Origin of the sequence: Natrialba swarupiae (assembly GCF_008245225.1) — an archaeon.
Taxonomy (GTDB): Archaea; Halobacteriota; Halobacteria; order Halobacteriales; family Natrialbaceae; genus Natrarchaeobius; species Natrarchaeobius swarupiae.
In genome coordinates this window covers 57,672-115,342 of sequence record NZ_VTAW01000007.1, presented here as the reverse complement: position 1 = coordinate 115,342, position 57,671 = coordinate 57,672, and the positions used below count along the sequence as shown (strand labels likewise).

The window sequence follows — 57,671 nt, the reverse complement described above, 5'->3', positions numbered from 1 at the left end:
TATAAAGTTTCCTCACGTAGAACGACTGTCGGTCCGTTCTTCCTCCAGGGTGTGTTATCGGTTGCCACCACGTGTTGTCGCGATTATACCCAGTATTGGACGTAATACTGTAAGTAGCGGTCTACTATCGTCATACTCGTGAGAACGCTCGGCTGCCCACTCGACTGAGTGTAGAGAACACCCACTAGCTGGTAGTGCTCGGGACGCCACTGGCTATCTCGAGGAACCGTCCGACGTTCCCTGGCTCGTCGATCGCCCCGGCAACATCGTAGAGGTCATCGACTAATGGCTCTGGGACTGATGGAGAGGCGCACTCGTAGAATTTCGTCCGAAGACGTTCTTCACTCAGTGGGTTACTGGGACTTCCTGGTGCGTGACTCCGTTCGATCTGATACTCCTCGCCCGAAATCGTTTGGACACGTAGCTGTGCACCGTAATTCGCGAATCCGTCACCGAACAGGTTTGGTTCGAAATCACGCTCGATACGGTCGAATAGCTCCTGTGTTTCCGATTCCTGTAAAAAGTCATATGAAAACTGCTCTGGCCGTACGTCGCCATCGCGAAGCGTTGCCACGAGTCCCATCTCGATCGACGCTCTCCCTTCCTCCGGTGTCGATGGACGATCGTAGGTCATGAGATCTTCCGCTGCTTTCTCGAGTGTAACGTGAATACACTCGATATCCTCCGGTGTCAGCGACTCAGTTTCGACGAGTTCACGCATGGCTTCGATCGCAGTATGGGTGATCCGGCCACACGGATACGGTTTGATTCCAAGGTCCATGATTGCCCACGTCTCTCCGAGGTCGTCGGTAATCGAAGACGAGTCGTAGCTGTTTCCTGGTGTCATTACTTCACCGTATCCACGTTCCCCGGACAGAATCGATTCGTTCGACGTAATCCCGTTCCGTGCGAGCAACGCTGCGTCCAGTCCAGTTCGGGCGGCGTGTCCGGCATGTAATGCCTTCGTCATCGTTCCAGCGTTTGCCAGGAGTGACGAGGAACACGATGCAACGATTCCAAACGCCCTTCGTATCTCCACGTCGGACAACCCGAGAACCGACGCTACACCAGCAGTCGCACCGAACGAGCCAACGGTCCCGGTGCTGTGAAATCCGTGCGTGTAGTGGGACGGATAGACTGCGTGTCCGATTCGGAACGTCGTTTCAACGCCGACAGCGTACCCCGTCAGTACCTCTTCTCCCGTTGCATTTACCTTCTCAGCTGCCGCCAGTGTCGCCGGCAACGTCGAAGCACTGGGATGGATAATCACGGACTCGAACGTATCGTCGTAATCCTGTGCGTGGGCAAACGCCCCATTTGCGAAGGCAGCGCCGGAGGCACTCGCCGTTTCACCCCCGAGGATGGTCGCTTCCTCACCCGGTGCCGTATCGGATATGTACTCGGTGATTTGATCTCCAAACGGTTCCGTCGAAGCATACAGCGCGACCCCAAGCGTGTCCCTGATCGTCGTTCTGGCGCGTTCGCGGACCTCTTCCGGGAGATCGTCGATTGCGCAGTCACTAATAAAAGTGGCTAACGCTTCAGTCTCGTCCATACCACACAGAGTTGCGGCCACTAAAAATACTCTCTGGTTTCGGTGACGACTACCCCTTTCGCGCTACCAGAACCGAGGGCTTTTCTTCGGACCGATATCCGTGGGTTATCCCTGGAGGGTCACTGTTACGACGCCGACGACGACGATCGTCGCTGCGGCAACGATCTTCCACGTGACGTTCTCTAACCGTTTTGGCAGGAACGCAGCCGAGAGGAACACGGTGAACAACGTATTCGTTATTAACACTGGAACGACGACGTTCACTGGTGCAATCTCGAGTGCCACATAGTAGCCGACGAGAAAGAGGGTGTTCGAGATTCCCGCGAGAACGAACCAACGGCTGTTTTTCGTGTAGAGTCCCGACATCGCCGGCAATGTTCCCTTCCATCGAAGGTAGAGCGTGAACCCGAGCGTGGCTGAGGCGGTTTTGATCGCGAGGCCAACCGGTGCTGGTGTTCCCTCGTTGAAACCCGTTGAAGCGAAGATCGGTTCCGCTCCGTAGGCAATTGCGGCTCCGAATGGAATTACCAGCCCTATCAACAGTTCCCGTCGGGGGATGTTGTTCAGGCTGTTGTGGCTGGTCTCCCACGTGATGAGACTTACCCCACTGACGATTAGAACGATCCCGAGCCCGTGAATCGGTGTCAGTGACTCACCGAGGACGAGTATGCCGAAAACGGTGGCAAACAGTGCTTGTGATGCGACGATTGGTGCGGTTCGACTCGCCCCAATTGTATCGATACTCGTGTACGTGAGCATCCGCCCGAGCAGTGTCCCGAAAAGTCCCGCGCCGATAAACGATATCCACGAAAACCGAGTGAGGTGATACTCCGGATAGTACAACAGTACCACCCCGGGGATGAGAACGGCGGAGTTGATGAGCATCACGATCATCACCGCATCGAAGGCTTTCCCTTCGTCGGTCCCCTTTCTAACGAAGACGTTCTGTGACGCATTAGCGACTGCTGCCCCAAGCGTTAGCGTAATCGCGAATAGATGGCTTAGATCAACCATGATGACTTTTCTGTATACTCTCAGTAGACACACCCCCGTCATATATCTGTGTACAGTCGAGATCCATCGTTCTGTGTCCGAGCGAGACCGCGTTACCGCTCTATGTGGTCGCTCTCTGGACCCACGCTGGTCGTTCGAAGGGGTAACCGCTGTTGGATTTCTCGAGGGTTATCTGAACGCTGGGAGTACCTCGTCGGCGGTCAACTCCATCATCGACTCGAGTTCGTCGAACGAGTTTCGCATATCCAAAACGATGTGATCGAAGCCACGATCGACCAGGGCCTGGATCTGTTCGATACACGTCTCCGGATCACCCGCGATATAGCTCCCTTCGATATCGTCGAGTGAGCTGTGGTCCGTTCGCAAAATCGTGTTCACATCGTGGACGAGTTCCTCAGTATTCAGATGTGAGATGGCTTCGTCGGTCTCCGGTGCAACGCTGTATATCGACAGATAGCCGAGATCCAGCGAGCGATCGTGTTCGGCTTCGAGTGAGTGAAGCTGTTCGAGGCGTTGATCTAACTTCTCGAGGGTCATTCGACCGGGATACCAGCCGTCAGCGTACTCCACAGCACGTCGAACCGCGAACGGTGAGAGACCTCCGTACCAGAGTGGTACTGAATCGCCGGGCCGAGGATCGATCGTTACGTTTTCGAACGCGAAGTGATCGCCCTCGTAATCGACGTTCTCTTCGCGGAACGTTCGTCGCAGGATTTCGAGATTCTCCTCGACGAGGCGGCCCCGTTCGTCGAACGGCAGATCGACGGCATCGAACTCCCCTTTGAACGTCCCGGCACCGATTGCACAGAGGACGTCGCCTGTCGAGAGATACTCGAGGGAACCAATGCACTGACTAAGCTTCAGCGGGTGTCGGTGGGGATTCAGACTCCCTGTGGCCAGGGTTAGATCGTCCGTCACCGCAGCGAGATGTGACAGCACCTGCATCGCCTCGGCGAAACGTTGTTCGACGATGCCGCCGTGTTCTTTGTTCTCCGGTGGAACGTACAGGTGGTCTCGTGCCCACACTGAATCGAACCCAAGAGTTTCCGCCTGCTTTGCCGTGTCGACGATAAAATCACGGTTACAGTGTGGGCCGAAGTGAGGGAGCACTATCCCAAAGGATGGTTGGTTTGCCATTGCTATGGGTCTTAGACTCCACCAAGATATAGATTGTGACGCTGTGGTTCCCCAGTGTACGATTACTCTGTGCCGAGGGGAGAATCACGATCGGCGTCAGTTTCCTCGTCGAGTGTCTCGATCGCGTCGAGGATCTTCTCGTATCCGGTACACCGACAGACGTTGCCCTTGATCGCCTTCTTTGCGTCTTCGCGATCGAACTCGTCGGTGTTCTCGAGGAAATCTACCGTCGCTAGTACGAACCCGGGGGTACAGTACCCACACTGTGCGGCGAAGTTGTCGACGAACTTCGTCTGGACCGGGTGCAGGTCCTCGTCCGTGCCGATATCTGCGATCGTCCGGACACGGCGGCCATCGACTTTGGGTGCCGGTGTGAGACACGACTTGACAACGGTATCGTCGAGTAAGACCGTACAAACCCCACACCGTCCGCTCTCACAGCCGGATTTGACCTGCTTGGCGTCGAGTGACTCGCGGAGCAACTCGCGAAGCGGTTGATCGGGTCTCGTCTCGACGGTCACGCTCTCTCCGTCGAGTTCGAACGTAACTGTGACCGTCATTCGAGTTCACCTCCCGCTCGAGTTACTGCTTCGGCAATGCTGCGAGATGCGAGCGTCTTTGCAACCTGTAACCGGTACTGGCTCGTGACGAGCGTCGTCGTCGGCTCGATGTCCGCTCCAAGCTGTTCGACAGATTTGGTAATTTCTTGCATGGTTGTCGGTGTTCCTTCGAGTGCTGTCTCTACCGTTGGGGCAGACGCGCCAGTCTGACCGACCGCAGCAAGGCCGACCCGTGCTGAGTCGATCCGGTCGCGAGTTGCGGAGAGTGAAACTGACGTTCCCACGCCACTGATCGTCCATCCGCCCGCAACGTTCGTCTGTTTTCGGTAGTCTTCTCCGTGATGGCCGTCGTCGTCGATCGCTGGAATTTCGATCGCTTCGATGATCTCGCTGGCGTCGATCTCGACCGGTGCCAAGCCAATATAGTCTTCCCGTGGGCCGCGTAATTCGGTTTCTTTCGTCGCATTTCGGTACAGAGCGTCGACGTCTACTCGTCGTGTCCCGTCGCTGGACCCGATCACGACCGTGGCGTCGAGACAGTAGAGCACCGGGATAATATCGAGTGCAGGCTCACCTGATGCGAGTGCGCCACCGATAGTTCCCAGCGAGCGAACCTGACGATCACCGATCCCGTCGATGGCCTCGAGGAGCATCGGGTGGCGATCACTCTTCTCACTCGCGAGAATATCACGGTACGTGACAGCACTCCCGATCACCGTTTTCTCCGCCGTCCGTTCGATGCGCGTCAACGCCGGAATCCGCGAAATATCGACAGCGTGATCGAGTTCGACGGTGCCGTCTCTCACCAGGGGGAGAAGCGTTTGGCCACCGCTGACGATCGTCACTTCATCGTTGTGACGATCGAGTATTCGCTTTACCTCTTCGATGCTGTCTGGAAACCTGTAGGACTGATCACTCATCGACTGGCACCTCCTCGTCGAAATCTCGCCCTGCCATCGCGAAAAACACGCGTTCTGCGGTCGCTGGCGGATTCGTGATTCTGTTTCCGATTGCATCACGAATCGCGTTTCCGATTGCGGGTGCAACCGGTGGTAGCGACGGTGTCCCGAGCCCTTTTGCCCCGTACGGACCGCTGCGTTCCGCCGATTCGATAATCTCACACTCGAGTTGGTTCGGCATCTCGACTGGAGATGCGACGGAGTAGTCGGCCAACGACGAATTCTCCGGGATGCCGTTATCGGCACGAAGTTCGGAACATATCGCAAACTCGACGCCGTGGAGAACGGCACCTTCGAGTTGTCCCTCTACCATTTTGGGGTTGATCGCAAACCCAACGTCCTGTGCGGCGACGAACGTGCGTACGTCGACGTGACCCGTCCCGGGGTCGACCACCACCTCGGCGAAGTGTGCACCGTAGGAGGCCGGTGCGTCGTCGGCCGTGGCTCGGCCCACGACTGTAATCTCCTCTTCTAAGAGATCACTGATCGAAACTGTCGATCGATCGGTGTGTACGGTTCCATCGTCGATTCGGACATCAGCCGGTGAACAGTCGAGCGCCGTCGAGATCCGGTCGACCAGTGTCGAACTGAGCTGGGTACCGGCATCTCTGACTGCCCCACCGATGAGGTACGTCGAACGGGATGCAACTGCACCCAGCGAATCATCGAGCGCTGCCGACGCAGGGAATCGTTCGACTCGTACGGCTTCGGGCGGAACACCGACTTCGTGTGCGACGATTTGAGACATGACGGTATCCGACCCCTGGCCGAGTTCGACTCCCGCCGTCTTCGCGGTGACCGTCCCATCGGTCCGCATCGTCAGTTCCGCCTCCGAAACGTCTCTCCCGTCGCCAGCGCCGGATCCGGTCGTGTGAGTCCCGAGCGCGACGCCTCGGCCAACGAGTTCGTTGCTGGACGATGATCGATCGTCGGTTATCCGTTCGAACGTCCGTTGCCCTCGCTCGAGACACTCCGTCACACCACTGGTATCGATCGGCCCACGACCGTTCGAGCGGTCTTCACCTTCTTCCAATAGGTTGCGGGATCGGAACGTGAGTGGATCCATTCCGACGGTTCGTGCTACCTCGTCGATGTGGGACTCGAGTGCGAACGTCCCCTGTGTCACACCGATTCCGCGATATTCTCCCGCTGGCACGTTGTTCGTGAAGACTGAGACCCCTTCGTACTCGTAGTTGGGGATTCGATACATATCGAGCGGTCTATCACGACCGTTCGAAAGAACGATGTGGCCGACCCCGTTCGGATACCCTCCGGTGTCCGCGATAACACTCGTTTGGAGCGCCGTGATCTCACCGTCGTCAGTAACGCCCATGGTTAGCTCCCACTCCGTTTTGTGACGTGTTTCGCCGGCCAAAAACTCCACATCACGTGGGAACTCGAGACGGACGGGCCGACCAGTACGTTCGGAAAGCGACGCTGCAACCGGTTCGAAGGTGAACTTTGGAAGCGATCTGCCGCCGAAGCTAGAAGACGGTGTCGGCGGAACGGTGATCTCGACGCTATCGTGGTCGATCTCGAGGAAGTCTCCGAGTTCTTCCTGGGCTTGCGTGATATTTCCCAGAGTCGTTTCGACGTGGAGTTGGTCGTCGGTCCACGATGCGATACAGCAGTGGGTATCTAAGTTACAGTGACTGACACGCGGAGTCGTGTAGCTCCGTTCGATCACGTGGTCAGCGGTATTGAGAGCCTCGTCGACGTCTCCGTGTTGGTACGCATGGTAATCGTCGATGTTGTTGACGTACTCCTCGTTGGTGACCTCGATCGGATGTTGACGGTGTTGCTTGAGGTCTGGCTGGTTTTCGTGTACGATCGGTGCACCGGCCTGCACGGCGGTCGCCGCGTCGAAAACTGGCTCGTGCTCGATCACGTCGTACTCGATCTCCTCGAGAGCACGGTATGCCGTCTCTCGATCAGTCGCAGCGACCGCAGCGATGACGTCGCCGACGTGGCGAATCCTGTCGTCGAAAAATCCGCGAAGCTCCGATCGGGAACACGCCGCAACGACGCCGTCACAGTCTGTCGCCGCGGTCGTGTCGACGGTTCTGAGCGTTCCATGCGGCGTTTCTGCGCGCAAGACGGCCGCATGGAGCGTCGATGGCCGAGAGACGTCTGATCCGTAGATTGCCGTTCCCCGGACTTTCGATGCGATATCGGTTCGCTTCGTTGCTGTCCCGACACCTCGTTTCGACGGAGGCTGCTCCGCTGTCTCCCTGCTGGCCTGGATCGATCTAGACGAATCAGTACCAGGTGCTTCGCGAGTCATACGAGTACCTCTGACTCGACCGTATTAAACGTTGGTTCAGTTGGAACGTGAGTGTTCGACAATCCCAACACCCAGTACCAGTCACAAAAGTTCGACAATCCCAACAACCAATACCGGTCACGGAAAACCTTCAGGGAACGATGGAGCCACAACAGCAGATCGACGACTGGATCGAAGACCACCGCGAGGACCTCGCTACGTTTCTTCTCGAGTTCGCTACCGTCTCCAGCCCCAGAGGATACGAACGAGAAGCGGCCGAATACCTCTCCTCGTGGCTACAGTCCAACGGAATCGAGACGCGTTTGCAACCTGTCGTCGGTGACAGAGTAAACGTCGTCGGGAAACTCCCGGGATCTCAGAACGAATCGGCCTCTCGAGTGGTTTTCAACGGTCACCTCGATACTGCATACGGAAACGCCGAGGAAGACGACCGGGTCCTTCCCGACCGTCTCCGAAGCCATACGTCTGCCTGGCGGGACGAGGACGATCTGTTCGGAGTCGGCGTCATCAACGACAAGGGACCGATGACAGCGTTTCTGTGGGCTGCACTGGCAGTCGAGGCGTCGAACGTGAGCCCTGCTGGAGACATCTATCTTACTGCAAGTGCCGGTGAGATCGGAGGAACGACGACCGACGAGTCCTGGGATCCCCGTACGGTTGGAAGCGGAATTGGGACGCGTCGGTTGGTCGACGGCGGTATCACCGGTGATTACGCGATCGTTGCAGAGACGACGGATTATGCGATCGCACGGATGGAGTGTGGTGTCGTCTGGTTCGAGATCACGATAACCGGATCGCCGACCTATCAGCCTCGCCTGGCTGCCTACGAGCCAGACACTGTCATGGACGAACACCCCGGGGCCTTACCGGCGGCGTCCAAGGCTGTGCGCGTCCTCGAGCAGTGGGGGAGTGAGTATTCGAACTCGGAGACAAAAGAGTACGATCACGGAACGATGCGCCCCTCAGCAGGTGTCGGCGCGATCGAGTCCGGGAACCCGAACGCGCCGATTGTCGCACCAGGGACGGCAACTCTGTATCTCGATGTCCGGCTCCCTCCCGAAGCCGGTCCGGAACTCGTCAGAGATGAAATCGATCGTGTCCTGATGAGCGAAGGAATCGACGCAACGGTCGAGCCGTATCTCTTCCGCCGTGGATATATCGCCGACGACGAGGCGGTTTCACCACTCACTACGACCCTCTCGGACGCTCACTACGATCTGTTCGACGAAACTCCACCCGACCCACAACCAATGATAACGAGTATGTGGCGTGACATCAACGTCTTCAACGAAGTGGGCGTGCCTGCGGTCACGTGTGGGCCACCGCGTACCACGCGTGAATTCGAGGGGACGACGCACCCGTGTATGCATCTCGACGATCTCGTAGCGGGGGCGAAGTTGTACGCGCGGGCCATGGTCGACCTCTGTTGTGAGACGTGAGGGTCCGTCGGGAGTTCACAGCAGTTGTAGTAGCCAGAGAAGACCCATCCCGGCTACTACCGTCAGTATGAGGCTCTCGGTCTTTCGAGCGATTCCGAACGCCACGAGTCCAGCGACGAGGTATTCGTTGTGGAGACTGATCGAGAGCGAACCGTCGGCGAATGCGAGATCCGGTGCAGCGAGTGCCGCAAGCACCGCTAATGGAACGAAGGGGAGGACGCTTCTGACGGAAGGCGGTAACTCACCTATCAGTTCGATTCCCAGAACGAACGATGCTCTCAGAAGGTAGGTGGCGATGCTCAACAGTGCGATCACTGTCCACATCATCGGTGAAGAGAGGTTTTCCATCAGGGACTCACCCGGGTTCGGATTCGATCGTAATTATCGACAGAAACGCCGGCGAGAACGCCACAGATGATGGCTACGAGCAGACCGGTGTTGAAGGGCAGTCCCACTGTTGTGACGGAAACGACTGTCGCGGCGATCACCGTCATCAACGTCCCAAAATTTTCGATAGAGGGTGCCAGCAACGCGATAAAGATCAGCGGTATCGCGAACTCTAAATTCAATCCATCGCCGATGGCGCCGCCGGCGAGTGCCCCGATATACGTGGCGATAACGAACGAACCGACCGCTGGTACCGTAAGCCCCAGGTAGTACCATCCCCGGTGTATATTCGACACCCTGGATGACGACTCCTTTGTTTCCCCGTCGATCTGAAATTTGCTCGTGAGTATTGCGAAGTTTATATCGAAGAGGGCATATCCCATGACTGCTCGCCATCGCCTGGATAAGTCCCGTACGAGCGGGGCTATTGATGCGCTGTAGATCATGTATCGAACGTTTATCACCATTACCGTTATCAGCACGATTGGGAGGGCAGTATCCGTTCTGAGAAGGTCGACTGCGGCAAGCTGGCCAGCACCAGCAAACATGAACAACGACATCCCAACCGCCTCGAGTGGTGCGATGCCAACCTCGACTGCCGTCGCGCCGAAGAGCATACCGAAGGGAATGTTCGGCGGAATAGCGGGTGTAATGTCACGAACGCCAGTAACGAAGTCCTCGTATTCCATACCACTACCGTACGTGCGAACTGCAATGATTGTTGTGTCTTTTCATTGGTTACCGGCTGACCGTGTCTTCAGACATCGTTTCGGCGTGGATACGATTGCGCTCTTTCGGTCTTCGTCAGCTTCACTTGGCGCATACGATCTGCCACGACTGATACGGATTGCTGGTCGATCGCCCGCTGCTCTATGGTCGGCCCGTACCGACTCATGACAGCCCGTATCTGTGACGAGAGGTGCGTCCCTCGGTTACCTGGCCCTGGGACCGATGACAGCAGTGTAACTCGCTGCCGACAGAACCCTCATAACTGTTCGAGGACGTCGTCGAGTGGCCGAACGTCACCGTATTTCATGTCGATATCGAATAGCGTCGTTTCGTGTGAAATCTGTGAGCGGTCGGCAACGCACTCTTCCGGTACGATGATCCGGTAGTTGTACGAGAACGCATCGACGACTGTTGCGCGGACACATCCCGATGTCGTCATTCCTGTCACGATCAGTGTGTCCACACCGTCGTAACTCAGCATACTCTCGAGTTGCGTTCCGAAGAACATGCTCGGTTTGTATTTCTCGTCGATAACGACGTCCTGTGGGCCTGGCTCGATACCGTCGGCCAACTCGTCAGGATTGCCATCGGTCGGTTCGTGGCCCTGGTCGTCTTCGCCCAGGCCCGTCGACTCCGTCCATCTACCGAGTTCGACTGGGCTTCCTTCCGTCTTTGCTTTCGCATAGTATCCTCTGATTCCGTGCTTTCGTGCGTCGTCCATCAATCGTGAAATGGCTTCCACTGCAGGTTTGCCGGTCTCGGCGTATCCGTTTGGATAGTCGTCTTCGACAAACGCGTTAGTCATGTCAACGATGAGGACTGCTGGTGTCTCACCGAAACCGACTGATCCGGCATACCCAGCCTTCTCGAGCAGAACTTCCTTGTCGTCCTCTGGAACGAGTTCTGGAATGTACATCCAGTGTACGATACCAGGTGGTTCGCATATAACTTTTCCCACCACTACTCTCTCTGACCTGGCTGCTGAAATTTTCCGGATGGGTTGGATTTAATACGGTGGAGTTGCGTTGTAGATGTACACATATAGTGTGTTGAAAACTCACATGGTTAAACACAGTTCCAACAGACGCTCGTTCATGAAAGCATCAGGTACCGCAGGAGTGGCATTATCGATCGGTGTCACAGGCTGTCTGGGTGAGGAAGATACGCCGACTCCGGATTCGGACGACGACGACGGTAATGGTACGTCGGCGAACGGAAATGGGGGTAACGGAGGGACCGACAGTCTCTCTGTGGGGTTCTCTCATTATCCTGTTATTCCGCACGGTCTCCCACTCACCGTTGGTATGGAGGAGGGGTTTTTCGAGGACAACGGGGTTAGCGTAGACGATATCGTCTCAACTGATGGGGGTGGTGGTGGAGTTCGGACGATCACGACGGGGGACATCGAGGTCGGTATGTCACCTCCGAACGCAACGGCGCAAGCGTTCAACCAGGGAGCACCGCTTCACATTGTCGGTATGGCAACAGCCGTTCCGGACATCGATTACCAGACACGCGTCGACTCGGACATCGAAGAGATCCAGGACGTGGAAACGATTGCTGTAACTGACCCTGCGTCGTCCGGTGAAGCCAATGCAGTGTTATCGATAGAAGCAGCGGATGGTATCTCGCTGGATGATATCGAGTTCCTGTATACCGGTGGGCTGGGCGAAGTGATGTCCGCGGTGAGAGAAGGGATCGCCGACGTGGGTCTCAACACGAACCCGACGTCAACGGAGATGCTCAGGAATGAAGAAACACGTCGTGTATGGCACACCAGAGACTACGTCGAGGAGTACACCGAGGACATCCTTTCGATGGGTAACATCATCCTCGACCAGGAGCCAGAACTGGCTCGAGGGTTCCTCCAGGGCTGGATCGACTCGTCCGAATGGATTCACGACAACGTCGATGAAGCAGGGCGTTTGTGGGCTGCTGAAGCCGACTTCGACGAAGAACTCGCCATCGCTGGTTTAGAGGACACGCAACCGGAGGCGTTCTTCCAAATTGGGATGTCCGAAGAGTTCGCGGATAATTTAGAGCGTGTCCTTCAGTTCGACGGAACCTTAGAGGAAGACGAGGAATTAGAGCGTGAGGAACTCTTCCGGGACGAGTACTTGCCCGAAGAGTATCAGAGTGACTGGCTCTAACGAGTTCTGCTGTACACAACAGAACTTGAACACCTATCCGACCACATACATATGAGTTTAACAGGACTTTCATCGTTACCCTATAGTAAACAGATACGGCTCGGTAGAGCAACGTTGTTGGTTGCGATATTGGCGACGCTCGAACTAGTTGGTCGTGCTGAATGGTTCGACCAACTAACGTACGTTCCACTCTCCACAATGGTGGAAACAGCGTACGGTCTTCTCGTATCGGGAGAACTCACGGACGATATCATTACGACGATCGGTCTCGTGTTCGTCTCGTTTGTGTCGGCGACACTGGTCGCGTTGGTCATAGGCTGGTTCCTGTGGCGACACGACAAGGTCAAGCAGGTGTTGGACCCGTACTTGATTGTACTGTACGCCATGCCAATATTCGTCTTTTACCCGATGTTCATCATCGTTTTCGGGCTGAACGTGTTCCCTATCGTTCTCATCGCCTTCGCGATGAGCGTCACGATCATCATTATTAGCACTGCGAACGGCTTGGCAAAGGTTCCGGACGTCCTCATCGACGTCGGACGCTCGATGGGTCTTTCGCGTCGAGAACAGTTTCGTCACGTGATTTTCCCCGCAGCGGTCCCCTATATCTTCACTGGCTTAAAGCTTGGATTCGTGTACGCATTTATCGGCGTTATCGCAAGCGAGTTCATTCTCTCGAATTCGGGACTCGGATACCAGATCTCTTGGTACTATCAGCAGTTTCAGACTGCAGATATGTACGCCGTATTACTGATAGTGATAACGCTAGCAGTCGTTGTGAATCTCGGACTGATCCGAATCGAAGACAGACTTCACCGGAGGACGTGAAATGAGTACCAAAACAACACGCACTCAAGACATATTGGATCGGACACCGTCATCGATCGCGCTCTACCGGCTGCTCGTTCCCTTCGTTATCGTCGGTCTCTGGGAGCTGTTGAGTCGGTGGATTGGGCCACGTGTTCTTCCAGGGCCAGTCCACACCTTCTCAGCCCTCTATGAGGGAATCCAATCAGGATGGGTTATCCCGAACACGAACGTGACGATGCAGGCTGTCGTTATTTCATTTCTCATCGCGACCGTCATTGGCGGTGTCACTGGGTTGATCCTCGGGTTTAACAAACCCGCCTACGACATCGTTGAACCGTTTTTCCTCTCGTTTTACTCCGTCCCAAAGATTACGATGTACCCGATATTCCTCTTTATTTTCGGTGTCGGGTTGAATACGAAAGTTGGGTTTGCAACGTTTTCGTCGTTTTTCCCGATGCTGATCATTACAATGGGGGCGGTACGCTCGATCGACGACGTCTACATCAACGTTGGAAAGTCGCTTCAGGTCTCGCGGTATCAGATGTTCCGCCACATCGTGCTCCCGTACATTCTCGTCCAGTTAGTCGTCGCTCTTCGACTTACGTTCAATAGTGCTTTCCTGGCGGTTATTCTCGTCGAACTATTCGCTGCCAGATCCGGCCTTGGCCTGGTCTTACAGCATGCTATGGGAACGTTTAACAGCGAAGAGATTCTAATCGTCGTTACCGTGTTAGCCGTGATCGCCTTTGTAATCAACATTATCTTCTACGGCGCTCAACAACTGCTTGAGGAACGCTGGAATATGACCTCCGACGAACAGATGGGGATCTAACAATGGCAAAATTAGAAATAAACAACGTTTCCAAGACGTACAACGCGAACAAACCGAACAGTGTCGAAGCCGTTCGTGACGTCAGCTGTGAACTCGATGAAGGGGAGTTCTTCTCCGTCATCGGTCCGACAGGGTGCGGTAAAAGCACGCTGATGAAAATGGTGGCTGGGCTGATCGAACCGACCGAAGGTGAAATCACGTTAGACGGTGAGTCAATTACAGGACCGCGAGAAGACATCGGGGTCGTTTTTCAGGAGGATTCGACGTTCCCGTGGCGTTCTACGCTCGAGAACGTCGAATTCGGTCTGGAAATGAGGGGTGTGGGCAAACAGGAGCGACGTGACCGTGCACACGATATTCTCGAGTTAGTTGGTCTCTCGGGGTTCGAAGACAATTATCCATCGGAACTTTCCGGCGGAATGAGACAGCGCGTTGCAATTGCTCGAACGCTGGCGCTCAATCCGGATCTGATGTTGATGGACGAACCCTTCGGTGCGCTGGACGAGCAAACCCGACTCATTCTCGGTGGCGAACTACTCCGAATATGTCAGGAAACCAATCAAACGACGATGTTCATTACACACTCGATTACTGAGGCTGCATTTCTCTCCGACAGAGTGTTCGTGATGAGCGCACGCCCTGGCGAGATCAAAGAACTAGTCGAAGTCGACATCGAACGACCACGAGACGAGTCGATCATGACGTCGGATAGATTCAACGAAATCACCGACGATCTGTGGGAAGCCCTGAAATCCGAGGCTCAGATTGGATTCGAGCAGTCGATGACAGTCGACTAATACGGATTTCTGTCCCACTGTCCCGACACAACTGCCCCAGGGTTCGCGGGTGCACCGGAACTGACCGACAGGAACCCGTATAAGTCAAATCACGGTGTGCCGGTCCGATATTTCTGTAGCCGTTCGTAATTCGTCGTTGGCCACGGATACCCACCCCGGGTGAGTAGCGGTGACAAGCGTCTCGTGTGACGCTGTCTGTGATCGTGTGTCTCTTCGATCAATCGGCTACAGTCGCCACTGCACGTCTTCTACGCCTGCTCGGCGGACGGATCGGCGATCAGTGTCCCGTTTGCAGTTGTGACTCTAAGCGATGGCGAGTAGCCGAGGCAATCGCCGAGTTACTGGACGTCGTTTCCGCCCGTGTGGGCGACTCCGCCTCACTGATTTCGGCGCGCTCACCCCAAAATCGATGGAGTCGGCGGCAAGATCGGGTCACACGATCGGCTCGAGCGCCCAGCGACGCTCAACCGGCAACACCTCACAGACGGAGAGACGGATCTGACGTCTCCCGGATCAACTGCGGAAACTGTTCCCGACGAGTACAATCAGCCCAGATATTTCCGGACGTCGCGAAACCGGTCGACAGTCTCGCCCGCGTCGTCGACTGGGCTGATGACGACTTCGTCTACCCCGAGCGATTCGTACTGCTCGAGTCGGTCAGCGACAGTTGCTGGATCGCCGGACAGAATCCGACCGGCTGGATCGTCCCAGCCGCGGTAGCCGTTCTGGATGAGCGACTCGACGTCGGCCGCCGCCGCGGTGGCATCGTCGCGGATCAGGGCATCGCGACGAAGCACGACGTCGCCCCCGCCGGCGTCGTTGAACCACTCGAGCTTTCGCTCGAGGTCGTCGTCGGTTTCTTGGACGGAGACGACCCAGGCATCGCCGCGCCGTCCGGCACGTCTGACCGCCGGTTTTGCGATTCCGCCGATACAGACCCGGAGATCCGGCCGTGGGTTGATGAGTACGCCGTCGAGGCTGACGTGCTCTCCGTCAAAAAAGACGGGCTCGTCGTCAGCTGTCAGCGATTCGATGACGGAGAGATGTTCATCGAACAGTTCGGCACGGTTCTCGAACGACACGTCGAACGCATCGAAGGCCGGTTCGTGCCCCCCAACTGCACACCACAGGTCGAGCTGGTCGACGAAGCAATCGAGCGTACCGAGTCGTTCGGCGAGATACACCGGGTCGTATAGTGGAAGGAGACACATGACCGCGACGTGGTCGAACGTCGCGGATAGCCGGGATGCGGTCGGAAGATGTTGGAAGAAGTGGCGGTCGTCACTGATGTGGTGATCGGGACACTCCACGTAATCGAAATCACTATCGTATGCGGCCTGTGCACCTGAGACGACGTCATCGCCTGCACTGGCCGAGTCACTGTCGAGCGACTGGAAGGCGTCGATTGCGTACCCTATTTTCATGATTCAGAATGGTCTACGAGAATATTAAGGTTTGTGTCGCAATGGATACCCACCAACGATCTCTCTTCGGTTACAGCAGGCCTATGCAATCGATCGACAGCACTCATACGGTCTGCGATGACTGATTGTCGCTCGAGTTCGTGAGATAGCGTCCGAATCTCATGCTGGCTTTCTCACTACTGACGTGGGACACTGAATGCTTGGTTTCGGAGAGGTCCTACGCTTGTCGGACGTACGACTTACCGCGGCGGGTCCTCGAACTGGATCTCCAGTGATTTCGGCTCGGATTCGTTCATGATTGTCGTATCGTTTGGACACGAGGAAATCCCGACGATCAGATCGATCTGGGGTTCGAGTTCGATGTAATCTCCCCGGCCAAACTCCGGAGGTAGGTACTGGATTTGATCGTCCTCGACGGTAACGTGCATTCCGATGTTGAACACTTCCGGTACCTTCTCTAGCGAAAGACCACGCTCGTTGAGGGCCGTAAGCAGGTTGTCCGCGCAGTTCTCGTGAGATGGTTCGTCGTCACGTATCTCGTATAAGTACGAACAGCACATCCCCCCGGCCCACGGGAAATGGTGACCGATCGTATCTTCAGTCACACGTACCATTGGCTCCGTGTCCGGTGGGCGAGAATACAGCGTCTCGAGGCTGTGGATATCGCCTGTCCCCTCGAGCTGGTTGAACAGCACGGATAGGTCCGAGCTATAAGTGACGGAGTGGTTGTCGGCACCAACGAAGGCTGCGTCACAAACCTGTGCGCCCTCGTGTGCTACGATCCGAAACCGCTGATGTGCGGCCACCTGATACGCTCGAGCAGTCGACGCCGGAACTACTTCCGAGTGCGAGTGTGTGAACCCCATCTTACCGTATCGTATCGGTGTTCCTGTTATATAATCACTCCCACTCTGATACCGTTTCCTGTCAGATACTTTTTATACGTCCGCGAATCAAGTGGCGGTTGCGCTGGTCCACTGGGACAGTAAACCGTATGAGTGGCTGTTCTGCGTTTCGCCACCTTGCTGTATCCTATCGTCCCAACTGGTACGATCAGCAATGAGTTAGCGATGACCGTCGCTAACCGGATGTTTCGTGGTCTCCGACTCGCTCACGTCGCTCGGTCCCGTGTACGGACTCACCCTGCGTCGACTAACCCATATCTGGTTGCCGGTCGGTCGCTCTCCATCGTGTGATTGGTCGGTATAGACCCATCGTCGTCCGCATCAGTGGCTACTATAGTAGAGTAGCACCCGTATAGCTTCACCACCGAGTATATGCCTGTAACATCAATTCCACGAGCGGATACTCTCCGCACGGGTCCCGATACCCGTTACCCGTCGAACCCTCCCGTTTTCCGGCCCCGAGTGGGTGTCAAATCTGGGCGGCTTTGGCCCTGATCTGTTCTCCGTCGGAATGTGTTACGGAATACTGTGCGGTGTGTCACCATGGATTATCAAACCGCTAGCTTTTATTTCTTATCAAGAAGATATGGAATAATTGACTAAGGGTATTATAGATACTGTCGGTAACTGGGGAGTGGTTTGAATTACGTAAAACGATTCACCTGTTCCTATTGATTGTCTGTCCACATAGCTAATCAACAATCCTTGCAGGACACGTCGAATTACTTGTGGATTCGTACTACGACCGGATGCCCTCCCGGACTTTCGTACCCGTTGTAACGATCTGCTCACTGCGTGCACTCGAGTGGCCATCACCGATGGCACTGACACCCGATTCACGAGCGAGCGTGCAACAAGAAAATCGATTACTGTCGATTGTCTCGTACGGTCTGTGATACCTGATTGCCGGTCGATCACCCGGCGGTCTTCGATCGACCGGGATCGACTCATTGCGGTCCGCGTCACGCGATTTACTGCTTTGGTAAGCCTAAACAGGAGGGTCGAACGGCCCACACCACCGAATTTGACCCTGTAGTCGACGCGTGGCGGAGTACTAAAAACTCACCGGGAGATTACGCAATTTTGCTGGGTAACGTCTCAACCACGAGCGACCCGTCCTCTCGGCTGACGGGGACTGCCGGAAGTCGTTCGTCGTCTACGGTCAGACACTCGCCGGTCTCGGGGTCGAACTTCCACCGGTGGTTTGGGCACAAGAGTATCTCCTCTCGAGCCGTGATTCGCCCGCGCTGATGGGGACAGATGGCACTGTACAGCGCAACGTCTCCGTTTTCACGTTCGTGGAGTACGTATCGGTTCCCCTCGACCGTCACGATCTGGGGGGTCTCCTCGAGTAGTTCTTCCGTCCCAACGTCGATCATACTCCCACCGAGAGTTAGTGGAGTGATAATCGTTTTGTTAGGCTCACGACGCGACCGAGAATCACTCATCCTCGAGCGAAAACAGATGCTGGTGCGTTTTTACGCCGTCGTGGCGTCTCGATAACGGATCTCGACGCAGGATAACAGCGTTCGTTTCCGGTGTCCCGTTACGAGTCACTCTGCGTCGTCGGTTGGAGTCGGTGCGGGGGCCATCTCGATGACGAGGTCACCGGGTCTGGCGGTGGGAAACGACCGAATCGCAAACACCGTTCCATCACACGGTGACGTGATCAGTTCACGTTGCCGACCTTTGAGATCCGTAATTTCGGCGAGTGACTCTCCGGATTCGACTTCGTCTCCGCCGCGAACGAACGTTTCGACGAACCCGCCTTCACCTGCGTTTAGAAACACGAGATCGGAGTACACCGTCTGGGACGAGTCGGTTTCCTCCGGTTTGCCGTCGAGAATGTCCAGATGCCGGGCGACATTTTGTATGCTCCGCCGGTAGGTTTCGTATGCCCACTCGTATACGTGAGTCCCGGACCCGGACTCGACGATGATCGACGGAATGCCACGTTCGACGAGTTCGGCGGTCATCCAGCCGCTCATTTCCGTGGTATCCAACTCGACGAGATGTGTAATTCCGGAGGCAGATCCGAGTTTACTCGTCCGTTCGTCAGTCGTGGTATCGCTCATTGGAACGTACGCAAACTCGGTGTGCATTATCGTCTCTCCATCTGCACTGTGGGCATTGATAACGGCATCCGCATGTGACCGAATCAGCGAGAAAATTTCGTCTGCGAGCCGTTCGGGAAACGTCCCGTCTGGATCTCCTGGAAAGAGGCTGTTGACGTCCCTCGGACCGACGTGATTGATTTGTGACCCGCGACGTTTGTTCGCGAACCCGGATGGATTCGACACCGGAAGAGCGATTACCGCTCCCGAAATCTCGCTGGGATCGAGCTCGAGGGCGAGGTCTCTTACGGCCAGGGACCCACCCTGTTCGTTTCCGTGAATCCCACCCTGCAGCCAGAGTGTCGGTCCCTCTCGCTCACCGTTGATGACGTAGAGATGTAACGTGACAGTCGAGAGGTCGGAGTCGACACCGACGTCGATTTCGACCCACTCTGATTCACCTTCCGGTATCTGTGCCTGTGAGATGTTGATTGTTGACACACTTATCCACTTTCTTTGATTAGTTAAAAACATTTTCGCTCACCATACGCTCGTTATATACTTCTATATGAGATTATATTATTCACCCTTGGTTTCTATGTATTGTAGGTCTGCCCGACTGTGCACGTCGACGTCGGCCGTTTCTGACGCTACCGGTTGCACTCTCCACTGCAAGTGCAAACTCCTCATTCTGAGAAATAATATTTCGGGAGACCTGTAACGATATTTTCGGATATTATTATGGAGTCCTGTCTGTATATCACTGTTGTGCAGCACAATGTCGTGCTAAAGCGTGCAGCTAAAGCAGATGTACTTGCACGCAGTACCGGTGACACGTTTCAGCTTTCGAATGCGTTCGAGAACACTATTTCCGAGTATGAGGAGAAGATCCGCAAGCTAGACGAGTGTAGTGTAGACCAGGTGGAGAACCTCACCGGTAGGGAATTGCCGTTCCTTACTAATGTCCGTGATATTGATCGGGGTGTCCTCGCGGAATTTTGTGCGATTGCTGAACAGATTGAGCCACCATCTGATGTCATCAGGCTCACAACGATCTTGGACCAGTTTCGTCAACCCCCTCCACCTAACGATGGTCTAACGCCGGAGTTTCTCCCAATTCGTGGAAACCGTCTTCCCCTAGTACTGCAGTGCTACGAGCAAACTGTCGTCTATATTTGGCGTCGAGACTGCAAGCCCTGTGATTCCGTTGCGTCCACTTTCGATGATATTTTCTCCAGTTCACCGGACGATATCCTGTTGGTTGGCGTGTATGGCCCGAACTGGGTGGAGTTCCTTCGAGATAACTATGATGTCGTTGGTGCCCCGACCACTCTATTTGCCGCTGGGAACAATATCCATTCCCGGTTGATCGGCAATCAGTACAAAAGTAGTGTGGAGAAAGAGATGGAAAAGCTGATGAGTGACTCACGATAGATCAGCAAAGTCTGGTTTTGTGAATGATCTACCGGCGATGTCTCCATACTGGATATTCCAGTTTACCCGATCACTGCTTGGTAACACATGTCCTGTTTCCACGATCCACTTTGTAGTGTGGTGGCCCCTTCCCGATAATCTAGTCGAATGTCTCAAGTACTCTGATTCACTTTTCGACTAGAGATCGTCTAGGCAGGGAAAGTCTTCCGGGTCAGGTGCCTCACCCTCGGGCCATCGAGGTGAAAGATCAGCATCGTTGGGATATCGAAGGTTTCCGTTGCTGTCCCATTCCCATCCCGCTTCTGACAGCGCTTCTCGAGCTGCATCGATATCTCCGGATATGTCGTCGGTGTATTCGTATAGCATGTCGTCTGGCGCTCGCCACGGATGGGGTTGACCGAGGTACGAGGCATGTGTATCCGGTTCTCCTCGACCACGTAGCGCGACTTCAGCGATGAGTTCCCTATCGAAACACTTTCCGACTGCATCCCGGAACGCGTGGAATTTAGTTGGTCCGAACGAATACTGTGGGTATACGGACTGCGTCATATGCCCTTCAGTGACGATGATGTCGGCTTCATCGCCCATGGATTCTTCAATCTGGTCAGCAGCCCCCGGGCCGATTTGACTGATGATCTGTATCTCGTTGTTCTCGAACGCTTGCTGTGCCGATTGGGCGTCGGCGTATACGCTCAGTATGAGATCGTGATCGGGACTGTAGACTGGGTGGTCCGTGTGAGGTGAGAAGTAAATGCTCTCGTTCGGTCGGAAATCTTCGATCTGGAACGGCCCTGATCCGATAAACTCGTCGAAGTCGAGTGACGTCGGTGTCTCTTCAACCCCGGCGTCTTGCCAACTATCTTTATGAATGATACCCCATCGGGGCCATTCGCTCGTAGTCAACGGAAGGAACGGTTCAGTGGTATTGAACTCCACTGTCGTCTCGTCGATTATCTCGATTGACTCGAACGGAATACTACTGGCGTGGGGGAATACATCCGTGTTCTCGTCGAGTGTCTCGTAGGTAAACTGTACGTCCTCTGCAGTGATTGGGTCACCGTTATGGAACGTTCCATCACGAAGTTCGACTGTAAATGTTTGGCCACCGTTTGTCACCTCGTAGTCTTCTGCCAGAACGTTCTCTATCTCGTAATCTTCGTTATATCCAACGAGTGGCGAGTGCGGTATCTGACTCCAGAACGCGAGTGTTTCCGCATTCGGCATCGCGAGATAGTTCAGTGACTGTGCTCCGTCTGCGTGCATATTGCCCGATATTTGATCTCCCGTTCTCGGAGTTGACCGGATGTAGGCGTGAGGCATCGTGAAGTCGACACCGCCGGCCCCAATACCATCTGGATCTACTTCGTCGGTCCGAATTGCCCCAAACGAAGGAGTAGCATACATCGGATAGACCATTGCATCTTCACTCACAATGGACTGTGCTTGGTTGATGAGTTCTTCTCGCCCTTCTACGGTTTCGACTGTTTCTTGCTCGACGGCCACATCGGTATACTCACAGTTGGTATAGTTACCTGGATTGGCTCCTGCTTCGGGTCCTGCATAGTCGGCGGCGAACCGGCGTGTGGTTTCGTGGGGATCGAGCCGGTTTGGATTGTTTCCTGTATGAACGAATGCCAGGTTTGCGTTCCGTTCATCGTTAATAATGTTTACCCAGGCAGTTACTCCCTCGGTCCCCTCTAGTTCGACGTCTACGCCGAGCTCTTCGATATTCTCCTGGATGACGGGTGCAGCATTCTCCTGTATCTGGCTGAAGCCACCAAGACCGCTCCACCATTCGAAAACGATGGTTGGCACTCGCTCACCCAGGTCTTCATCTTCGCTGTCTCCAGTACAGCCGGCTATTCCCGTGACTGCGGTCGCGCCAAGTGCGGAAAGTAACTTTCGCCGGTCGATAGACGATTCCTCGTCTTGTGATTTGCTCACAACCATACTACCAATGACTATCTTTCCCTTTGTTAAATGTATCCCCGATACTAGTCTAGATCCCAACTATAGCGTTTCCTCTGGTACACTGCTCGAGGCCATGTCGTTCGAGACTCCCGAAGACCTCTTGATATCAAGTGAGACCGAACTCTTACCGACAGACCGAGGATCCCTAAGCTGTCGGTGCTTACCCTGACGACTTCGGGGTTCGTTCATCCGAACTGCTGCCTATCAGTTCTCTATAGTAGCCACTGAACGTCATTACACACCTGATCGCCGGACAGAAGCGCGGTTCGAGTGACGCGAGAACCGCGGACGGCGACCGTGGGGAACGTCTCGTGAGCTGTGTGATCAGTGTCTAAAACGTTGCAGTTGGTACTATAGTGGAATCTCGACTCGTCCAGGCACCGAACCGGTATACTCACTCCATATTATATAGGTGATAACTGTTGGTCGGTATCTATTCGTTTCATTGTACTTGTATAACGGGGCAAGTTATATTACCAGTGCTACTCATTGGTCTGCCATGTGCCAATAAACGACACAGACGAGAATTTGTTGGTTACACGACTTAATAGCTACTGATAGAAACTATCGATTAAGTATATGATGAAAAATACACTGCCCGGTGTGGTACGCAATTCCTTGCCGGAAAGCATGCAGAATAACTACGATTCCGTATCGAACCAATGTAGCCAGAACCGATCTTGGTTCAACTGGCAGTATCCTCGGATGGAACTGGTGCCTTCGTGGAAAAAATCGAACTTTCACACAAGGGGGTGATAACTGATGGTCGGAAATAACATCACAAACCGAATGAGTTCTATGAGAGATAGACGCTTCTTCCGAAGTTTGATTGGAGGTGTACGAATTCTGATATCTGATAAACTAACGATGATCTATTTGGGTTTTATATCGTTCGTACTACTTCTCGCTGTCATTGGACCACTGATCGTCCCTTACGGATACAACGAACGAATATACGGCCCTGACGGCGAAATACTGTTTTCCGCTGCACCTACCTTAGCGCACCCGCTGGGCACGACCGACTCTGGGTATGACGTACTCTCGCGTATCGTGTATGGTGCGAGACCGACGGTTGTCACTGGAATGGTCAGTGGATTTATGATATTCTCGATCGGGATGACTATCGGAGTTGTCTCTGGATACGTTGGTGGTCGGGTCGGAAACATTCTTATGCGTTTTACCGACTTGACGTACAGTATTCCGCTTATCCCGTTTGCACTGGTTGTCGTCGCGATATTCGGTAGCGGGTTTTACGTTTCGATAGTGATCATTGGTGCGGTTCTGTGGAGAGGACTCGCTCGCGTTATCCGATCACAGGTGCTCCAAATCAAGGAGCGTCCGTTTATCCTCGCGGCAAAAACGTCTGGCGCGAGCACCCCGTATATAATTTTCAAACACGTCCTTCCGAACGTTGCGCCCATGGGAATTCTATTTCTTGCCCTGGGTACCGGATACGCGATCGTCATCCAAGCTGGACTTGCTTTTCTTGGTGTAACGGACCCGTTCGTCCCGTCGTGGGGGATTATGGTCCGTAACGCCTACGAGTCGGGCATGATGTCGTCGGCACTGTGGTGGTCGCTACCGCCTGGCTTTTTGATCTCTATAACAGTCCTTTCGCTGTTCATGCTTGGCCGTCGATTAGAGTCACAAATCACACAGAATGAGGAGTCCATGATCGCTGAGGCAGGATAACATGTCTGATGACCCACTACTCGAAGTCGAAAACCTCACCGTACAGTACAAGACGAAGGAAGGAATGCTAACAGCTGTTTCAGACGCATCCTTTGCAGTATCCGAAGGAGAGTACTTCGGTGTCGTTGGCGAATCCGGCTGTGGAAAGAGCACGTTGTTACTGTCGATACTCAACGCACTCGATTCGAACGGTCAAGTGACGAACGGAGTGATCCGTTACAAGGGGGAAGAAATCCAGGATCTGTCTGAACAGGAACTGAATCAGCGCATTCGATGGAAAGAGATAGCCTACATCCCCCAGGGGTCGATGAACAGTCTCGACCCGCTTGAAAGAATTAGTACACAGGCTGTACAACTCGCCGGCCTTCATTCCGACCTGAACGAGGAAGAGGCACTAACGAAATTCGAGGAGATGTTCGAAATCGTGGGGATCGATCCGGAACGAATCCACGATTATCCTCATCAATTCTCGGGTGGAATGAAACAGCGAGCAATTATCGCGCTTGCACTGTTTCTCGAGCCCTCTCTCATTATCGCTGACGAACCGACGACAGCACTCGATGTGATTATGCAGGACCAGATCTTCAAGCACATCGACGATATTGTCGACCGAGTTGGGACGAGTATCATGTTGATCACTCACGATATCGCTGTCGTATTCGAATCCTGTGATCGGATGGCTGTTATGCATGGTGGACAGATTGCAGAAGTTGGTCCAGTTACGCGGATAGACAACGAGCCCCACCACCCGTATTCTACGCTGTTACAGGAGGCATTTCCTGACATCCGTGAACCGAACCGAGATTTGAGCGTGATCGAGGGGAAACCGCCCCGACAGATCGGTGAAACCGATTATTGTACGTTCGTCGATCGCTGTCCATGGGCAACAGAGGAGTGTCGAGAAGCGCCTCCACCTCTCGAGAGGGCTGAGGCTGATCGTTCCGATCACTTCGTCTCCTGTTTCAGAAAGGACGACGTTCGCGAAGAGAACGAACAGGGAACCGACGACCGGAAAGCACCCAATCAAAAAAGCGGGAGTTTAGCAAATGACGAGTGACATGCCTCTATTGCAGGTGAAAAACCTAGAAAAGTACTACGATCAGCAGGCTGGGATCGTCGACTGGATCCTTCGAAAAGATTCTGACCCGGTTCAGGCGGTTGACGGCGTCTCTTTCCGTCTGGACGAAAATGAGAGTCTGGGAGTCATCGGTGAGAGTGGATGCGGGAAAACGACACTGATCGAAACCCTCATTGGGCTACACGAACCGACGAGTGGTGAGATCTTATTTAAAGGGACGGACGTTTCTACGTTCGACAAAGGCGACTGGAAACAGTTCCGACGTGAGGTCCAGATGATTTTCCAGGATCCGTTTAACGCGCTCGATCCAAAACTATCGGTTCGTGAAACACTCGAGGAGCAGTTAAAAATCCACGATATCGACGAGAGGGACAGACGAATACGAGACGTACTTGAACAGGTTGAACTCTCTCCCGTAGATAACTACCTCGATAGGCTACCGAAGCAGTTGAGTGGTGGACAGAAGCAACGAGTATCGATTGCTCGTGCACTGATCGTTGAACCGGAACTCATCCTCGCTGACGAACCTGTGTCGATGCTGGACGTTTCGACGCAGGCGGCGATTCTTCAGTTGCTCTCTGATCTGATCGACGACTTTGGGGTTTCGATGGTATACATCTCCCACGACCTTTCGACGGTCTCGTACGTTTGTCATCAGTTGCAGGTCATGTATCTGGGGAGAGTCGTCGAATCGGGAGCAACGGAGGTTGTCTTGAACGAGCCCAAACACCCGTATACGAGAGCACTCCTCTCTGCAATTCCGATTCCCGATTCGGAGGCTGAACGCGAACGCACCGAGCTCCCTGGAACACCCGGTGACCCGATCAATATAGGGAACGGATGTCGATTCAGGGATCGGTGTCCGGACCGAATGGAACTGTGTGACAAGACACCGGAATCGTATGCTCTATCGACAGATCATCACGTTGCCTGTCACCTCCACTCCGAGCACGACGACCAAGGCGACCTGAATGCGGTTTCATCGAGTGGCGACGTAGCGAACGGCCAGTCCATCTCTGCTGGCGAAGGGGGTGACGAACTGTGAGCAAAGTTCGATTCTTCTTAAAGCGAATTACGCAGACCGTTTTCCTGCTGTGGCTCGTACTGACGTTTCTCTTCTTCCTCTTCCGCTTGATGCCGGGTGATATTTCCGATATACTCCTGTATCAGGGTGCGGACCCGGATACGGTTGCCGAATTTGAAGAGTCGTGGGGTTTGAACGATCCGCTCTACGTCCAGTACTTCCAATATATCTACAATTTCATCCTGCTAGAACCAGGATATTCAGTACAGACGAACGAACCCGTCTGGGACTTCGTAAAGATGAATATCTTCAACACGTTCATCCTTGCGGCTCCTGCAATTACGCTTGCATATATCCTGGGCGCGGTCATTGGGACGGTAACTGGAACCAAACGCGGCGGAAAATTGGAAAAGTTCGTCCCCGTTCCATTACTCACGATTGGCGCCATTCCGGAGTTCTTCCTGGCAATTTTGATGATTATTGTCTTCGCCGGCTTTTTGGGATGGTTCCCGACCTCCTCGATGATCGACCCGGCTGTTGCGAATCAGTACAGCGACGATCCGTGGTGGCGAATCTACTTTACCCAGTCGTTCGCGATGCACTTTGTACTCCCGTTCACGACAGTCGTTTTGCGCTATCTCTTCCTCCCATCGCTCATCATGCGGACGAGCGTCGTTGAGGTACTTGGTCAGGACTTCATATTCTACAAACGAGTTACTGGCCTTCCGAAGAGCGCACGTCTAAAATCAATTGCAAAACACTCCAGCCTACCAGTAATAACGCTGTACCCGATCTCGATGGCACGTGCTATCGGTGGGCTCGTACTCATCGAAACCGTGTTCAATTGGCCAGGGATGGGGTATGCACTGGTTCAGGCGGTTCTCGCGCGTGACTTCGCGACAGTTCAATTCGTATTTTTCGTTATCGCGGCATTCGTTATCGTGGCTAATTTCGTTATTGACATCTTCTACAGCGTCATTGACCCACGTGTTAGTCTCGACGACTAACGACCTACTACCATCGTCCGTTTTCCCTGAACTCTTCTTCGAATCGACGCGGTTACGCTTTCCCGGGAGTATGCTTTACGACGCCTCGTTCAGAGCCTCGATCAGGTCATCGAGGCTGACCACGTCGGCGTACTTCATGTCCATATCGAACAGCGAGACCTCGTGAGAGACCTGTGACCGGTCGGCCACACACTCCTCGGGAACGATCACTCGATAGTTGAGCGAGAACGCGTCGACGACCGTCGCGCGAACGCATCCGGAGGTTGTCATGCCGGTCACGATCACGGTGTCGACGTTCGAGTAGTTGAGCATACTCTCGAGTTGCGTCCCGAAGAAGACACTCGGCTTGTACTTCTCGAAGACGACGTCGTCTTCGGTGGGTGAGAGTTCGGTGGTGAGCTCGGTCATCTCCTCGGTCTGGTTCGCTTCGCCCCACTGGCCTGCCTCGACGCGGTGCTCTCCCTTGAGAGACCGCGAGTAGTATCCGCGGACCCCACGCTCGCTCGCTTCCTCCATCAGTCGAGCGATTGCACTCGCTGCGGGCTGTCCGGTCTCTGCGTAGCCGTTGGGATAGTCGTCCTCGACGAACTCGCGGGTCATGTCGACGACGAGAACGGCGATGTCTTCGCCGAGACCTATCTCGCCACCGAACTCTGCCTTGTCGACCATCGTCTGTCGGTCCTCCTCGGGAACGACGTCCGGAACGTACATTGGGTGACTCGCTCGCCTCCAATTACTTATACTTGTCTTTTGGACGACACAGACGGGTACTATAGAAGAGTTTATGCGATATTTTTTCAACTATATCTTATTTGAATGTACACTAATCCACTTAGTAACTCATCAGCCTGATTGGAATCTCCAACAGAATTTGAGAGGTTGATAGCCACTAAATATGGCTTTAGTGAACCGCTGTACAGCGTCGGGATGAAGTGTCTCGAAGTCGTCCTGATATCGGTTAATCGATTTGTTTCCGTCGGATTCCTCGAGGAGGCACTCACGATTGTTCCATCATGACGCTTCGAGCGACAGGATTCTACACGGTAAGTCGCCGCCGTCTAGTGATTCACTAGAGGGCCCCAAATATGAAAGATATTCAAACTAAGCCCGATAATCGAGGTAGGGACAATGTGATTTCTGGAAAGAGTATTAAGAGAATAAGCACTCCCACTAATGGGAAATAAAATGGTAGAATACTACGCATAATTTCGGATAGTGGGACTCCTGTAACCTTTTGTAGAATAAACAGAATAATCCCAAATGGTGGAGTGAGCAACCCGATCATCAATGTAAGTATCATTATAATACCAAAATGAATCGGGTCGATACCAGCAGAATGAATAATGGGGAGTAAAACAGGTACGAGGATTGTAATGGCTGCAATTGTTTCCATCATCAGCCCTATGATTAATAAAATCGCAACTAGGAGCAGAAGTGTTGGTAATGGATTAGTGGTTATCCCGGTTACAAAATCTGAAAGAACGTGTGGTATCTGTGCTCGTCGAACCATGAAACTGTATAGAAATGCGGCGGTTATGATGAAAAGAAGGGCCGCAGTTGTTACAAACCCCTCGTAACTCACCTGAAGAAATTCTTTGAGAGACGGCGAGTCGTAAAATACGAAGCCAATAAGTAGCGTATAGAACAGGGCCACAGCCCCTGCTTCGGTTGCAGTGAATAGTCCCAGCATAATACCACCGATAATCAGAATTGGAGCCCCCAAGGCGGGTGCTGCTCGCTTAAATGTCTCCAGAATCCGATTGATCGACCACGATTCGCCTCTTTCGAACCCCTTCTTGTGTGCATAATATGTACACATTAATAACAAAACTGATGCTAGTATAAGTCCTGGCACAACTCCAGCAATAAATAAAGCACCAATTGACTCTTCTGCCATAATCCCATAAAATATTACTGGTATACTTGGTGGGATAATTGGACCAATAATCGAAGAAGATCCAGTTACTGCAACGCTGTACCCCTCGTCATAACCTCTCTCCTTCATTGCATTGAATTCAATCACACCAAGCCCAGCAGCATCTGCTTGTGCTGCTCCAGACATACCGGAAAAAATTACGCTCGCTACAACATTAACGTGTGCAATCCCTCCACGAATCGACCCAACCAGAGCTTCTGAGAAATCAAATATGGAGGTAGTCATACCGAACATATTCATGTACAAACCAGTCATGAGGAATAATGGGACGGCAAGTATGATGAAATTGTCTAAGCTAGTTACCATCTGGTGCATAATTAATTGAGGCTCGAACGAGATTAGAGGAGAGAACATCAATAGAAGACAGGTAAGCCCCATAGCGAACGCTACTGGTACACCAATAATATAGAGAGCTAGTAAGATACCGATGAATAAGAGTGCTAGAAGGAGGTCCGGCGACATATTATTGATCTCCCTCTGATGCAATATTCACGAAGACTACCGTGTCAAGCTCCTTTTTAATCATGATTATATATAGGTCCCGGAGAACATAGAGGCTCATCATGCCTGCGCCAACTATACCTGAGAGGGCTAGCCACTCTCGTGTAAACGGTGGATATTGTGGTAAAATGTGGAACTGTGATCCGATATTGTACGTGAAAGATTGGACACCTCCTACGATCAGAACGAATAAGAAAATAAGGATGAGAACTCGAGAAACTATAGCGAGCAATTTTGTTATTGACTTTGGCAATCTTTTTAGAACGTAATTGATACGAACATGTTCCCGATCTCGACTGGCTAACCCTGCACCAATAAATGTTGTAATTATCATAAGGAATTGTCCAAGGCTTGCGGTCCAAATAAAGTTCATTCCAATTTCAGTCAGTATCAACCTATTGAAGACTTGGAGTCCAACTGATGCGCACATCAGTCCGAACAAAACCATACTGACTGACTGTATTGATAAATCAATGCCTCTTTTCACTTTATATGCTCTATTTCTCATATCTTAACTTTATGTAGGTTATTTTTATTAAATAATATGAATAAGTAGTTAATTATATGCTTGTGATTTCATCGAAATCTCCGTCATATGTCCCGTCATTGAACATCTCATTAATTTCGTCAAGGGCTATTTGTCTCATCTCATCATACTCTGGTTCTACGAGAGTCATCCCCTCGTCCTCTAATTCATCAATTATTTGTTCTTCTTCTGCCTGAATTTGTTCATTTAGATCGGACACTGCCTGTGCTGTCTCATCTGCTACAACCTCTTGGTCGGTCTCGGAGATCTCGTTCCAGAACTCAGTATTTACGACAAACCATGCCGATTGAGCAACGTGTGCTGAAGTCATAAGATAATCTTGAACTTCGTGTAGTTGTAGGGCTGATATATCGTGAACGGGGTTTTCTTGTGCAGTCACAATGCCTTGTTCAAGGGCACTATATATTTCGTTAAAAGCAACGGTAGTAGGGTTCACATCAAACTCAGAAAAAATACGAACCCATTCCTCGACTTCAGGTAATCGCATATCTAATCCCGCTAAGTCGCTTGGCGTTTCGATGGGATTATTTGCAGTCATTAGCCGTTGTCCACGATAAATTGGCCCACTCAACACTAATGAGCTATATTCTTCCCTGTACTCTTCTTGAACCCCTTCAATTGTATCTGAAAAAAATGCTTCTTCTTGTTGATCCCAGTCTTCGAAGAGAAATGGACATTCTACCCAAAATGCTTGTGGTGCGTGTTGAACAATCCACATTGAACCGATGAGCATTCCATCGATTGCCTGAATTTCGGTTTGTTCTAGCAGCTCCATCTCCCCATCCAACTGCTCTTCAATAACTAAATCAACGTCACCATCTGTCTCGTCGTATATACTCTCGGACCACTCGATGAACCGCTCATTAAGAACGTGTCCAGGTGCGAAACTCGTTCCAATAATACCTTCAACAGTTCCATCACTATCTCCTAGACATCCTGCTAGGGCACCAATGGTAGAAATTCCAGCTATTCCACTTGCTTTTTGAAGTGCGCGACGTCTAGTATAGGTATTGTTACCTTTCCGCATGCATTACATTCTCTCATAGTATAATAAAAAGCTTCTGGCACTTTCAAGTTCATCAACTTATCCATATAAGGGTGCGGTTGATTCATCGTATCTACTGAATGTCTGTGTGCATCCAATCGTATGACTGCTATGAGATCGATGTGATAGCGGTTCAGTGTCGTATCCGGGTAAACTGAATTGCTTCTATACTGCTCCGTTGCGAGGTCATCTAATCCTCCTCTCAGGCGTTCACTCCACTGTTCTTCGTGAGACTTGTAGGGAATTGGACGCCGTCTTGCGATATGAAGTCAAAGCGACCGACCGTACGGCAGTGTAAGAATCTTGCCAAGCAGCACGTAGACGACCCGGACGAACCCGCTGCGCCCGACGGCGCCAGCGGGTTCGCCGAGTGGGCTCAGATCGCGTTGATCCTCCTGCATGCGGAACTCGACAAAAACCTCCGCGAGACTGAAGCGTGGTTTAACGACTCTAAAGCCGTCTGCGAAGAGCTCAATCTTGACAGCGCTCCCGATCATACCACACTCTGTCGGTGGGAACAGAAATTCGAGATGCGTGAGCTTCGCAGCCTGCTCCGCCGCAGCGCGGAGCAGGCTGGCTGGAGTGGTGTCGCCGCCATTGACGCGAGTGGCTTCCAGCGTGATCAGACCAGCTACCACTACCGCAACCGTGCGGGATTCTCGTTCCACAAGCTGAAGACCACGATTTTGGTCGATACGGACTCACTAGCGATCAGAGATGTCCATTACACAACCAAGCGCAAGTGGGATGGACATGTCGGGTTGCAGGTCTATCGGCGCAACGCCGAAGACCTGCAAGCATTCCTTGCGGATGCGAACTATTCGTGGTCTGACCTTCGAGAGGAGTGTCGCGCTGGCGCGACACGACCAGTAATCAAGCACAAGGAGCACAATGGCCTGAAGAAGGCCCACAACGCCCGACTTGACGATGACGTCTACCACCAACGGACAATGAGTGAGACAGCTTTCTCGTTGCTGAAGGATGACGGTGAGAAGTTACGCTTCCGGAGCTGGCACGGCCAGTTCCGGGAGCTGACCCGAAAGTGCATCGTACATAACCTGTCGCAGGCAGCGAGTTAGAGCTCGCCGCCAGCTCCTTCTCTGGACATATCTGCCAGAGGCATCGCCGTCATCCACCTACGGATTCTCGCAAAGTAACATAATGCTGATGGTTGCAGGCTCAACGATCCTTGCTCTATCTCCATCGTCCGAATTTCAAAACAGGACTCTCAGGCCATCTAGCGGCATTAAGACGAATATCATAAATTCAATACTGTCGCCTTCTTGCGTTCAACAGAGCATTCTATACTCTGTTTTGTCTGCACTCTCCACTGTTGGGTGGCGTTTAATTCTACTCTCTAACCTTAATTCAATAATATCTATGGATGTTAAATGTTGCCATGGAACTAAGACGGTTGAGTTTGAATACGACGTACATATGTCCGAACAGGAAACTCGACGATCGTCTATCGGACTTCGATCAGAACTCGAGGAAGACGAACTCGTGGAGGCGATCGGGCTCGACGACGAGGAGTGGGCGTGGCGAAAAGAATTCGTCGGATTCGACGGGGACGATGAAGCGAATTTGACGGAATTGACTGAGTTGTTCGAGACGATCGCAGACGAGTTTACCAGGACGTTCTACGAGCACCTCACGTCGTACGACGAGACGACGGACGTCCTCGGGCGGTCCGACCGTTCGCTCGAACAACTGAAAGAGACGCAAGCTCAGTATCTTCGGAGTCTGGGTGCGAACGCGTACGATACTGGTGCCGATCCGGGCTACGGGGGTGACTATTTTCGCCAGCGAGCAGTGGTCGGCAAACTTCACAGCATGCTCGAGATGCCACAGAAACACTACATCGGCACGTACATGCTCTACCACGAGGTGCTCATCACGGAGTTGTTCGACCGATTCCTCGAGGATCTCGAGGTAGACGATCCCGACACAGCGGCGGTGACAGATCGGTCGATGGAGCTTCGAGAGAACATTCTCTCCGTACTTCGGATCACGAACCTCGACCTCCAGGTTGCGATGGACACGTACTTCGAGAGTGAGGCCAAGAGCATCTGGGTCGATGCACTCAACGAAATGATCAACCCGGTGATCGTGATCGACGAGGAAAGCGAGGTGCTGGTGTTCAACGATGCAATAGAGGACTTACTGGGAATTTCGAAACAGGAGGCAGAACGGATGGAGATGTGGGAAATCTTTCGGACGAACGAGACCCACGGAACGAAAGAAACGGTCATCGAATCCGTTCTCGAGACCGGCGAGCCGGTACGGGATCTCGAAACGCAGATCGAAAACCATCGGGGTGAAACGCTCGACGTTAATTCGGCAAGCGTTCCAATGTACGACGAAAACGGGGACTTGCAGGGCGCTGTGGGCGTGTTCCGGGATGTTACTGAACTCCGAGAGAAGGAACGAGAGCTGTCGGAGACTCGCGAACGAGTGACCAACGAGGTCAACTCGCTCGCTCGCGATCAGGTGACGACGTCGGATGAATTGACAGAGACCATGGACGACCTCGAGGAGCGTGTCACCGAGCAAGTCGAGATGGCAAACGAGATGAAAGAGGAACTCCAGGAGTACAGCGCGACTATGGACGATGTCGCGGCCAGTGCAGAGGAGGTCGCAGCGGCTGCCAGAGAGTCACAGCGGCTCGCTCGATCAGGTCTCGAGACGAGTTCGGACGCGAAAGATGGAATGGATGCCGTCGTACAGAGCGTCGACGAGTTACTGGAGACGGCAGAGCAGTTGTCCGACCGGACCGCTGAAATCGACGACATCGTCGACGTCATCAACGACATCGCCGACCAGACCAATATTCTGGCGCTGAACGCGAACATCGAAGCGGCACACGCCGGTGACGCTGGCGACGGGTTCGCGGTCGTCGCGGACGAAGTCCAGTCGCTGGCCACCGAGACGAAAAATCATACGAAGCAGGTCAGAGCTCAGATCGAGGAGGTCAAACAACAGGCCGACGAAACCGCCAGTGAGGCCGGCAAAACGACCGACCGAGTCACCGAAGCGAGCGAGAACGTCGAGGCGGCGTTCGAGTCGTTCGAGGAAATCGCGTCTGCCGTCGAGGAGGCTGCCGACGAGGTCGAGGCGATCGCAGCGGCTAACGACAAACAGGCCGACAGCGTCGATGCGATGGTGACGATGGCGGAGTCGTACGCGGAACACTCCGAGGCGGCACTCGAGGCCGTCGAAACGACGAGGCGGGTCGCCGAGACGCAAGCGGAGACGGCCCAACAGATACAGACGCGTATCGGCGACTTTGCCGACGAAATGGACCGATGAGTTACCTCACGTAAGCTTCCGGTGCTGACAAGGTCCTGTGGGTGTCTGTGAGCCCGTCTCGTGATATCGAATTTCATGGAGGTGTCCGTATCGACAGCCTGATTTGTGGGGTCGGCTTACCTGGGTTACATGTCTTCGTTGCGTCGTCGTCTCTTCGCTGTGTGGCGTGAAACGTTCTCGCTTTCGTGGCCCGTCGCGATCCAGGAGACGCTTTCGACGCTGATGCGGACTGTCGACATTATCATAACTGGACTCTTTTCTCCAGCAGCGGTCGCAGCAGTCGGTATCGCTGACCTGTACGCGCAGATCCCGATGCGGATCGGGTCGGGGTTGGGGGCTGGTGCGATCGCCCTCTCGAGTCAGGATACGGGACGCGGGGCGGAACTGACGCGTGACAAAGCCGTCACGCAGGCGGTTGCACTCGGGTTCGCGACCGGACTGCCGCTTGTGCTTCTGGGGTATCTGTTCGGCGATCTCGCCATCGCTATCCTCGGGTCTGCCCCCGACGTCGTCCAGATTGGGGGTCTCTACCTGATGATCGTCTTCGCGGCGTCGCCGATGCGAATCGTTGCACTGACGGGATCGCGTGCGCTCCAGGGGACTGGCGACACAGTTACGCCGATGTACATAAACGGCGTGTCGAACGCGTCGAACATTCTGCTTTCGGTCGTGCTCGGCCTCGGTTTCTGGGTCGTTCCCCAGTTCGGTGTCGTCGGCGTCGCACTGGCGACGGCGATCAGTCGGACGGGCGAGGCGTTGTTGATGGTTCTCGCAATCGCGAGCGACCGGACGACTGTCGGCTACGCGTGGTCGACGGATTCGACGATTGCAACTCAGCTCGTCGCGGTTTCCGTCCCAAATATCGCGGAAGGAATGACGACGTCGATCGTGAGCTATCCGTTCAACGCGTTGCTTTTGACCTTCGGGACGGAGGTGAACGCCGCCTACCACATCGCGCGGCGAATCTACCACCAGACGACCGGGCCGCTGTACCGGTCGTACAGCGTCGCGTCGAGTATCATCGTCGGCCAACAACTCGGTGAAGGCGATCCAGAGCGAGCCCGGTTTTCGGGACTTTCGATCGCGGCGTTTGGCGTGTTAACTCTCGGTGCGGCTGGGCTCGGATTGATCGGCTTCGCCGAATACCTCGCGACGCTGTTCTCGAACGATCCGACGACTATCGAGTACGCAACAGACTTCACGCGGGTGTTCGGTGTGATGCTGTTTTTCGTCGGGATCTTTTTCCCGATCGCCGGCGCGTTACGCGGGGCCGGCGATACCAGAACGCCGTTTTACGCCCGCCTCACCGGGTCGTTCGGGTTCATGCTTGGGTTTTCCTACATCACGAGCATCGTTCTCGGCTACGGCCTGTACGGCGTCTACGCAGGAATGGCGCTTACCTACGTCTGGTGGGCACTCGTCGTCTCTGTTGGCTTCCTGTGGGGCGGCTGGGCGGACAAAGCGGAGGCGATGATCGCGGAGCGTGCCTCGTCTTCGGATTGATTGCGAGCCGAAATGTCGCCGTGGAGGTACTTTCTGGTTGACCTGTTGTCAACCTTTTCTGTCGTATTATAACAGTTGTGCCGTCGTGTCAGGACTGCTGGGCCGTTTTGATCTCGATGAGATAGTCGAACGGATCACGGACGTAGACGGCTGGCGCTCGCCCAGTCGCACCGAGGGGATTCCCGTCGCGCTCGATTTCGATGTCGGCCTCCTCGAGTCGTTCTCTGACCTCCTCGATCGATTCCTCGACGACGATCGCGAAGTGGTCGAACCCTTTTCCGTCGGGTGGGGAAAACGATTCCACGGGTCGAACGTGCAGAATGCACCGCTCGTTCAGCCGGAACGAGAAGATGGTTCGCTCGCCGTCTCTGTACCGATCGAGGTTCTCCGGCTCGAATCCCAATCCGTCTCGATAGAACGCGACCGCTTCGTCGACGCTCCCGGTCGGAATCCGGATGTTGACGTGGTCGATGTCTGAAACGTCCATGGCTACCGTTAGGACCTCGAGCCAAAAAAACGGGCGGTTGCGGCAGGATGGGCTACTGACCGATCGGCTCGACGAGAATCGTCTGGTCGAACGGATCGGTCGAACGACGAAACCGGGTGTCGGTATCAGGAACTGATACCGAGATACTGATCGAGAATCTGTTGATTCTCTTCGAGGTCGGCGGAGGAGCCCTCGTAGACGACTTCCCCCTGGTTGATTACGTAGTGGGTGTCCGAGACCTCCATCGCGACCTGTACGTTCTGTTCGACGAGCAAGATCGTGATTCCGCTCTCGTTTAATTCCTTTATCGTCTCCTCGACTGATCGAACGATGTACGGTGCGAGGCCTTCGGTCGGTTCGTCGAGCATCAGGAGCTCTGCACCGCTGACGAGCGCACGGGCTATCGCGAGCATCTGTTGCTCACCGCCGCTCATCTCGCTGCCGAGGCTCTGTTCGTTCTCCTGGAGGTTTTCGAACATCCCGATGATGGTGTCGATATCTCGAGCCCGGTCGTTCCCGGCGGCGACCTGTGCGACCTCGAGGTTCTCTCGGACTGTGAGTCCCGGGAATACGCGACGTTCTTCGGGGACGTACGCGATCCCCTGGCTGATGGTTTCGTCGTTGCTGAGCTCCGTGACATCGGTTCCGTCGAACTGGATGGTGCCGGCGATCTCGGGGACGTTCCCGAGAATACTCTCGAGTGTCGTCGTCTTTCCAGCGCCGTTGCGTCCGATTAGCGAGACGACTTCGCCCCGACCGACCTCGAAGTCGATCCCCCGAAGGACCTGTCCGAGACCGTATCCGGCGACGAGGTCTTCGACCGACAGCAACACCTCGCCGTCTGTCCGGTCTGACTCCCGTCGGTCGTGACTGGATTCACTCATCGGTGTGCCCTCCGAGGTAGGCATCTTGAACCTCTTGATTGTCCGCGATTTCGTCCGGCGTTCCGTCTGCGAGGATCTGTCCCTGATGGAGAACGGTTATCTGATCCGAAAGCTGCATCACGAGTTCGACGTCGTGTTCGACGAGGATCACGGTTGCGTCCGCCAGAACGTCCTCGATGAGCTCGATCGTCTCGTGTTTTTTGTCGATACTCATCCCGGCGGTGGGCTCGTCGAGCAACACGAGTTTTGGATCGGTTGCGAGGACGATTCCGATCTCGAGTTTGCGACGGTCTCCGTAGGATAAGTTCTGTGCGGGGATCTGAGCCTGGTCCTCGAGGCCGATCTGTTCGAGAATCTCCCTCGTCTGTTCGTCGATCGATCCGTGCGATCCTGCTTTTCGGATGAGAGTATCGACCTTCGAGAGCGAGCCATACTGGATGGCCTGGGTAGCGAGTCGGACGTTTTCGAAGACCGTGAGGCCATCGAGGACGCTCGTGATCTGGAACGATCGGGCGATTCCTTCGTGGACGAGCTCGTCGGACTCGAGGTCGGTGATATCCTCGTCCTCGAAGTATATCGATCCTGCAGTCGGTTCGCGACCGCCGGTGATCAGGTCCAGGAGGGTCGTCTTTCCGGCCCCGTTCGGGCCGATGATGCTGTGGAAATCCCCCTCACTGACGGAGAGGTCGACGTAGTCGACGGCGACCAGTTCACCGTACAACTTCGCGAGTCCCTCGGTTCGGAGGATCGCTGATCGTGCTGTGGTGTCGGTACTCGCCGCGGATCGATCGGTCTCTGATTGATCTGTCGCTGCCATCAGTCTTCACCTTTCGTTGAAACGTCGGTCTGTGCAGTGCTGTCCCCTGTGCCGGGCGAATCGCTCTGGTACCGGCCCCAGTATGCCTGGAGGCTCGCCGGGATGGATACCAGTCCGCGCGGGATGAAGATGACGAAGAGGATGAACAACGCACCGAGCAGGAGCCGCCAGGACTCGATGTATCCCGAAAGCCAGTCGGAGAAACCAACGAACACGCCGGCTCCGATCATCGGACCGTACAGCGTTCCGGTTCCACCGAGGACGACCATCAGGATCAACTCCCCGGAGACGAGCCAGTGGAACAACGCGGGTGCGGCGTATCCCTGAACGACTGCGTACAGGCCGCCTGCGAGTCCGGCCAGCGCACCGCTGATCGTGAAGGCGCGGAGTTTGTATCCGCGAACGTCGTATCCCATGAACTCGGTCCGTTTTTCGCTCTCTTTGACCGAACGCAGGACGCTTCCGAACGGTGCGTTCATCAGCGTTCGCGCCAGGAGATACGAGACGACGACCAGTATCAGGACGAAGTAGAAGTAGAGGTCGTTACCGGTGAGAAGCAATGGCTCGACGCCGACCTGAATGTTGTCGAAGTTGACGCCCACCCCTGCGAGACCGAACTCGCGTTCGGCACCGAATAGGCCGTTGGAACCGCCGGTGAAGTCGAACTTGTAGACGCCTTCGTAGAACAGCTCGGCGAATCCGAGCGTGATCAGGATGAAGTACGGTCCAGTGACTTTGATCGAGAGGTGGCCGACGACGATTGCGACGAGCGTACAGAGGAGTATCGTCGCTGCGAGTGCGACGAATATCGAGGGCGTCACGTGGATGAAGATGAGCATCGAGGTGTACGCCCCGAGCCCGTAGAATAGGGCGTGTCCAAGCGAGATGAGACCCGTATATCCCATCACGAGATCTAAGCTCAGCGCGAGCAACGCCCAGATCATCAGCTCTTGCATGAGGGAAACGTAGTACGCCGAGTAAAGAGTGTCAGCCCCGAACGGAACGAGTGCTAACACTGCGACTGCGCCGATCCCTAGATACCGTCTAGTCTGGGGCTCTAACACGCCACCGCGAATGCCAGAGAGGAAGTCAGTGTCACCGCTTGGAACTTCCCAGTGTGGGTTTCCGAACAGCCCCTGTGGTTTGAGGAGCAAGACGGCGATCATGATCAGGAAGATTTCGACGCCGGAGAGAAACGGGAGGTACGTCGACATGAAGCTCTGTAAGATACCGACGAGCAACGCACCGATGACGGCGCCTTTGAAGCTTCCGAGACCGCCGATAACCACGATGACGAACGCCGGAATGATGATGGAGTGACCCATATCGAGGTCGACGCTCTGGTATGCACCGAGTGTGACGCCACCGATACCGGCGAGTGCCATCCCGAACCCGAACAGCAGGGTGTAGTATCGGTTGATGTCGATTCCCAGATCACCGACCATCTTTCTGTCCTGCGATCCGGCCCGGATAATCAGCCCGAACTTCGTGTAGTTCAGCAGTGCCCAGGTCGCAGCGACGAGGACGGCACCGAACGCGATGACGAAGAGGTTGTACATCGAATAGCTGAACCCGAGTATCTCGACGGTTCCAGACAGCGACGGCGGTGGTGGCACGAACTTACTATCCGTTCCCCAGATCAGTCGCCGCGCGTCGTAGATGATCAGGAGAAACCCGAAAGTCACCAGCGCTTGATCGAGGTGGCCACGACCATACAGCGGACGGAGCGCGAATCGCTCTATGAGCATCCCGATCAGGCCGACCACGATCGGGGCGAGGAGTAACGCGATCCAAAACCCCGTCCCCGTTCCGAGCGCGACGATAATCGAGAAGGCCAGATACGCACCGAGTGCGAAGACTTCCCCGTGGCTGAGATTGAGGACGTCCATCACGCCAAAGATGATGGACAGCCCAGCAGCAGCTAACACGTAGATCATTCCGATAACGATACCGTTCAACATCATTTCAAATAACAACGAGACTGATATCATGTATTATCCTTCTGTGGTCATTGATGGTATTGGTTCGTGATCTATGCGGCCGTCCGCTCGGGGGGTGTTGGCTGACGTGAGCGATCGACGAACATTACATCTCACAGTTGCCGGAACAGTCCGGCGTGGTCTCTTCAGGCGGAATTTCGCTCAGGATGTTGAGTTCGGTCATCTCGGCGTCCTCGTCCGGAAGAACGATTTCCGACGGCCACACGGGGTTTGCCGACTGGTGATCGCAGTCTCGGAAGTGAGTCGTTCCGAGGATCGTCTCCATCTCCACATCGGGGAGAACGTCTTTGACCTCGCTGGGGTTCGACGTCCCGGCTTCCTGAATACCGCGGGCAGTCATTCGGACCGCTTCGTATCCGACTCGAGAGAACGCGTCGGGCAGTTCGTCGTGCATCTCCTCGTAGTGGGAGACGAACTGCTCGTTGTCCCCGACTTCGAGGTCGGCATCGTACAGCGCCGCGCTGTACGTGTCGGCGACGGCGGGTCCGAGGGCGTTCCGAACGACCCTGGCGAAGTTCGCCGTGCCGATGATGTCGACGTCGTCTTTGAGGCCGGCGCTGTCCGCCTGCCCGATGAAGTCGATCAGGTCGCCTCCGGTCAGTGGAATTGCGAGGACGTCCGCGTCGGAATTCGAGATCTGACTGATGTACGGGCCGAAATCGTCGGTCCCCAGTGATGGAACCGTTGCGCCGATAATCTCGACGTCCTCTCCCTCGAGACTCGCTTCGATCTCTTCGACTGCCGAGTTACCGTACGCGTAGTCCGCGGTATGGATCCAGACGTTCTCGTACCCTTCCTCGAGAATCCACTCGGAGAGACCACTCGCCTGTTGGGCGGTGTTCGTCTCGTTTCTGAACGTGTACGCGTTGCACTCCTCTTCGGTGAGTTCCATCGCAGCACCGCCTGACGTGTAAATAACCTCTTGGCTGGCGGCGTACTCCGAAATCGCGAGGGCGACAGCCGAGTTGACTGCACCGACGATATACTCGGCTTCGTCTTCTTCGACCACGCGCTGGGCACGTCTTCGACCGACCGACGGTTCGGTTTCGGTGTCTTCGTACACCGCTTCGATTTCGAAATCGAACTCGTCGGATTCGTTGATGTACTCGACTGCCGTTTCGGCACCCTGTCGCTGTGGTCCGCCCTGTGGACTGAACCCGCCACTGACCGGAGAGAGCACTCCGAACGTGACCGTTCCGATCTCACCGTCGTCGCCACCATTCCCGTTTCCGCCACCGTTACCGTTGTCTTCAGTTTCCGAGACACATCCTGCGAATCCGGCGACACCAGCAACCCCGGTAGCTTGCAGGAGACGCCGCCTGCTGACGTTACGGCCGTCTATCTCAGCCCGTTCCCCATGTGAGTCATTTGGACGCATACGCGTTCGGTAGTTTCCCACCAATATAAATCCGGGGGATAATACATGGGATGTTTGATTCGGTTATATTCGGTGGTTCCTGGCAAATCTCGAGTAAGTCCCAGTAGGGATATAACACACTAAGTCTGTTATTACATCCGTTCCCCTGAAGATATCAAAACTCCCTGTCTGGATAATAGCGGAATATTTTTCCGTTTGTTGGGTGCTGTCTGAACAATATTTATGATGGTCTCGGCACCCAGTCTGAAGACCCGATACGGTCTACTGTACGTCGGTACAGCGAGCAGTATGAGTCCACTCACGGGCTCCGTAAAGGGCACACCAACAACACGCTATGGCCACGGCTGCGATCCGTTGGTCTCGACCGTCGAAGTACTGGGCTGGCCACAACGTGAGCTCACTGAAAAAACGTAAATCCGAGGCCCCCGAACATCCGCTCGATGACAACTGAGATACGACAGCGTGACGTCGTTATCGTCGGGGCCGGCATGGCCGGGCTCGTCGCCGGTGTTCGTGCGACAGAACTCGGTGCCGACGTATGCGTCCTCGAGAAGGGAACGCGTCCAGGTGGATCGATGTATCTCTCTGCCGGTCTGATCTGGTCGTACGAGACGATCGACGACGCACGAGAGAACGTTCCTCGTGGCGATCCCGAACTCCAACGAACCATCGTCGAGGGGCTCGATCCAGCCTTCGACTGGCTCGAGTCTCTGGGTGTGACCGTTCGCGAACCGCCGGTCGAGTTACCGACTGGCGAGACGGTCGTCGCACCGACTCCCGGCGCTAACTGCGGAAAGATCGAGCCGGAAGCGTTCACGGACCGCCTGCGAACGCGGATCGAAGACGGCGGCGGCGAGGTTCTCGTCGAAACGCCGATGCGGTCGCTTCGAACCGACGGGAACACGGTAGTCGGTGTCGACGCGACGACCGCTGACGGTGAAGATCTCGAGATCGAGGCCGACGCCGTCGTCCTCGCTACTGGCGGGTTCCAGGGGAACGAACGGCTTCTTCAGGAGTACGTGACGCCGGCGATCGAAAACCTCTGGCTCCGAGCGAATCCGTGGAGCACAGGCGACGGGCTGACGGCCGCACGAGACGTCGGTGCGAAGACGACCGGCGGAATGGAGACATTTTACGGTCACAACCTCGCCGCGCCACCGGCGAACGTCACACCGGACCGGTATCTCGAGTTGACCCAGTACTACGGACCCTTCGCCGTCGCGATCGACGAACGCGGCGAGCGATTTACCGACGAGTCGGAGTCAGACCTCGAGCACACGCTGGCACAGGATACGGCACACGAGGCCGACGGCCGCGCGTACTACGTCTTCGATAGCGACCTCTACGACGACGAGGTGTTTAGCATGGGTCACATCGGGACGATCGTCGAGCGATCGGCCGATCGAGGAGCCGAGGTGATCCGCGCCGACTCCCTCGAGGCGTTCGAGGAGAAACTGTACGCTGCAGGCGTCGACGGTACGAACGCGGTCGAAACGCTCGACGAGTACAACGAGGCAGTTCGGACGGGGTGTGGCGACCGACTCGATCCGCCGCGAACGGATTACCAGCGTCCCGTCGACACGCCGCCGTTTTACGCCGTGGCCGTCCAGCCCGGCATTACGTTTACGATGGGCGGACTCCACGTCGACGAGGGCGGTCGCGTCCTCGACGAACGCAGGAGTCCGTCGACGCTTTTCGTCGACGAGGGCCACGACGAATCGGTCGAAAGCGAACCGATCACAGGTCTGTATGCGGCTGGCGTGGACATCGGGAACGTAAACAACCGTCACTACATGGGCGGACTCGCGAACGCGCTCGTGATGGGTCGACGCGCAGTAGAATCCGCTGTTGACGACCGAGTCGAGTAACCGTCCTTTCGAAAACCGAGGCGAGTGGATCGCCCGTCGCTATAGATCGGTTCCGCCCGCCGGTTCGTCCGCACCGCGGATCGAGAGGCCGCTGTCGGCCTCGATAATCGCTCCCGTCGACGCGCGGCTGTTTTCTTCCGACCCGAGCAGTACGTAGTAGCCGGCGTACTCCTCGGCTTCAGGGATACGCAGTGGATACCGCTCGTCGATCTCGTCGGGATCTGCTGCGCTCTCTCCCTGCCCGAGGGCCTCGACGCCCGAGAGGTTCGTCGGACTGTACCCCGGTGCGACCCCGTTGACGCGAATCTTCGGAGCGAGCTCGTACGCCAGCTCCCGAATAATCCCCGCGATCGCGTGTTTCGAGGGCGTGTAGACCATGCCGCCCGTCGCCGGATAGAAACTCGAGTACGACGCCGTAAACACCATACAGCCCTCCGTCTTCAGCAATTCCGGAAGTGCCGCTTTCGCGCCGAGCATGTAGCCGAGTACGTTTACCCGGAACACCTCCTCGAACGCCGTCTCCAGTTCGTCCGGCTCGAGGTCGGCCAACTGGACGACCTTATCGAAGATGCCGGCGTTGCCGACGAAGATATCTAACTTGCCGAACTCCGAGACCGTCTCCGCGACGGCACGCTCGTTGTCTTCCCACTCGGAGACGTCGCCCTGGACGGCGTGGACTGTGTCGCCGTACTCCTCGTTCAACGCGGTGACTCGGTCGCCGTCGAGTTCGAGTACTCCGACTGTCGCGCCCTCTTCGACGTAGCGGTCCACGACGGCCCGACCGATGCCGGAACCACCGCCAGTGATGAGCGCGGTTTTTCCGTCGAGCCAGCCCATCTACGATCCCTCCTCGAGGAACTCTTTGGTGGGGACCACCCCACCCCACGTCGAGACCGTGTTCGTCTCGCGGTCGATTTCGCGGATGCCGGTCTCGGCGTCGGGATCGACCGTCGCCATCTCCGCGGTGAGCTCGATCCGGTTTCCGCCGGGAGCCCAGAAGTACGCGAAGAGGTTGCCACCGGCGTTGTGGCGGCTCGGGCCGAGTTCGAGTCGGTGGCCCTTGCTCGCCAGGCGGTCACAGAATTTCTTCATGTGATCGAAGGAGTCCATCTGGAACGCGAGGTGATGGAGCGTCCGGACGACGTCGTTACCGTTCGACAGGCCCACGTCGTGGTGGAATCGGCCGTGGCGCAGCCACGCCTGGATCGTAAACCCGGACTCGCCGACGATCTTGTCCGAGACGGCGAAATCGAGGTGCTCCTCGAGGAACTCCAGGTCGGCGTCGGCGTCGTGGGTCATGAGGTTGATGTGGTCGAGGTCACGTGGGGTGACGGCGTTACGGTCGCCCTCCGGTTTGACCGGATGATGATACGAGGAGTCGGCGACGGTCACGAGCTCCATCTCGACGTCGCTGGGAAGTGAAAACCGGAGCCCGTCGGTCTGACCCGGTTCGTCGCTGACTCGTTCGGTCTCGACGCCCGCATCGTCGAGGCGACTCTCGTATTCCTCGATCTCCTCGGCCGTGACGCGCAGTGCGAAGTGTTCGACGCCGGTCTGGCCCTCGACCAGGCCGAGGTCGTAGTTTTCGTCCAGACCACAGCCGAGATAGACGACATCGTCCGCGCGCTCGAGTTCGACGAGGCCGACGACGTCGGTGTAGAACTCGACCGCTTCGTCCAGATCAGTTACTTCCAGTACAGCGTGTTCTATTTTCTTAACTCCTGACATAGTTTCTCTTTCCTCTGTAGGTTCGTAGGTGCTTCGATGTTCGTAAACTGGTTGGTTTCCGTTCGATCAGAGCGATCGGCCGTGATAGCCGTAACCGTTGGGTGGCCTCCACACAGCGTGGCGGCACGTAGATCGCTCGTAGAGAGCGAACGCGACCCAAGCGAACTCGGGTCAGGCGGTCTGTCGTCCACTCCTCCCGGCGTGCCCGCGACCGATCTGCGATTGTATCGGGATGTCGGTACGACAGACCCCGTTAGTGGTGGTCGTGTTCGTCACCGGGTCCGAACGGCTGTTCGAGGAACTCGGTGAACGTCTCGTGGTCCTGTACCGTGAGCCACTCGAGTTCGTCGACACCGAGCGTTATGTCGTAGCCGAGTTTGGGTGCGGTGAGGTGTACACCGCTATCGCCCTCCTTTTCGAGGACGACCTGCCCGTACTCGTTTGCGACCATTAGCTCGGACGTACCGTCGTTCCAGTCGGTGTCGCTCCCGATCGACTCGTCGGCGTCGACCGAGCGGGCGCGATCGGCCATCTCGTCGGCGTCCTGCCACGTCACGCTTTCGAGGGCGACCGCGTCCAGATGGTTCGTTTCGCCCAGACGAGGCGCTTCGAACCTGAGCCGTTCCCCGCGTGGCGTGTGGACCTTCTGAATGGCGACGCCTCTGTTGTCGTGTGCGGTCACGTACAGTGGGTTTCCTGTAGTACGTGTTCGGGACATGATTAGAAGAACACCGAGATGTTTTTCATCGGAAGGACGGTGTGGTCGAGGCGGATATCCCGTTCGGCAAGTTTGAGCTCGCCGTCGACACGTCGCAACACGTCGTGACGTTCGGCCGACACCGTCGTTCCGTCGGCCTCTTCACCCTGGGCCATGAACAACAGCAGGTTGTTCTTCACCGAGAGCTCGTCACCGTCGACGTCCGCTACCCGAACGTTCGTTACGAAGTGACGGGTTCGCGTCGGCGGATCTTCCGACCACGCGAACTCCGATTGAAACCGCTCGACCCGTGCTTCGAGCGTGCTCCGATCCTCTCGGTAGTTAAAGCCCTCCTCGCTGAACTCCGAGCGGTCCGAGCCACGGTCACGTGTGACTCGCAGCGGCATGTCGTATCTGATGTCTTCGGTCAACAGCTCCAGCCAGTGCTCGAGTTCTTTCTCGTCGAGCAACTCGGCCTCGCGGTTGTAAAACGACACGCACTCGTAGTGTCGTTCGAGTTCCGATTGGTGTGTCATCTGGTTGGTCATGGATCTTGCTTAGATGTGGTCTCGCGGGTAGCGCATCCCGACTTCTTCGCCGTTCATTGCTTTCTGCCAGTTACCGTGGAACGTCCGACAGGTCCCCTCCTCGAGGTTGTCGTCCCAGGCGGTGCCGGGACCGTCCCAGTCCTCGTCGATTTCGGCTTTACCGATGCCGGGCATCCCCATCTGGTAGTTCATCTGGACGTCTTGCTTGTCGGCGAACACCGTGCCGGCGGCCTCGGCGATACCGTCCCAGACGGCGAAGTCGTCCTGTTCGAAGTTACCCGACGGGCTAAACGTCCCGAGGGCAACGTCGTATGCCCGCTGTTTGTACTCCTCGGAGGCTTCGGCCGGCACGAGCACCCAGCTCCAGGCTTCCATCTCGCCGGGGGCGACCGGCTGCCACTGACGAAGGCTGAAGAAGCCGTCGAGGGGTTTGTCCGGATCGTTGGTCGCAGCGAGGTGGATAAACGAGAGGTTCGGGAAGATCGTCCCCGTCGCCGCTCCGCAGGCGGCGGCGACCTCGTACTGTTCGTCGCTTAGGTTCTCGTCGGTGATATACTCCTCGGGGTAGCCGAAGAAGATCTCCTCTTCGGGATCGAGCAGCCGGAGACTCGTCGAACCCGAATCGGCGTGGGTGACGTGGCGCTGGGTCTCCTGACCGGCGGTTCCCGAGATATCTTCGTCACCGAAGCCGACTTCGAACACCGACCGGTGAGCGACGCCGGTGTGGTAGCTGTCGGCCGAGAAGTTGTCGGATCCCGACTTCCAGTCGCTGTCTGCTCGCCAGCGGTGGGGTTCGCCGATGACTTCCATCCCGCCTTTCGCGATGTCGAGGTGGACGTCGAGATACCACTTGAAGTCGCCCAGATACTCCTCGAGGGAGGGGCCCTCGTCGGCGATGGACGCGAAGACGAGGCCCTTGTAGTTTTCGACGCGGGGCGCTTCGTGGAGTCCCCACTCGTCGGGATCGAGCCCCTCGAAGGCCTGGTCGCGGAGGGGGATCCCGGCGAGGTCGCCGGTGTTTTTGAACGTCCAGCCGTGGTACGGACACCGGAAGTGGGAGCTGTTACCCTGTTCGGCCTTGCAGAGTTGACTGCCGTGGTGGGTACAGCTGTCGAACAGAACCCGGATCTGACCGTCCTCGCCGCGGATGAAAATGAACGGGTCCTTGCCGATGTAGCGTTTGGCGTAGTCGCCGGGCTCGGGGACTTCGGTTTCGTGACCGATAAACATCCAGCACTGCCCGAAGATACGGTGTAGTTCGGTCTCGAAGATCTCCTCGTCGTTGTATACGGTCATCGGCAGCTGACCGTCTTGGAGTGCCTCGCGATGAGTGTCGAGAATTCGTTCAACCCGGGACGATGTCGTCACATCGTCCGTCATGGCTGCTGATCTATCCACGTCGCCGTGTGGACAGGAGTCTTCCTCTGTTGCCATAGATTCACATATGTGACTCCATGCTCTTAGTTATTTACCTTTGCCCGAACGTTCCCGTACTCTCAGCCGTTATATGGGGGGTATCCGACGAATACGGCCCCACGGATCGTGTTCGATCAGTACGCCCGAATATCACGGTATCGACCCAACACAGTGTCGGTTTACTCCGCTCGGCTACCATCGTTCAACCATCACCGAATCGGACCGTCCTCGAGTCATAAACAGTGGTCACTCTCGAGTCCGGGGTCGTATGGTCCGACCAAACATTCAACTGGTCGCTCAGAGAACACGCAGGGGATGACAGACGACGTAGACGCCGCTCGAGAGCACATCCGGGCGGATCCGTTCTGCGGGACGCTCGGTATCGACTTCGCCACCATCGAACCTGGGTACGCCGAGACGACGCTCACCGTCACCGAAGACGTAGTGAATTTCAACGGGAAACTCCACGGGGCGGTGATCTTCGCACTCGCGGATGCTGCTGCAGCGGCCGCAACGCAGGCAGACGGACAGACGGTCGTCGGCATCGAGACGAACACGTCCTTTCTCTCGGCCGCCGAACCGGGCGACACGTTGATCGCGACGGCCCGGATCATCCACGAGAGCTCCCAACTGAACGGGACGCGGGTGGTCGTCGAGAAGGAAGACGGAACGCAGATCGCGATGTTTCGGGTCCGAGGCTATCGCATCGAGTGATAGATTTATTCTCCGTCAGTTTCGGTCCACCTGCGACCCCCGGGCGGGTGCATCAGTACGTGGGGACCCCAACCCGTACGAAACACGCCGCTTGCAAAGCGTTTCGCGGTCGTCGTCTCCCTGCAGGGTCCGGGTTACTCGAGTGAGCGAAGTTCGTCTTTCAGAACGCTGCCACCGCTCGAGTTCCGTGGGATCTCCGGAACGACCGCGACTTCCCGTGGTCGCTTGTAATCCGCGAGCGAACTGTTCCGACAGTAGTCGATGATCGTCTCCCGATCGATCGAATCGCCGTTTACCGGAACGATGTACGCCTTGGGCGTCTGACCCCACTCGTCGTGCTCGACGCCGAGAACTGCGACGTCGTCGACCCGTTCGTGTTCGAGGACGACGTTTTCGATCTCTGACGGATAGATGTTCTCGCCGCCGCTTATGATCATGCCGTCTTTCCGGCCTTTGACCCAGATGTAGCCGTCTTCGTTTCGCATCGCGAGGTCGCCGGTGAAGTACCAGTCGTCGACGAGCGAGTTCTCCGTTTTCTCCGCCAGGTTCAGATACTCGTTCATCACCGACTCGCCCTTGCAGATGAGTTCTCCCGTCGTCCCCGGTGGGACCGTCGCGTCCGGATCCGGCTCTCCGTCCGGTTCGACGATCCGAATCCGCTGATGGCTGAGTCCGGTCCCACAGGACTCCGGATACTCGTGGCTTTTCTCCGGGGGAAGGATCGAAACCGGCGGACCGACCTCCGTCGCACCGTAGATGACCGAGTGACGATCACAGAGGTGCGTTCGACAGCGCTCGAGTACCCCTTCGGTCATCGGTGCCCCGGAGTACCACCAGAACCGCAACGAGTCGAGATCGTAGTCGTCGATGTCGTCGACTTTCGTAAGGCGGTCGTACTGGGCTGGAACGCCGCCGAGTACCGTTGCGTCCCACTCGTCGATCGCCTCGAGGGTTGCTTCGGGATCGAACTGCTCGAAGATGATCGTCGGGATTCCAAACTGGAGGAACGGGACGAATCCGGAGTACAGTGGGCCGCTGTGATACAGCGGGAGGGGCAAGACGTTGACGTCGCTGTGGCGAAGGCCAAGCTCACTGATCACGTTCATGTTGACCATCACGCGGTCCGAGTGCGTGTGAATCACTCCCTTCGGATTCCCCGTGCTGCCAGACGTGTAGAAGTAGCCGTCGATCGTTTCGCCGTCGACCGGGAGTCCGGGCTTCTGTGTCGATCCGTGTACCAGTTCCTCGTGGGAGACGTATTCGGATTCACCGAACGTATAGAGCGGGGCGTCGTAGGCTGCGAGTATCTCTTCTGCCTGTTTGCGCTCCTCGAGAAGCGACGAATCGGCGAGAAGACACGATGGGGAGGCGTCCTCGAGAACGTACTCCACGTCGGATGCGTCCAACCTGATGTTGATCGGCATGACGATCGCACCGAGTTTTTGTGCCGCAAAGAACGTCTCGACGAACTCGATCGAGTTTTGCGCGTAGATACTGACCACGTCACCCGTCCCGATGCCGATATCGAGCAACCCGTTTGCGATCTGGTTACTCTCGGCGTTTAGCTCGTCGAAGGTACGCGTTCGCGTTTCACCGTCCGACTGACAGGCAACTGCGAGGCGGTCACCGAAACGGTCGGCTGCTTGACCGACCATGCTTCCGATATCCATACGACTGGTATACTATAGCAAGAGAATAAATATATTGGTCACAGCTTTGTACTCTTTAATCGGACGTATTTATACACAAACTGTCAAGTATGTCCGCTCACGGCAGTATCGTAACATCTGAACGAGTAACACACCGCTTGTGGGCAGCGCCCGGCGAACGGGCCACTCTCCGGTCCTCGAGCAGACGATCCCGGTCGGGTGTACAGTGACGTTCCGTGGCTGCTATCGGTCCGTATCAGTCCGGGTTCCAACGCCGGTAGCGTTACCTCTAACACGACGTAGACGAGTACGAGTGACATGCATCTCGACGAGTATACCGTCCTCGATCTCACACAGCTGTTGCCCGGTGCCTACACGACGCAGTTGCTCGCCGACCTCGGTGCGACGGTCCTGAAAGTCGAACCACCGGATGGCGATCCGCTGCGCTCCGTTCCGCTCGTCGAGCCCGACGACGGCGTCTTCGATGGGCTTTCTCGAGGGAAACGAAGTGTCACGCTGGATTTGAAAACCGATGAGGGACAGGAGGCGTTACACAGCATCGTCACGGACGTCGACGTCGTCATCGAGGGGTATCGCCCCGGCGTGGCGTCGCGTCTCGGTGCTGACGAGGAGACGCTTCGATCGATCGCACCGAACCTCGTCTACTGTTCGCTCTCCGGGTTCGGACAGTCCGGGCCGTACAGCGACCGACCGGGCCACGACCTGACGTTTGCCGGACTGAGCGGACTGGTCGACCTCTCGCGCCGGTCGACAGAACAGCGACCGACGCCGCCACCGTTCAGCGTCTCGGATATCGGTGGCGGGCTGTTCGCCGCGTTTTCGATCGTCACCGCGTTGCTCTCTCGGGAACGAACTGGCGACGGATCCTACATCGACGTCAGTATGCTCGACGTCCTCCTGTCGTTCAGCCAGTCGTACGCACCGTCAGCGCTCGCGGGTACCGACCCGCGCCCACCCGAACCGTTTACCGGGCTGTATCCGTGCTACGACGTCTACGAAACTGCAGACGGTCGGTACGTGACGCTGGCAGCGGTCGAACCGCAGTTCTGGGACCGGTTCTGCGACCTCATCGATCGCCCGGACCTCCGCGAGAAACATTGTTCGCCCGACCCGGCGGTACGGGACGCACTCCGAGAGGAGGTCGTCGACATCTTCGCGGCGCGGAGTCAGTCGGCGTGGCTCGAGGCCGCCGACGAAGAAACCCCCATCGCTGCCGTGAACACGCTCGAGGAGGCGCTCGAAAGCGATCACGCACGCGAACGCGAACTGGTGGTCGACGGCCGGATCGGATTTCCGGCGCAGACGGAGCCGCCGGTCGAGCCGGCAACAGACGGGCCGCCGGCTCTCGGCGAACACACGCGGGAAGTCCTCGCGGCGGCGGGCTACAGCGAGGCCGAAATCGACGCGCTCGTCGACGCCGACTGATTCCGCGTCCGACCGTTCGAACGCACCAGGGGGCGACGGTGATCGCGACGTTCAACACCACCGCTCGCGAGGCGCACACTCTTAGGAAGAAAACCGCGGCGACTGAGTCGTCGTGTCCGCGTCTTAGAACGCGGGAAGGACTTCGTCGGCGAACTTCTCCATCTGCTCGAACTGGTCTTCGCCACCGAATCGGATGATGAACTCCTCACAGCCGCTCTCGTGGAACTCCTCGATCCACTCGATGAGGTCGTTGGCGTCACCGCTTGGTCCCCATTCGGCTGGGTCCTTGCCCTTGTAGAGCTGTGGGTAGTACGTCTGGATGTACTCGTCCATCTTCTCGTCGGCAGCGTCAGTGTCGTCGTCGATGGTCATCGTCACCTGGAACGTCGTGTGGACGTCGTCGGGGTCGTGACCGTTCGCTTCGGCGTAATCGACGATGCTCTGCCACTGTCGTGCGTACTCCTCCGGTGCGTCGGAGAGGCCAGCCGCCATCCATCCGTCGCCGAGTTCGACGATTCGTTTGGCTGCGCGGTTGATGACGTCGTCGGAGCCCGAGTCGTGGTGTGCCGGATTGCTCACGACGAGGATCGGTGGCTCTTCCTGGACGGGGGCCAGATCCCGGATCTCCGGCCCGCGTCGGAAGTCGACGTCGTCGAACTGATAGATATCGCCGTCGTAGTTCAACTCGCCTTCACGCCAGAACTGCTTGAAGATCTCGAGTTGCTCTTCGAGCATCTTCGCGCGCTTGCGGTAATCGAGGTCGAGGACCTCGTACTGTTCCTTACAGCCGGGCGTCGGTGGACCCATACAGGCACCGAGCTCCATCCGCCCGTCGGAGATCATCTCGAGGCTGTTCCAGGCCTGCAGGAACTGCACTGGGTGACGCAGGGGGGTGATCATACACCCGGTCCCGAGTTTGACGTCGTCCGTGCGTGCCGCGAGATTCCCGAGAAGACTGATCGGCTCGAGACGCGGTCTGTCGAGGAGGCTGTCGCCGACCCAGACCGAGTCGAAGCCGTTTTCACCTGCCGCTTCGCCCAGGTCGAGCATACGTTCGACCGTATAGCTCTCGACCAGAAGTGGTTCGCGATTGTTGATGTTAATACCAAACTCTGCCATGGTCAGTCGAAGGTTCGGAGAACAGCGGATTAATAGTTTCCATTATTCGTTGACATATCTGTCGGCTATATAACGTTTTCAGTGCCCGTGCTCGCAGGCGTGGTTGATGGTCACACGCGCTGTCCGGTCCGTCAAAGTCGAACGAGTTTTGTTCGTGGCTGCGAAGGGAGGGACAATGACGCTCTACGAATCTGCCCGCCCGCTCCTGTTCGCGTTGCCGGCCGAGACGGCGCACAATCTCGGCAAGCGAGCGATGGCGTCGGCACAGTCGTCGGGAACGCTCAGACGAGCAATCCGGTACAACTACCGCTATCGCCACCCGATGCTCGAGATCGAACGGTTCGGGTTGCCCTTCGAGTCGCCGGTGGGGGTGGCCGCTGGCTTCGACAAGAACGGCGAGGTGATGCACTGTCTGTCCGATCTCGGCTTCGGATTCGCCGAGGTCGGGACCGTCACGCCGTATCCGCAACCGGGGAACGAACGTCCTCGCCTGTTCCGGCTTCCCGACGACGAGGCGATGATCAATCGGCTGGCGTTCAACAGCCAGGGTGCAGACCGTGTTGCGAACCGACTCGAGACGCACGGAACGCCACAGGTTCCGGTCGCGGTCAACATCGGGAAGATGAACAGCTCGGACGAACACGAGGCGATCGAGGACTACCGACGCGTGCTCGATCGCTTCTCCGAACAGGCGGATTACTTCGTCCTCAACGTCTCCTGTCCGAACACGCCCGAGGACTACGACGAACAAAGCCCCGACCACCTCCGCGAGGTGTTCTCGACGCTCGAGGACGAAAACGAGAACGACAAGCCACTGCTGGTGAAAGTCGGCCCCGATTCGACCCGGGACAGCCTCGCCGACCTCGTCGAGATCGTCGAAGAGTTCGCGATCGATGGCATCGTCGCGACGAACACGACGACCGACCACGACGAGTTGACCGACACCCACCGAAACGAGTGGGGAGGGGTCAGCGGCGAGCCACTCGAGTCCGCGGCGACGGAAACCGTCGCGACGCTGGCGGAGCTGACGGAGCTGCCGATCGTCGGCGTCGGCGGCGTCGACGACGCTGAGGGTGCATACCGGAAGATCCGGGCCGGCGCGTCACTCGTGCAGGTGTACACCGGATTCGTCTACCGCGGTCCGTCGCTCGCCCGCGAGATCAACCGCGGGCTCGTCGAGTTGCTCCGCCGGGACGGCTTCGACTCGCTCGAGGAGGCCATCGGTGCAGACCTCGAGTGAATCCAGGCCCTAACGTCTGGCGAGAACGAGTAGTTTCAGATTCGAAAAGGAGACCAGTTCTCCGTCCTCGTACGTAATATCGAACAGTTCCGACGCTCCCGCTGGCGGATCGGCGAACGCCTCGCGTAGCTGTGCCCGGTTTTCGGCCGGCGTCTCGAGTTGGCGAACCCAGTCACGGTAGTCGATCTCTTTCGAGAGTAACAGCCGTTCTTCGACGTCGAACCCGGCCTCGGTGAGCCACTGACGCCACTCGGATTCGGTGTAAGAGCGGACGTGCGTCGGGTCCCGAAGCCGTTCGACCTCGTTGAGGAACCCATCCAGTTCGGACTCCGCGGGAGCGACGTTGTCCTCCAACGCGAAGACCCCGCCGTCAGCGGTCACGCGGGCGACGTCCTCGACGAACGCTTCGGGGTTGGGGAAGTGATGGGCGGCGATCCGACAGGCGACGGCGTCGAAACTGCCGTCGGCAAACGGGAGTCGTTCGGCGTCGGAGACGACGCCAGCGATGGGGAACTCGGTCGTCGCCGTCTCGACCATCTTCGGTGCCGCGTCGGTGGCGACTACGTGTTCGACGCCCTGGTCAGCGATGGCGCCGGCGGTGTGGCCGGCACCGGTTGCGACGTCGAGCGCCCGGTTCGCCTCGCTACACCACGACGCGAGCTGGGCTAGGTCATCGCCAGCCCGGTGGACGTCGCTCTCTAGATACTCGGATGCGCTCTCGTCGAACGCCGCTGCGGCCTCGCGTTTTCGGCTCGTGTCGTCGGTCATGGGTCGGTATCACGCTCTCCCATCATATGTATTGTCCCGTTCGTTCACTGACGGACCGACCGGTCGACGGATCGAAACTCGCCACCGGGTTCGACCGATGGATCGGCACGGCCCACCGGATTCAGTAGCCCTACCGAGCGAACTCGAGACACAGGGTGAGTCCGTCGTTATTATTATCTATGCGAAGCAATCCCAGTATGATGGCACAACAGTACTTCCCGGCGAGTCTGTTTCGCGGCGGGACGAGTAAGGGCGTATACATCAGAGAACGTGAGTTGCCGGCGGACAGAGACCGGTGGGACGATCTCTTGTTACAGACGTTCGGTAGCCCCGACCCGAAACAGGTCGACGGCGTCGGCGGCTCACACTCGACTGCGAGCAAGGCGATGATTATCTCACCCGGCGACGACGACATCGACGTCGAGTACCTGTTCGGACAGGTGGGGATCGAGAAACCGGTCGTCGACTGGGGTGGCAACTGCGGGAATCTCTCGTTTGCGATCGGTCCGTTCGCCCTCGAGCGCGGCGTCGCGACCGCAGAGCCTGACTCGGACGGGAAAGCGACGCTCCGACTTCGAAACGAGAACACCGGAACGGTCGTCGAGCAGACGCTTCCGGTCGACGAGGAGGGCAATCCCCGGTATCGCGGCGAGTTTACCGTCAACGGCGTTCCGGGAACCGGCGCACGGATTCGCTCGCGGTTTCTCGACCCCGGCGGCTCCGTCACCGACGCCGTCTTCCCGACGGGGAACCGGATCGACACCCTCGACGTCCCCGGCGTCGGATCGCTCGAGGTCTCGCTCGTCGACGTGTCGAACCCGTGTGTGTTCGCCCGCGCGTCGGATCTCTCGTTGACGGCTGCGGAAACGCCAGCGACGATCGACAGCGACGAGGCCGTCCTCGAGCGCCTCGAACGCGTCCGAAGCGCCGCGTGTGAGCGACTCGGATTCGTCGACGACGCCGCCGACGCGACCGCTGAGAGTCCCGGGATTCCGAAGATGACGATCGTCGGCGAGCCCCAGTCGTACGAGACGGTCGGCGGAGAGACGATCGAGACCGAGGAGTACGACCTGCTCGCCCGAATCATGTCGATGCAAAAGGCCCACCACGCCTACGCCGTCACCGGAGCGATGTGTACTGCGACGGCGGGAGTGTTCGAGGGAACGATCCCCAACGAGTTCTGCCAGGCGTCGACCGACGGCGAGGTCACCATCGCACACCCGAAGGGGACGATGTGGGTCGGCGTCGAACGCGACGGAGAGTCCGTCGAGGCCGTCTCCGTCGATCGGACCGCGAGGGAGCTCATGCACGGCGACCTCTACTATCTCGACCGATGAGCGTCGACCCAGCGCAGCTCGAGGGCCGGACGTTCGAGGGCGGTTCGACGACACTCGAGCCGTGGCTTGCGTACCTCTGGTCCAAAGCGACTGCGCCCGGGACTGGGGCGGCGGCAGACGAGACCGGCTGGGCCGCGCCACCGAGTACCGGCGTCGCTATCGCTCGCGAAGCCACATCGCTCTCGACGATCGAGGAGACGCTCCGGGGCGGCGACTGGAGCGACCTCTCGGTGTTTCTCGGTGGCCATCGATTCTCGTTTGCGCGCCCGATACGCGTCGGCGAGACGTATCGAGCGCAGGCGTCGGTGACGAACGTCTCCCACATCACCGGTGGTCAGGGCTCCTTTCACGTCGTCACGATCACGTACGACGTAACGACCGAGGACGGAGAGCCGGCGTACGAACTCGAGACGGATCTGATCGTCCGCGACGACGAGGGTGACGCTTCCGACGACGGCGATGAGGGCACCGGTTTCGCCGCCGACGAGTCGAGCCCCTCGAGTGGCGACGAGGCTGAATCTCACCGGAGTGAGGCGGACGGTTCGACGAATCTGAACGAGTGCTCGGTCGGCGAGACGATCGCACGACGGGTGTTCGACGTGGATCCGTCGTCCATGCAACTGCTCTCTGCGGTCCTCCGGGATCCAAACCCGATTCACTTCGATCCTGCCTACACGGAACGGTGTGGCTACCCCGGCCGGGTGAACCAGGGACCGATCAACGCGGAGTATCTGGCACAGACGGCACTCGAGATCGCTGATTCGTCGGCCGACCTCCGGACGCTGGACGTTCGGTACGAGTCGTTCGTATTCGAAACCGATACCGTCACCGTGACCGCGACGCTTTCGGCCGTCGACCACGAGACGTCGGCGGTCGAACTCGACCTAGCGGCACACACGGGAGACGGGTCGGTTGCGGTGACCGGTTCGGCCGTCGTGTCGGTCGAAACGGATCGATTCGCGCCAGCCACTGACTGATTCCACCCCGAAGACCAGCGTCGTCATCGGGAACGACTGGCGATCGGTCCCGATCGAACCCATCTCCGGATCGGTCTCGCTCGCGTATCCAAATTATTATAGCCTTAGTTACTCCACTAGGGGTGTATGGGAAGTCAGCGATTAGAGTACGAAGACGTAGAGGGTATCTTTTCGATCATGCCAACGCCGGCGACGGCCGACGCGAGCGATCCAGCGGCCGAGTACACGCTCGACCGTGAGGAAGCAGAACGCGGCGCTCGGCAACTCGCCGACGACGGCGTAGACGCCATCATGATCAACGGGACGTTCGGTGAAGCGGCGACGCTCACCGAAGAGGAGTGGAAGGACTTCACTCGAATCGTCGTCGAGGCTGTCGACGGGGACGTGCCGGTTATCGCCGGTCCGACCACGCTGAACACCCGATCGACGATCCGACGTATGAAGTACGCCCGCGACGTCGGTGCCGACGGCGTCTTGCTCGGCCGGCCGATGTGGCTCGAGCTCTCGCCGGAGGC

Annotated in this window: 51 protein-coding genes (1 of these 51 only partly in view); 20 read left to right on the top strand and 31 right to left on the bottom strand. The window is 56.4% G+C overall.

The genetic code is table 11. The features are described 5' to 3' along the window. Positions 1-184: 184 nt before the first annotated feature. The 6 genes from FYC77_RS07640 to FYC77_RS07615 all read right to left on the bottom strand — a co-directional run bounded on the left by FYC77_RS07640 (position 185) and on the right by FYC77_RS07615 (position 7,509). Entirely contained in the window at positions 185-1,555 is a 1,371-nt protein-coding gene (locus FYC77_RS07640) for an MmgE/PrpD family protein (protein ID WP_149080918.1), read from the bottom strand. Positions 1,556-1,660: 105 nt separating this feature from the next. Continuing rightward, on the bottom strand, positions 1,661-2,611 hold the full coding sequence (locus FYC77_RS07635; protein ID WP_149080917.1) for a DMT family transporter: 951 nt from the start codon (positions 2,609-2,611) through the stop codon (positions 1,661-1,663). Between the two features lie 126 nt (positions 2,612-2,737). Continuing rightward, positions 2,738-3,706 (bottom strand): LLM class flavin-dependent oxidoreductase, encoded by a 969-nt coding sequence (locus tag FYC77_RS07630; RefSeq protein WP_149080916.1) that lies wholly within the window; start codon positions 3,704-3,706, stop codon positions 2,738-2,740. A 62-nt stretch (positions 3,707-3,768) separates the two neighbouring features. Next, entirely contained in the window at positions 3,769-4,266 is a 498-nt protein-coding gene (locus tag FYC77_RS07625) for a (2Fe-2S)-binding protein (protein WP_149080915.1), read from the bottom strand. Continuing rightward, on the bottom strand, positions 4,263-5,186 hold the full coding sequence (locus FYC77_RS07620; protein WP_162354491.1) for an FAD binding domain-containing protein: 924 nt from the start codon (positions 5,184-5,186) through the stop codon (positions 4,263-4,265). Before FYC77_RS07620 ends, FYC77_RS07625 begins: the two co-directional genes overlap by 4 nt. Next, positions 5,179-7,509, bottom strand: a complete 2,331-nt coding sequence (locus tag FYC77_RS07615; protein ID WP_149080913.1) for a xanthine dehydrogenase family protein molybdopterin-binding subunit — start codon at positions 7,507-7,509, stop codon at positions 5,179-5,181. Before FYC77_RS07615 ends, FYC77_RS07620 begins: the two co-directional genes overlap by 8 nt. A 140-nt stretch (positions 7,510-7,649) precedes the next feature. Here FYC77_RS07615 and FYC77_RS07610 point away from each other — a divergent pair, with 140 nt between their 5' ends. Further along, entirely contained in the window at positions 7,650-8,948 is a 1,299-nt protein-coding gene (locus FYC77_RS07610) for a M20 family metallopeptidase (RefSeq protein WP_149080912.1), read from the top strand. 15 nt (positions 8,949-8,963) lie between these two features. Here the strand turns inward: FYC77_RS07610 and FYC77_RS07605 are convergent, their stop codons facing one another. The 3 genes from FYC77_RS07605 to FYC77_RS07595 form a co-directional block, all read right to left on the bottom strand. After that, positions 8,964-9,296, bottom strand: coding sequence for an AzlD domain-containing protein (locus FYC77_RS07605; protein ID WP_149080911.1), 333 nt, complete (start codon positions 9,294-9,296; stop codon positions 8,964-8,966). Next, complete coding sequence (locus FYC77_RS07600; RefSeq protein WP_149080910.1) at positions 9,296-10,024, bottom strand: AzlC family ABC transporter permease; 729 nt, start codon at positions 10,022-10,024, stop codon at positions 9,296-9,298. The genes FYC77_RS07605 and FYC77_RS07600 overlap by 1 nt, the downstream gene beginning before the upstream one ends. A 296-nt stretch (positions 10,025-10,320) precedes the next feature. After that, a complete protein-coding gene (locus FYC77_RS07595; protein ID WP_149080909.1) occupies positions 10,321-10,980 on the bottom strand; it encodes an isochorismatase family protein in 660 nt (219 codons plus the stop codon). Positions 10,981-11,095: 115 nt separating this feature from the next. Here FYC77_RS07595 and FYC77_RS07590 point away from each other — a divergent pair, with 115 nt between their 5' ends. The 4 genes from FYC77_RS07590 (at position 11,096) to FYC77_RS07575 (ending at position 14,653) form a co-directional block, all read left to right on the top strand. Then, a complete protein-coding gene (locus FYC77_RS07590) occupies positions 11,096-12,214 on the top strand; it encodes an ABC transporter substrate-binding protein (RefSeq protein WP_149080908.1) in 1,119 nt (372 codons plus the stop codon). Between the two features lie 129 nt (positions 12,215-12,343). After that, entirely contained in the window at positions 12,344-13,042 is a 699-nt protein-coding gene (locus FYC77_RS07585; RefSeq protein WP_160046000.1) for an ABC transporter permease, read from the top strand. A 1-nt stretch (position 13,043) separates the two neighbouring features. Continuing rightward, on the top strand, positions 13,044-13,856 hold the full coding sequence (locus FYC77_RS07580; RefSeq protein ID WP_149080906.1) for an ABC transporter permease: 813 nt from the start codon (positions 13,044-13,046) through the stop codon (positions 13,854-13,856). Between the two features lie 2 nt (positions 13,857-13,858). Continuing rightward, the gene (locus tag FYC77_RS07575) at positions 13,859-14,653 is read left to right on the top strand and encodes an ABC transporter ATP-binding protein (protein ID WP_149080905.1); all 795 of its coding nucleotides are present in this window, start codon (positions 13,859-13,861) and stop codon (positions 14,651-14,653) included. 545 nt (positions 14,654-15,198) lie between these two features. Here FYC77_RS07575 and FYC77_RS07570 read toward each other — a convergent pair. The 4 genes from FYC77_RS07570 to FYC77_RS07555 all read right to left on the bottom strand — a co-directional run bounded on the left by FYC77_RS07570 (position 15,199) and on the right by FYC77_RS07555 (position 19,537). Then, positions 15,199-16,077, bottom strand: coding sequence for an LLM class flavin-dependent oxidoreductase (locus FYC77_RS07570; protein WP_149080904.1), 879 nt, complete (start codon positions 16,075-16,077; stop codon positions 15,199-15,201). Positions 16,078-16,316: 239 nt separating this feature from the next. Next, entirely contained in the window at positions 16,317-16,943 is a 627-nt protein-coding gene (locus FYC77_RS07565) for a DUF1989 domain-containing protein (protein ID WP_149080903.1), read from the bottom strand. Positions 16,944-18,055: 1,112 nt separating this feature from the next. After that, positions 18,056-18,361: a Rieske (2Fe-2S) protein gene (locus FYC77_RS07560; protein ID WP_162354489.1), complete on the bottom strand. Its 306-nt coding sequence runs from the start codon at positions 18,359-18,361 to the stop codon at positions 18,056-18,058. A 174-nt stretch (positions 18,362-18,535) separates the two neighbouring features. After that, the gene (locus tag FYC77_RS07555; RefSeq protein ID WP_162354488.1) at positions 18,536-19,537 is read right to left on the bottom strand and encodes a succinylglutamate desuccinylase/aspartoacylase family protein; all 1,002 of its coding nucleotides are present in this window, start codon (positions 19,535-19,537) and stop codon (positions 18,536-18,538) included. A 267-nt stretch (positions 19,538-19,804) separates the two neighbouring features. Here FYC77_RS07555 and FYC77_RS07550 point away from each other — a divergent pair, with 267 nt between their 5' ends. After that, positions 19,805-20,470 (top strand): hypothetical protein, encoded by a 666-nt coding sequence (locus FYC77_RS07550; RefSeq protein ID WP_149080900.1) that lies wholly within the window; start codon positions 19,805-19,807, stop codon positions 20,468-20,470. 177 nt (positions 20,471-20,647) lie between these two features. Here the strand turns inward: FYC77_RS07550 and FYC77_RS07545 are convergent, their stop codons facing one another. Then, the gene (locus tag FYC77_RS07545) at positions 20,648-22,420 is read right to left on the bottom strand and encodes an ABC transporter substrate-binding protein (RefSeq protein ID WP_149080899.1); all 1,773 of its coding nucleotides are present in this window, start codon (positions 22,418-22,420) and stop codon (positions 20,648-20,650) included. 783 nt (positions 22,421-23,203) lie between these two features. Between FYC77_RS07545 and FYC77_RS07540 the strand changes: the two genes are divergently transcribed. From FYC77_RS07540 to FYC77_RS07525, 4 genes are read left to right on the top strand one after another with little or no spacing between them, the layout of a single operon-like run. Next, the gene (locus FYC77_RS07540) at positions 23,204-24,133 is read left to right on the top strand and encodes an ABC transporter permease (RefSeq protein ID WP_149080898.1); all 930 of its coding nucleotides are present in this window, start codon (positions 23,204-23,206) and stop codon (positions 24,131-24,133) included. Position 24,134: 1 nt separating this feature from the next. Then, on the top strand, positions 24,135-25,190 hold the full coding sequence (locus FYC77_RS07535; RefSeq protein WP_149080897.1) for an ABC transporter ATP-binding protein: 1,056 nt from the start codon (positions 24,135-24,137) through the stop codon (positions 25,188-25,190). After that, on the top strand, positions 25,180-26,256 hold the full coding sequence (locus FYC77_RS07530; protein ID WP_149080896.1) for an ABC transporter ATP-binding protein: 1,077 nt from the start codon (positions 25,180-25,182) through the stop codon (positions 26,254-26,256). The genes FYC77_RS07535 and FYC77_RS07530 overlap by 11 nt, the downstream gene beginning before the upstream one ends. Beyond that, entirely contained in the window at positions 26,253-27,242 is a 990-nt protein-coding gene (locus FYC77_RS07525; protein ID WP_149080895.1) for an ABC transporter permease, read from the top strand. The genes FYC77_RS07530 and FYC77_RS07525 overlap by 4 nt, the downstream gene beginning before the upstream one ends. Before the next feature lie 75 nt (positions 27,243-27,317). Here FYC77_RS07525 and FYC77_RS07520 read toward each other — a convergent pair whose 3' ends face one another. The 4 genes from FYC77_RS07520 to FYC77_RS07505 all read right to left on the bottom strand — a co-directional run bounded on the left by FYC77_RS07520 (position 27,318) and on the right by FYC77_RS07505 (position 31,253). Continuing rightward, the gene (locus FYC77_RS07520) at positions 27,318-27,953 is read right to left on the bottom strand and encodes an isochorismatase family protein (protein ID WP_202911788.1); all 636 of its coding nucleotides are present in this window, start codon (positions 27,951-27,953) and stop codon (positions 27,318-27,320) included. Positions 27,954-28,338: 385 nt separating this feature from the next. After that, complete coding sequence (locus tag FYC77_RS07515) at positions 28,339-29,640, bottom strand: TRAP transporter large permease (protein WP_149080894.1); 1,302 nt, start codon at positions 29,638-29,640, stop codon at positions 28,339-28,341. 1 nt (position 29,641) lies between these two features. Next, entirely contained in the window at positions 29,642-30,109 is a 468-nt protein-coding gene (locus tag FYC77_RS21020) for a TRAP transporter small permease (protein WP_394349015.1), read from the bottom strand. 130 nt (positions 30,110-30,239) lie between these two features. Further along, positions 30,240-31,253 carry a TRAP transporter substrate-binding protein gene (locus FYC77_RS07505; protein ID WP_149080892.1) on the bottom strand — a complete coding sequence of 338 codons (1,014 nt, stop codon included), beginning with the start codon at positions 31,251-31,253 and terminating at the stop codon, positions 30,240-30,242. A gap of 281 nt (positions 31,254-31,534) precedes the next feature. On the opposite strand from FYC77_RS07505, the gene FYC77_RS07500 reads away from it, so the two are divergent. From FYC77_RS07500 to FYC77_RS07490, 3 genes are all read left to right on the top strand, one after another. After that, entirely contained in the window at positions 31,535-32,350 is an 816-nt protein-coding gene (locus FYC77_RS07500; protein WP_149080891.1) for an IS5 family transposase, read from the top strand. A gap of 358 nt (positions 32,351-32,708) precedes the next feature. After that, on the top strand, positions 32,709-34,580 hold the full coding sequence (locus FYC77_RS07495; protein WP_162354487.1) for a methyl-accepting chemotaxis protein: 1,872 nt from the start codon (positions 32,709-32,711) through the stop codon (positions 34,578-34,580). 129 nt (positions 34,581-34,709) lie between these two features. Next, positions 34,710-36,083: an MATE family efflux transporter gene (locus tag FYC77_RS07490; protein WP_149080889.1), complete on the top strand. Its 1,374-nt coding sequence runs from the start codon at positions 34,710-34,712 to the stop codon at positions 36,081-36,083. An 88-nt stretch (positions 36,084-36,171) separates the two neighbouring features. Here FYC77_RS07490 and FYC77_RS07485 read toward each other — a convergent pair whose 3' ends face one another. The 5 genes from FYC77_RS07485 to FYC77_RS07465 form a co-directional block, all read right to left on the bottom strand. Then, on the bottom strand, positions 36,172-36,570 hold the full coding sequence (locus FYC77_RS07485; RefSeq protein WP_149080888.1) for a VOC family protein: 399 nt from the start codon (positions 36,568-36,570) through the stop codon (positions 36,172-36,174). Positions 36,571-36,695: 125 nt separating this feature from the next. Continuing rightward, complete coding sequence (locus tag FYC77_RS07480) at positions 36,696-37,454, bottom strand: ABC transporter ATP-binding protein (RefSeq protein ID WP_149080887.1); 759 nt, start codon at positions 37,452-37,454, stop codon at positions 36,696-36,698. Beyond that, positions 37,447-38,271 (bottom strand): ABC transporter ATP-binding protein, encoded by an 825-nt coding sequence (locus tag FYC77_RS07475; protein WP_149080886.1) that lies wholly within the window; start codon positions 38,269-38,271, stop codon positions 37,447-37,449. The genes FYC77_RS07480 and FYC77_RS07475 overlap by 8 nt, the downstream gene beginning before the upstream one ends. Next, a complete protein-coding gene (locus FYC77_RS07470; protein ID WP_149080885.1) occupies positions 38,271-40,262 on the bottom strand; it encodes an ABC transporter permease in 1,992 nt (663 codons plus the stop codon). Before FYC77_RS07470 ends, FYC77_RS07475 begins: the two co-directional genes overlap by 1 nt. Positions 40,263-40,356: 94 nt before the next feature. After that, positions 40,357-41,649, bottom strand: a complete 1,293-nt coding sequence (locus FYC77_RS07465; RefSeq protein WP_149080884.1) for an ABC transporter substrate-binding protein — start codon at positions 41,647-41,649, stop codon at positions 40,357-40,359. Between the two features lie 440 nt (positions 41,650-42,089). On the opposite strand from FYC77_RS07465, the gene FYC77_RS07460 reads away from it, so the two are divergent. Continuing rightward, positions 42,090-43,517 carry an FAD-dependent oxidoreductase gene (locus FYC77_RS07460; RefSeq protein ID WP_149080883.1) on the top strand — a complete coding sequence of 476 codons (1,428 nt, stop codon included), beginning with the start codon at positions 42,090-42,092 and terminating at the stop codon, positions 43,515-43,517. A 39-nt stretch (positions 43,518-43,556) separates the two neighbouring features. Here FYC77_RS07460 and hcaB read toward each other — a convergent pair whose 3' ends face one another. From hcaB to FYC77_RS07435, 5 genes are all read right to left on the bottom strand, one after another. Next, complete coding sequence (hcaB, locus tag FYC77_RS07455; protein ID WP_149080882.1) at positions 43,557-44,354, bottom strand: 3-(cis-5,6-dihydroxycyclohexa-1,3-dien-1-yl)propanoate dehydrogenase; 798 nt, start codon at positions 44,352-44,354, stop codon at positions 43,557-43,559. Next, entirely contained in the window at positions 44,355-45,245 is an 891-nt protein-coding gene (locus FYC77_RS07450; protein ID WP_149080881.1) for a VOC family protein, read from the bottom strand. Positions 45,246-45,498: 253 nt separating this feature from the next. After that, a complete protein-coding gene (locus FYC77_RS07445; protein ID WP_149080880.1) occupies positions 45,499-45,963 on the bottom strand; it encodes a hypothetical protein in 465 nt (154 codons plus the stop codon). 2 nt (positions 45,964-45,965) lie between these two features. Then, positions 45,966-46,478, bottom strand: a complete 513-nt coding sequence (locus FYC77_RS07440) for an aromatic-ring-hydroxylating dioxygenase subunit beta (RefSeq protein ID WP_149080879.1) — start codon at positions 46,476-46,478, stop codon at positions 45,966-45,968. A 21-nt stretch (positions 46,479-46,499) separates the two neighbouring features. Beyond that, positions 46,500-47,786 (bottom strand): aromatic ring-hydroxylating oxygenase subunit alpha, encoded by a 1,287-nt coding sequence (locus FYC77_RS07435; protein WP_162354485.1) that lies wholly within the window; start codon positions 47,784-47,786, stop codon positions 46,500-46,502. Between the two features lie 435 nt (positions 47,787-48,221). On the opposite strand from FYC77_RS07435, the gene FYC77_RS07430 reads away from it, so the two are divergent. Further along, a complete protein-coding gene (locus tag FYC77_RS07430; RefSeq protein WP_149080877.1) occupies positions 48,222-48,620 on the top strand; it encodes a PaaI family thioesterase in 399 nt (132 codons plus the stop codon). Positions 48,621-48,754: 134 nt separating this feature from the next. On the opposite strand, the gene FYC77_RS07425 is transcribed toward FYC77_RS07430, so the two are convergent. Continuing rightward, complete coding sequence (locus tag FYC77_RS07425; protein ID WP_149080876.1) at positions 48,755-50,290, bottom strand: class I adenylate-forming enzyme family protein; 1,536 nt, start codon at positions 50,288-50,290, stop codon at positions 48,755-48,757. Between the two features lie 297 nt (positions 50,291-50,587). On the opposite strand from FYC77_RS07425, the gene FYC77_RS07420 reads away from it, so the two are divergent. Next, on the top strand, positions 50,588-51,715 hold the full coding sequence (locus FYC77_RS07420) for a CaiB/BaiF CoA transferase family protein (RefSeq protein ID WP_149080875.1): 1,128 nt from the start codon (positions 50,588-50,590) through the stop codon (positions 51,713-51,715). Positions 51,716-51,838: 123 nt separating this feature from the next. On the opposite strand, the gene FYC77_RS07415 is transcribed toward FYC77_RS07420, so the two are convergent. Beyond that, positions 51,839-52,834, bottom strand: a complete 996-nt coding sequence (locus FYC77_RS07415) for an LLM class flavin-dependent oxidoreductase (protein ID WP_149080874.1) — start codon at positions 52,832-52,834, stop codon at positions 51,839-51,841. 175 nt (positions 52,835-53,009) lie between these two features. Here FYC77_RS07415 and FYC77_RS07410 point away from each other — a divergent pair, with 175 nt between their 5' ends. Next, a complete protein-coding gene (locus FYC77_RS07410; protein ID WP_149080873.1) occupies positions 53,010-54,074 on the top strand; it encodes a quinone-dependent dihydroorotate dehydrogenase in 1,065 nt (354 codons plus the stop codon). Positions 54,075-54,083: 9 nt separating this feature from the next. Here FYC77_RS07410 and FYC77_RS07405 read toward each other — a convergent pair whose 3' ends face one another. After that, on the bottom strand, positions 54,084-54,842 hold the full coding sequence (locus FYC77_RS07405; protein ID WP_149080872.1) for a class I SAM-dependent methyltransferase: 759 nt from the start codon (positions 54,840-54,842) through the stop codon (positions 54,084-54,086). 197 nt (positions 54,843-55,039) lie between these two features. Between FYC77_RS07405 and FYC77_RS07400 the strand changes: the two genes are divergently transcribed. The 3 genes from FYC77_RS07400 to FYC77_RS07390 all read left to right on the top strand — a co-directional run. Beyond that, the gene (locus FYC77_RS07400; RefSeq protein WP_202911787.1) at positions 55,040-56,179 is read left to right on the top strand and encodes a 2-methylaconitate cis-trans isomerase PrpF family protein; all 1,140 of its coding nucleotides are present in this window, start codon (positions 55,040-55,042) and stop codon (positions 56,177-56,179) included. After that, positions 56,176-57,156, top strand: a complete 981-nt coding sequence (locus FYC77_RS07395; protein WP_149080871.1) for an FAS1-like dehydratase domain-containing protein — start codon at positions 56,176-56,178, stop codon at positions 57,154-57,156. Before FYC77_RS07400 ends, FYC77_RS07395 begins: the two co-directional genes overlap by 4 nt. 126 nt (positions 57,157-57,282) lie before the next feature. Then, positions 57,283-57,671, top strand: the 5' portion of a protein-coding gene (locus FYC77_RS07390) for a dihydrodipicolinate synthase family protein (protein WP_149080870.1). Its footprint extends 634 nt past the window's final position; only the first 389 of its 1,023 coding nucleotides appear in the window; the start codon lies at positions 57,283-57,285; the stop codon falls past the right edge of the window.

Bases quoted from the DNA above. Each gene is read 5' to 3' on its own strand.
- FYC77_RS07610 (WP_149080912.1), top strand. From the start codon at position 7,650: ATGGAGCCACAACAGCAGATCGACGACTGGATCGAAGACCACCGCGAG.
- FYC77_RS07450 (WP_149080881.1), bottom strand. From the start codon at position 45,245: ATGTCAGGAGTTAAGAAAATAGAACACGCTGTACTGGAAGTAACTGAT.
- FYC77_RS07490 (WP_149080889.1), top strand. From the start codon at position 34,710: ATGTCTTCGTTGCGTCGTCGTCTCTTCGCTGTGTGGCGTGAAACGTTC.
- FYC77_RS07605 (WP_149080911.1), bottom strand. From the start codon at position 9,296: ATGGAAAACCTCTCTTCACCGATGATGTGGACAGTGATCGCACTGTTG.
- FYC77_RS07400 (WP_202911787.1), top strand. From the start codon at position 55,040: ATGATGGCACAACAGTACTTCCCGGCGAGTCTGTTTCGCGGCGGGACG.
- FYC77_RS07530 (WP_149080896.1), top strand. From the start codon at position 25,180: ATGACGAGTGACATGCCTCTATTGCAGGTGAAAAACCTAGAAAAGTAC.
- FYC77_RS07495 (WP_162354487.1), top strand. From the start codon at position 32,709: ATGTCCGAACAGGAAACTCGACGATCGTCTATCGGACTTCGATCAGAA.
- FYC77_RS07415 (WP_149080874.1), bottom strand. From the start codon at position 52,834: ATGGCAGAGTTTGGTATTAACATCAACAATCGCGAACCACTTCTGGTC.
- FYC77_RS07475 (WP_149080886.1), bottom strand. From the start codon at position 38,271: ATGGCAGCGACAGATCAATCAGAGACCGATCGATCCGCGGCGAGTACC.
- FYC77_RS07410 (WP_149080873.1), top strand. From the start codon at position 53,010: ATGACGCTCTACGAATCTGCCCGCCCGCTCCTGTTCGCGTTGCCGGCC.
- FYC77_RS07630 (WP_149080916.1), bottom strand. From the start codon at position 3,706: ATGGCAAACCAACCATCCTTTGGGATAGTGCTCCCTCACTTCGGCCCA.
- FYC77_RS07590 (WP_149080908.1), top strand. From the start codon at position 11,096: ATGTACACATATAGTGTGTTGAAAACTCACATGGTTAAACACAGTTCC.
- FYC77_RS07445 (WP_149080880.1), bottom strand. From the start codon at position 45,963: ATGTCCCGAACACGTACTACAGGAAACCCACTGTACGTGACCGCACAC.
- FYC77_RS07515 (WP_149080894.1), bottom strand. From the start codon at position 29,640: ATGTCGCCGGACCTCCTTCTAGCACTCTTATTCATCGGTATCTTACTA.
- FYC77_RS07625 (WP_149080915.1), bottom strand. From the start codon at position 4,266: ATGACGGTCACAGTTACGTTCGAACTCGACGGAGAGAGCGTGACCGTC.
- FYC77_RS07485 (WP_149080888.1), bottom strand. From the start codon at position 36,570: ATGGACGTTTCAGACATCGACCACGTCAACATCCGGATTCCGACCGGG.
- FYC77_RS07500 (WP_149080891.1), top strand. From the start codon at position 31,535: ATGAAGTCAAAGCGACCGACCGTACGGCAGTGTAAGAATCTTGCCAAG.
- FYC77_RS07570 (WP_149080904.1), bottom strand. From the start codon at position 16,077: ATGAAAATAGGGTACGCAATCGACGCCTTCCAGTCGCTCGACAGTGAC.
- FYC77_RS07520 (WP_202911788.1), bottom strand. From the start codon at position 27,953: ATGTACGTTCCGGACGTCGTTCCCGAGGAGGACCGACAGACGATGGTC.
- FYC77_RS07435 (WP_162354485.1), bottom strand. From the start codon at position 47,786: ATGACCGTATACAACGACGAGGAGATCTTCGAGACCGAACTACACCGT.
- FYC77_RS07405 (WP_149080872.1), bottom strand. From the start codon at position 54,842: ATGACCGACGACACGAGCCGAAAACGCGAGGCCGCAGCGGCGTTCGAC.
- FYC77_RS07395 (WP_149080871.1), top strand. From the start codon at position 56,176: ATGAGCGTCGACCCAGCGCAGCTCGAGGGCCGGACGTTCGAGGGCGGT.
- FYC77_RS07465 (WP_149080884.1), bottom strand. From the start codon at position 41,649: ATGCGTCCAAATGACTCACATGGGGAACGGGCTGAGATAGACGGCCGT.
- FYC77_RS21020 (WP_394349015.1), bottom strand. From the start codon at position 30,109: ATGTGCGCATCAGTTGGACTCCAAGTCTTCAATAGGTTGATACTGACT.
- FYC77_RS07565 (WP_149080903.1), bottom strand. From the start codon at position 16,943: ATGGGGTTCACACACTCGCACTCGGAAGTAGTTCCGGCGTCGACTGCT.
- FYC77_RS07430 (WP_149080877.1), top strand. From the start codon at position 48,222: ATGACAGACGACGTAGACGCCGCTCGAGAGCACATCCGGGCGGATCCG.
- FYC77_RS07505 (WP_149080892.1), bottom strand. From the start codon at position 31,253: ATGCGGAAAGGTAACAATACCTATACTAGACGTCGCGCACTTCAAAAA.
- FYC77_RS07440 (WP_149080879.1), bottom strand. From the start codon at position 46,478: ATGACACACCAATCGGAACTCGAACGACACTACGAGTGCGTGTCGTTT.
- FYC77_RS07545 (WP_149080899.1), bottom strand. From the start codon at position 22,420: ATGGTTGTGAGCAAATCACAAGACGAGGAATCGTCTATCGACCGGCGA.
- FYC77_RS07540 (WP_149080898.1), top strand. From the start codon at position 23,204: ATGGTCGGAAATAACATCACAAACCGAATGAGTTCTATGAGAGATAGA.
- FYC77_RS07460 (WP_149080883.1), top strand. From the start codon at position 42,090: ATGACAACTGAGATACGACAGCGTGACGTCGTTATCGTCGGGGCCGGC.
- hcaB (WP_149080882.1), bottom strand. From the start codon at position 44,354: ATGGGCTGGCTCGACGGAAAAACCGCGCTCATCACTGGCGGTGGTTCC.
- FYC77_RS07470 (WP_149080885.1), bottom strand. From the start codon at position 40,262: ATGATATCAGTCTCGTTGTTATTTGAAATGATGTTGAACGGTATCGTT.
- FYC77_RS07620 (WP_162354491.1), bottom strand. From the start codon at position 5,186: ATGAGTGATCAGTCCTACAGGTTTCCAGACAGCATCGAAGAGGTAAAG.
- FYC77_RS07580 (WP_149080906.1), top strand. From the start codon at position 13,044: ATGAGTACCAAAACAACACGCACTCAAGACATATTGGATCGGACACCG.
- FYC77_RS07600 (WP_149080910.1), bottom strand. From the start codon at position 10,024: ATGGAATACGAGGACTTCGTTACTGGCGTTCGTGACATTACACCCGCT.
- FYC77_RS07480 (WP_149080887.1), bottom strand. From the start codon at position 37,454: ATGAGTGAATCCAGTCACGACCGACGGGAGTCAGACCGGACAGACGGC.
- FYC77_RS07575 (WP_149080905.1), top strand. From the start codon at position 13,859: ATGGCAAAATTAGAAATAAACAACGTTTCCAAGACGTACAACGCGAAC.
- FYC77_RS07640 (WP_149080918.1), bottom strand. From the start codon at position 1,555: ATGGACGAGACTGAAGCGTTAGCCACTTTTATTAGTGACTGCGCAATC.
- FYC77_RS07420 (WP_149080875.1), top strand. From the start codon at position 50,588: ATGCATCTCGACGAGTATACCGTCCTCGATCTCACACAGCTGTTGCCC.
- FYC77_RS07425 (WP_149080876.1), bottom strand. From the start codon at position 50,290: ATGGATATCGGAAGCATGGTCGGTCAAGCAGCCGACCGTTTCGGTGAC.
- FYC77_RS07635 (WP_149080917.1), bottom strand. From the start codon at position 2,611: ATGACGGGGGTGTGTCTACTGAGAGTATACAGAAAAGTCATCATGGTT.
- FYC77_RS07595 (WP_149080909.1), bottom strand. From the start codon at position 10,980: ATGTACATTCCAGAACTCGTTCCAGAGGACGACAAGGAAGTTCTGCTC.
- FYC77_RS07560 (WP_162354489.1), bottom strand. From the start codon at position 18,361: ATGATCGACGTTGGGACGGAAGAACTACTCGAGGAGACCCCCCAGATC.
- FYC77_RS07535 (WP_149080897.1), top strand. From the start codon at position 24,135: ATGTCTGATGACCCACTACTCGAAGTCGAAAACCTCACCGTACAGTAC.
- FYC77_RS07615 (WP_149080913.1), bottom strand. From the start codon at position 7,509: ATGACTCGCGAAGCACCTGGTACTGATTCGTCTAGATCGATCCAGGCC.